The following is a 56,443-nucleotide window of genomic DNA, read 5'->3' as shown; positions in this document are numbered from 1 at the left end:
CGCTATCCGGGGAGTTGGGATTCCGCACTGTGGCGTACGACACCTCGTCATACCTTGCGTTCCGCTGTCGAACGGATGGCTGGAATTTTTCGTTCCGGTACGGCGGAGGGGAAACCTTTTCTCGCGGTCGATCGTCATTGTGTACGGGGAGGGGTGTGTCCGAGTAAAGCCACTCAAGACGGGCAGCCACCCCTGAGACGGCCAGCGGTGGGGAGTGACGACACGATGGAGCACGAGGCGCGGTCCGCGCGGCAGTTGTGGGTGGAGGACGAGAAGGGCCGGCGCCGTATGCCGGACCCGGTGCGTACCGCCGCCGTACGAGCCGTGATGATCACGTCGTTGACACTGATACAGGGAATGGTGGCCTTCTTCGCCGCGATCACGGATTCGTGGCTGGCGTTTCCGATGCTGCTGAGCTCGGTGGGCAGCACGGTGGTGGCGACCTGGAGCGTGCTCGATGTCTGGGTGACGCGTCAGGTGTGGCGCCAGCGGAACGGCGTGGTGTCCGAGCCGAGCAGTACGGCGCGGCCCTCACGGCGCGAGCGTCGCCGGGCGCAGAAGGCTGCCGCACGGGTCGCGGAGGGCGAGCCGGGCCACGAGGCGGGCGAGCAGCGGGCCGGTCACGAGGCGGGCGAGCAGGAGGCCGGTCACGAGGCGGCGGCGATACGGCGCACGGAGGCACCGGCGCTGTCCGAGGCGGCCTGAGGAAAGTACGCGGGGCGAACGGCCCGGTTCCCCCAGGGGGCCGGGCCGTTCGTCGTCCTCACTGCTGCTGTACGGGCTGTTCTTCCGTTGAGCGACGGAACATCCTTGTCGCCGTGATCTCGCCGTGGACGGCACCGTCCTCGGCGGTCGGCTGCGGCAGGCCCGGCCGCAGGTGCTCCTCGACGCTGATGTACTTCAGCCCCGCCCGCAGGTCCGCGTCGTTGCGGAGCCGGATGACCAGCGGGAACTCCGCGAGCGCGGTCGTGTCGAACAGACCGGTCGTGTACAGCAGCTGGACGCCGAGGGCGTCCGAGACGGCCCGCTGGAGCTCCAGCAGGTACGTGGCGTTGGCGCGGCCGATCGGGTTGTCCAGGAAGAGCGTGCCCGCGTGGCGGTGCTTGTCGCGGCCCCGGTCGTTCGAGCGCAGCGCGGCCATCGTGCAGTAGAGGGCGATGGCGGCGGTGAGGAGCTGACCACCGGAGAAGACGTCGCCCATCTGCCCGACCGGTACGCGCTCGGCCCGCAGCACCGCGTCGGGCTTGAGGATCTCGACCGCGATGCCGCGCGGCTCCAGAGCGGCCTGAACGCCCCGCAGGAGCAGGGACATGCCGTCGCGGCGCATGTCGGAGTTCTTCTTGACGGCGGCGCGGGTCGCCTCGTCGATGACCTCGCCGAGCCGCTCGGTGAGCGTGGCCTGGTCCGGCTCCTCGAAGCGGATGCGGAGGAACTCCTGGCCCGACCACTCGCCGAGCCCCTCGGGCAACCGGGACAGCCGCTGCGCGGAGCGGAGCGTGGTCAGCGCGGACTCCACGAGGCCGCGGAGCCGGTCGACGATCGAGTCGCGGTTGCGCTCCAGCTGCTCCAGCTCGTCGGTGAGGACGCGGAGTCGGGGCGCGAAGGCCTCGGCCCACTTCGCGGCGTGCTCGGGGAGCGCGGCGGCGGGCAGTTCGCGGATCTGCTGGCGGGCGGGGGTGCGGACCTGCTCGTAGCGGGTCGAGTTGGCGTGCCGGACGAGGATGTCGCTCGCCTCGCGGACCGCCGTGTCGGCCCCGGAGAGGTCGGCGGTGCAGCCGCGCAGCGAGCGCCGGGCCTCGGCGGCGGTCTGCCGGGCCTCCTCCAGCGTGCCGGGGTACGGCTCCGGGCCGTCCTCCTCGTCCTCGGCGTGGTCGCGGATCAGGTCGCGCAGGAGCGCCGCCGTCTCGTCGAAGCCGCCCGCGGCGTCCTCGGCGGCGCGGTGGGAGCGCAGGAGGCTCGCGTGCGCGGTGCGGGCGGCTTCCAGGGCGTCGCCGCGGGCGGCGAGTTCGGTGGTCGCGGTACGGAGCAGGGCCTGGGCCTGCTCGGCGTCGGCGGGGACCAGCTCCTCGGGGAGCTCGGTGTGCGACGCGCCGTCCTCGGGGGCCAGCCGCTCGGACTCGCCGCGCAGCCGGCCGAGCTTCTCGCTCGCCTCGGTCGCGCGGCTCTCCAGCATCTGGACGAGGGACTCGGCACGGGCGGCGGCGGCCTGACGGGACGGGCCGTCGGCGCCGTCCGTGGACTCCAGGAGCTGTTCGGCGCGCGTGCGGACCTTGTTGGTGAGGCGGTCGAGCTCGGCGAGGGCGGCGGACTCGTCGCTCTCGGCGCGGGCCTGCTCGGCGCGGAGGTCGGCGCCGACGCCGACCTTCTCGTACAGCTGGGACGCGGCGCGGTAGGCCTCGCGCAGCGTGGGGAGCGCGGTGCGCGGGGCGTCGGCGTCCGGCTCGGGGAGCTGGTCGGGAGCGCCGGCGATCTCGGCGCGCTCGGCCCGCAGGGCCCGGGCGGTGCGGTGGGCGTCGTCGGCGGCGCGCTGGGCGGCGCGGCGGTCCTCGTCGGCGGCCCGGGCGCGCTCCAGGCAGGTCTGGGCGCGGGCCTCGGACTCGGCGGCGTCGTCGGCCAGTTCGCGGAGTTTCGCCTGCCAGGCGGAGCGCTCGCGCAGCCGGAACGCCAGGCCCGCGAGGGCGTCGGCGACGCGGCGGGCCCGCTGGGCGGCCTCCTGCCGTTCGTCGCGCACGGCGGCGGCGTCCGCGGCGGCCTCGTCGGCCTCCGCCCGTACCGTACGGGCCTCGGCGAGGGCGGCCGCGGCCGCCTCGGCGGTCTCACGGGCGGTGGCGGCGACGGCGGCCAGCTCGGCCAGCATGCCGGGCGGGCAGTCGGCGCGCCAGGAGCCGATCCGGGCGGCGAGCGAGCGGTCGCCGGTGAGCCGGGCGGCGAGCGTACGGATCTCCTCGTCGCGCGCGGCGGCGCGGGCGCGCAGGGCGTGCCGCTCCTCGTCGGCGGCCTGCTCGTCGTGCATGGCGGGGTTCGGCGGAACGAGGAAGACGCCGGTGTCGTCGCCGGAATCGGCGCTCGGCACGGGCGCGAGCAGCGCGGCGGCGGTGCCGACGGCGACGGTGGAGCGCGGCAGCAGCGCGGCGGTGGCCAGCACCTCGCGGGCGCGGGTGTACGAGACGGGGTCGGTGATCACGACACCGTCGACCAGCTCGGGGCGGGCGGCGAGGACGCCGGCGTGGTCGGCGGGGTCGACGGCCTGGGCCAGGTAGCGCCAGCCGGGGAGCGCCGGGATGCCCTGCTCGCCGAGGTACTCGACGGTGGCGAGGACGTCCGGGCCGGGCGGCAGCAGCCCGCCGTCGCCGAGGGCGCCGAGGATGCGGGAGTCGTCGGCGGCGGCGGTACGCAGGTCGAAGAGCTGGCGCTCGGCGGAGGCGATGGACTGGTCGAGCAGTCCGCGCAGTTCGTCGGCGTACCGGTCGAACTCGGTGACGGTGAGCGGGCCGTGGGTCCCTTCGGGACCGGTGGCTCCGTCGTGGGCGGCGGCGGCCGGGTCGGGGGCGGTTCCGGAGGCGCTTCCGGAGGCGGCGGCGCCGGTGTCGTGGTTGCCGGGCGGGAGGCCCTGGCCTTCGGGCCGGCCGGGGGCCGCCCCGGCCGCCCCGGCCGCGCCGGTGGCGGGGCCGTGCCTGTGCCCCTGGGAGCCCGCCCCCGTGGCCTCGCCCGCGCGCTGCCCCGGCAGCGGGGAGGCGGGGCGGCCCGGGAGGCTGAGGAGTTCGGCCAGGCGGTCGTCGGCGGCGAGGGCCTCGGCCGCGCGGCGTTCCGCGTCGTAGGCGTTCTCGGCGGCCTCGGCCGCGTCCGTGGCGCGGGCCGCGGCCAGTTCGGCGCGGGATTCGGCGGCGGCGGCCTCGCGGGCCTGGTCGGCCGCCGCGCGGGCGGCGTCACGGGCCACGTCCCAGGCGGCGACCGTGGTCTTCTCGGCGTCGCTCGCGGCGAGGGCCGCGCGGGCCGGGTCGGCGTCCGGTGCGGAGTCGTCGAGCCAGCCCGCCCGTACCGCCTCGGCCGTCTCCTGCTCGACCTCGGCGAGGCGCTGGCGCAGGTGCCCGGCCTCGCTGCGGGCGCGCTGGGCCTCGGTCGCGGCGACGGTCGCGTCGCGGTGGGCGGTCTCGCCGGCCTCCTGGAGGGCGGCGGAGCGCTCCTCCTCCTCGGCGGCGTGGCGCTCGCCGTCCCCGGCGGCGGCGTGCAGGGCCCGTACGAGATCGGCGGCGGCCTTGGCACGGGCGGCGAGCGCGGGGGCGGCGTCCCGTTCGGCCTCGCGGATCGCGGCGGCCACGCGCGCGGAGCGGTCGCCCGCGGCGCGGTGCCGGAGCGCGGCCTCGGCGGCCTGCCAGGCGGAGTGCAGCGTACGGGCCTCGATGAGCTCACGGCGCTGCGACGCGGCGCCCTTCTCGGCGACCGTCAGGGCCAGCGAGGCGTGCCGGTAGGCGAGTTCGGCGGCGATGAGGGAGCTGCGGCCGCGTGCGGTCTCGGCCTCGGAGACGGCGTGCGCGGCGGAGGTGACCTGCTGGGCGAGCTCGGCGGTGCGGGCGCGTTCCTCTGCGGCGCGGGCGGAGAGCCGGCGGGCGAGCGTACGGGTGCGGCGCTCGGCCCCGACGTGGATGTCACGCGCGCGTGCCCGGGTGTCGGCGGCCTCGACGATGCGGCCGAGGAGGTCGACGGAACCGGCGGTGAAGTCGCGCTCGGCGGTGAGTTCGGCGCGCCGGCCGAGCTTGTTGCCGAAGCCGCTGACCAGGTCGGCGAGGCCGTCGGTGTCACGGGTGTCGGTGACGGCCCGCAGGAGCAGGTCGGTGAAGTCGGAGTCCTTCTTGACCGCGAAGAGGCCGGCGGCCTCGCCCTCGTCGGCGTTCATCTCCCGCTGGTAGCGGAAGAGTTCGGGGTCGAGGCCCAGGTCGCCGAGGTGCTCGTTCCAGCGGTCGTGGATCTCCTCCCAGTAGACCTCCAGGTGCGGGTACGCCTTGCCCGCCTCCGTGATCGCGTCGCGGAAGCCCTTCATGGTGCGTCGGCGGCCCTGCGCGCCGGACGCGCCCTCGGCGGTCGGGCGCACGGAGGTGGCCTCCGCGACGGGCAGGTTGTCCAGGCTGAGGCCGGGGCCGGGGCGGAAGGAGTACCAGGCCTCGGCGAACTTCCGGGGGTCGTTGGAGACCTGGCGTCCGCGCCATTCGCTGGCCTTGCCGACGACGACCAGCTCACCGGTGAGGGTGTGCTGCCACTCCAGGGCGACGTGGCCGCAGTCGTCGGCGAGCAGGAACTTGCGCAGCACGCCGGAGCTGGCGCCGCCGAGGGTGTTGCGGTGGCCGGGGAGCATGACCGAGAAGATCAGCTTGAGGAGGACGGACTTGCCGCCGCCGTTCTCCAGGAAGAGCACGCCCGCCGGGGCGGGGCGGCGCGGCGGGCCGACCGGCTCATCCTCGAAGAACTCCGCCTGGGTGGGGGCGGGGTGGGGCACGGGCGCGCCGACTCCGCGCAGGTCCAGGACGGTGTCGGCGTAGCGCGCACCGGCGGGGCCGATGGAGTAGAGGCGGACCCGGGACAACTCGTACATGGCGGCGGTGCTCTCAGTCGTCTTCTGAAGCTGCTGAAGTCTGGCGGTGACGCGTGTGACTCGTGTTACGCGTGGAAGGGCAGGCCCGCGTCGGCGGCGAGCTCCAGGTCGTCTCCGTCGGGCGGCGGCAGGAGGGTCGCGGTGCCGTCGCTGACCGGGACGACGCCGAGGTCGAGGAGCTCGGCCATCGCGGCGCCGCCGGCCATGTCACGGACCTGGAGCTGGTAGCGGGCGGTGGTGCGGTAGGCGCCGCCCGCGTCGTCGCCGGTGCGCTGGAGGAAGCCGGAGTCGGTGAGGAAGGCGACGGCCTTGCCGACGATGCCGATGGTGGAGCCCGCGAGGCGGCGGGCGTCCTTGGTGGCGCCGGTGGCGCTGCGGCGGGCGTAGATCCGCCAGGCGGCCTCCAGGCCGGGGGCGTCGGAGGCGGGGTCGGTGTTCTCGCCCTGCTCCTCGGCGCGCTCTTCGAGCCGGCGGCAGGCCTGGCGTACGAAGGCGTCGACGCCGTTCACGGTGAGGCGGCCGATGTAGCCGTCGTCGGCGAGGTCCTCCGGGCGGGGGAAGGCCATGGCGGCGACGGCGAGGTGGGCGAGGCCGTGCAGGAAGCGGTCGGCGGAGTCGGTGTTGGCGCGGCGGGCGTAGTCGCCCATGCGGACGGCGAAGACGGAGTCCTCGCCTGCGGTGACGGCCATGCCGGCGCGCGGGGAGACCTCCAGGACGACGAGGCCGAGGCCGGTCGCGACGGCGTCGGCGAGCCGCGCGAAGGCGGGGTCCTCGCGGTAGCGGCGGAGCAGCTCGGTGTACTCGGCGTCGCGGGCGGGCAGCAGCTTGGGCTGCAGCCCGAACGACACGAGCCGCGCGGCGTCGGCCGCGTCGGCGGGGGTGACGGCCGGCGTGACCGCGTGGGATGCGGCCGGGGTGTGCGGGGGCTCCGGCTCGCTCCACGCGTCGGCGTGCTCGGCGTGGTGTTCGCTCACGGCTGGGGCTCCTCGGTACGGGTGGGGCTGGTCGTCGCGGGCGTCGGTGGTGTCGGTGGCGCGGTCGTCGGCGGCGTCGGCGGCGTCAGTGGCGTGGTCGGTTCGGGGCGGGGCAGTGGGAGGCGGACCGGGATCACCCGCACGGCGGGGCGCCGCGGGGTCTGCGCCGGCTCGACCGGGCGCGTGACGGTCAGCCGCATGGCCCGCACGTACGGCGCGGGACTCCGGCGGACGGGCGCGGGCGGCGGCACGGGGACGACGCCCATGACCATGGGGGGCCGGGGCGGCGCGAGGACCGGGTAGGGCTCCAGGTCCAGGTCCAGGTCCGCATCCGGGTCCGGGTCCGGCTCGACGGCCAGGGCCGGGTCCAGGCTCGCGCCCGCGGCCCGGCCCGGGCCCACGGACAGGTCCGGCGTGGCGGCCGGTGTGTCCGTCAAGGGCTCGGGCGTCGTTCCGGGAGCCGCCTGGTCGGTGGTCATGACGCCTCCGTGCGGTCCGCCGCCATGCCGAGCGCGTCCAGGAGCGCCGTACCCACTATCAGGTCGGCGCCGCCGAACTCCGGGTCGTCGAGCTGCGTGCCGTCGTCCACCGCGAAGAGCAGGCGCTCCTCGCCCTGCCGGTACGCCGTGCCGACCGGCGGGCTCGCGGCGTGGACGGCGAGAAGGGCGACCAGGTACGGGAGCTCGGGATCGCGGAGGCGGGCCTCGGCGAGCAGCCCGGAGAGGCGGCGCGGGGCGTCGTGCTCCAGGTCCAGCAGCTCCATCGCGCTCGCCAGCTGCTCCTCGCTGAAGCGGCTGTCGTCGGGCGTGGCGATCAGGTCCGGCTCGGGCATCTCCGCGCCGAGGTGCTCGCGCTCCACGGGCGGGGTGAGGAGCATCTCGACCAGGTCGCCGACGCGCACGGACGCGGGCGTGCGCAGTCCGGTGCCCCGGGCGAAGAAGGCGTCCGTGACCCGGGTCGCCTGCTCGACGGGGAGCGGCAGGATCGGTGCGACCAGCTGCCCGTAGAGGTCTATCCCGGTGTACGAGGTCGGGGCGGCGAACGCCTGCCGGTCCTGCTCCGCGCGGAAGAGCGGGCCCGCCTCCAGGAGGCGGGACTGGAGCTGGGTGTGCCGGCGGATGCAGTCCTTGACGATGTCGACGAGCTCGGCGGCGCGGCGCTTGTGCTCGGCCGTCTTCGCGTCGGACGCGGCCTCGGCTTCGTCGCGGGCCTTGCGGATGTTGGTGAGGATCGCGTTCTCGTGGCGGTAGCGGTCGGCGACGTGGTCGAGCGCCTCGTCGATCATGTCCGGGACGGCCTGCAGCCAGTCCACCGCGCGCACGTTGCGCCGGGTCGCCTCCAGGGTCTTGCGGAGGGTCTCGGCGTACTGCACGGTCCGGTACCGGGCCTGCTCGGCGGCGAGCTGGGCGTCGGCGAGCCGGCCCCGGCTGATCAGGACCTCCAGCTTCACCTCGGCGGCGATCTGGGCGCTGGTGACGTCGGTGTCGAGGGCGCCGACGAGGACGTTGACCGCTTCGTCGGTCGTACGGAGATAGACCCCGCCGCCGTAGCCGGGGACCTCTTCGATCAGCTTGAAGTCGTAGTCGCGGCGGGTGTAGACGCCGTCCGTGCCGAAGGTGCCGTAGACCGCGCGGAAGCCCCGGTCCACGCTGCCGACGTTGATCAGGTTCTCCAGGACCCAGCGGGCGACCCGCTCGTGCTCGGCGACGGGCCGGGTGGGGGCCTGGGCGGCGACGCGGGGCAGCAGGCGGGCGACGATCTGCTCGTGGTCGGCGCCCGTGTCGAAGTCCATGTTGAGTGTGACGAGGTCGATGGCGGAGAGGGCGACCTCGGCCATCGCGTAGACCGAGTATTCACCCGCCAGGTTCGCCTTGCGGGTGTCCAGGTCGTGCAGCGGGGCGGTGCAGGCGAGCGCGCGGAGGCGCCGCGCGAGCCCTTCGTCGGCGGCCGGACCCTGCGCGGGCCGCGGCCCCGCGCTGAGCTGGGGCGGAACGAAGTCCGTCGAGGCAGGCGAAGTCACGGTGCACAGATTAGGTCCTCGCACTGACAACGGTCGAAACGGCGCAGATGCGACCCGCCCGATGCCGCTCCGCGGCTCGCCTACGCGTCCGCCGGCTCCGTCTCGTCGACCGCCTTCGCGTACACCTCGACGATCCGGGTGCGCGAGTCGTCCAGGTAGCCGGCCAGGAGGCGTTCCGCCGTCGGGCGTTCCCCGGCGAGCAGGGCTTCCAGAATCTCCCGATTTCGTACGAGATAAGGCTCGTGCAGTCCGCGCGGGTCGGCCACGACGTGGAAGGCGAGGCGGAGTTCGGCGAGGACGCCCCGCATCAGTTCGTCCGTGCGCGCGCTGCCCGCCAGGGCGACCAGTTCGCGGTGGAAGTGGATGTTGGCGGTGGCGACGCCCTTCCAGTCCTCCCCGCGCGCCGCCGCCTCGCCCTCCTCGACGGCGGCGACGAGACCGCCCACGGCGAACGGCGGCTCCCCCAGGCCGTGGACGACGGCGCACTCGACGAGCCGGCGGGTGCGGTAGATGTCGGCGACGTCCTCGACGGCCAGGACCCGGACGAACACGCCCCGGTTGAGCTCGTGGACGAGCAGCCGCTCGTGCGTGAGCAGGCGGAACGCCTCGCGCAGGGTGTTGCGGGACACCTTGAGCGCGCCGCCGATGCTGTCCTCGGAGAGCCGGGTGCCGGGCGGGAAGAAGCCCTCGGCGATCCGGGTGCGCAGGATGTCCGCCACGCGTTCCGCCGTGCTGGTCCGCCCGAGCAGCGCCCGGTCGTCGGCGAGTTCACCGATGCCGCCGCCCGCACCGCTGCCGCCGATGTCGCCGCTTCCGCCCACCGTGCCTCGTTCCTCTCGTCGTTCGCGGCCGAGTCAATCGCAGGTCCTTCCCGGAAACAAGAACGTGACGACAAGCCTCTTGTCGGATCGTTCAACGATCCCCTACCTTGACGACACCGCACGGTCCTTCAGTACGTCTCTCAGGCACGCCTCCCCCACTGCGAGGTGCAGATGAGCACGACACAGACCCAGCAGCAGACCCAGGGCGAACAGCCCGACGACACGGGCGCGTTCGCCTGGCTGCGCGCCCTCGGGCCGCGCGGTCGCCGCGCCTTCGGCGGCGCGTTCGGCGGATACGCCCTGGATTCCTACGACTTCTTCACCCTGCCGTTGTCGATGGTGGCCATCGCCGCCTACTTCAGCCTCGACAAGGGCCAGACCGGTCTGCTGACGACCGTCACCCTGGTCGTCTCGGCGATCGGCGGCGCGCTGGCCGGCATCCTGGCCGACCGGATCGGCCGCGTGAAGGCGCTGATGATCACGGTCATCACGTACGCGCTCTTCACCGTCCTGTGCGGCTTCGCGCCCAACTACGAGACCCTGATGGTCTTCCGGGCCCTCCAGGGCCTCGGTTTCGGCGGCGAGTGGGCGGTCGGCGCGATCCTGGTCGCCGAGTACGCACTCGCCAAGCACCGGGGCCGTACGCTCGGCGCCATCCAGAGCGCGTGGGCGGCCGGCTGGGCGCTCGCGGTGATCGTGTACACCCTGGTCTTCGCATTCGTCGACGCCGACACCGCCTGGCGGATCATGTTCTGGACGGGCGCCCTGCCCGCGCTGCTCGTCGTCTACGTCCGGCGGAACGTCGAGGACGCCCCGCAGGCCGCCGAGATCCGGCGCAGCACGGCCGAACGCGGTTCGTTCACCGCCATCTTCAAGGGGCCGCTGCTGCGCACGACCCTCTTCGCGGTGCTGCTCTCGACCGGTGTGCAGGGCGGCTACTACACCCTCGCCACCTGGGTGCCGACCTTCCTGAAGACCGAACGGGGACTGACGGTCGTCGGCACCGGCGGCTATCTGACGTTCCTGATCTCCGGGGCCTTCATCGGCTATCTGACCGGCGGTTACCTCACCGACCGGATCGGCCGGAAGAAGAACATCGCGCTCTTCGCCGCCCTGTCGGCGCTGTCCGTCCTCGCGTACACGAACATCCCCTCCGGGGCGAACACGCTCCTCCTCGTCCTCGGATTCCCGCTCGGCTTCTGCATGTCGGCCATCTTCAGCGGGTTCGGCTCCTTCCTCGCCGAGCTGTACCCGACGGCGGTACGGGGCACGGGACAGGGCTTCACGTACAACACCGGGCGCGCGGTGGGCGCGATCTTCCCGACCCTGGTGGGCTTCCTCGCCGAGAGCTGGGGCGTCGGCGGCGCGCTGGTCTTCGGGGCGATCGGCTACGGCCTCGCGGCCCTCGCCCTGCTCGGACTGCCGGAGACCCGCGGAAAGGAACTGGTATGACCGCCACGGCCGTTCTCGACCCGCGGGCGGCACGCGCGCGTGCCCGTGCCGGTTCCACCGCCCCGACGGCCGGCTGGGCGCCCGGCCACACGCAGGCCAACCTCATCTCGGTGCCCGCGGACTGGGCCTACGACGTGCTGCTCTTCTGCACCCGTAACCCCAAGCCGTGCCCCGTCCTGGACGTCACCGACGTCGGCTCGTGGACCACGGAGCTCGCTCCCGGCGCCGATCTGCGGACGGACCTCCCGCGCTACCGCGTCTGGGAGCACGGGCGGCTGGTCGACGAACCCACCGAGGTGACGGCGTACTGGCGAAGCGATCTGGTGTCGTTCCTGATCGGCTGCAGCTTCACCTTCGAGGGCTCCCTCGCGGATGCCGGTGTGCCGCTGCGCCATGTCGACCAGGGCCGGAACGTGTCGATGTACGTCACCGACCGGGAGTGCCGGCCCGCCGGGCGGCTGCACGGGCCGATGGTCGTGTCGATGCGCCACGTACCGGCGGGGCTCGTGGAGACGGCGCGGCGGATCAGCGCGCTGCTGCCCGCCGTCCACGGAGCGCCCGTCCATGCGGGCGATCCGGCGGCGCTCGGCATCCGCGACCTGGACCGGCCGGACTTCGGGGACGCGGTCGCGGCGGATCCGGGGGACGTACCGGTCTTCTGGGCCTGCGGGGTCACCCCGCAGGCCGCCGTGACGGCCTCCCGTCCACCGTTCGCCATCACGCACGCGCCGGGCCGGATGCTCGTCACCGATGTACGCGACGACGAGTACCGCGTCGTGGCCTGAAGCCCGAACCCGCTGTACGTAACGGAAGGAACGGCCATGACCTGGGCCTCGATCGACCTCAACGCCGACCTCGGCGAGGGCTTCGGCCGCTGGACGCTCACCGACGACGAGGAGCTGCTCTCGGTCGTCACCAGCGCCAACGTGGCCTGCGGCTTCCACGCCGGGGACGCGGTCACCATGCGCCGCGTCTGCGAGCTGGCGGCGGCCAGAGGGGTACGGATCGGGGCCCAGGTCTCCTACCGGGACCTGGCCGGCTTCGGCCGCCGCTCGATGGACGTCCCGGCGGACGAGCTGGCGGCCGAGATCGCGTACCAGATCGGGGCGCTCGACGTCTTCGCGCGCGCGGCCGGGTCGCGGGTCTCGTACGTCAAGCCGCACGGCGCGCTGTACAACCGGGTGGTCCGCGACGAGGTCCAGGCGGCGGCGGTCGTCGAGGGGGTGCTGCTCGCGGGCGGCGGACTGCTCGACGGCGGCCGGCTTCCCGTGCTCGGGCTGCCCGGTTCGCGGCTCCACGAGGCGGCCGGGAAGGCGGGTCTTCCGGCGGTCACCGAGGCGTTCGGCGACCGGGCGTACACGGCCGACGGTTCCCTGCTGCCACGGGGGCAGGAGGGGGCCGTCGTCACCGATCCGGCCGAGGTCGTCGAACGGTCGGTGTCCATGGCGCGGTTCGGGGTCGTCACCGCGCACTGCGGCCGTTCCGTCGCCGTACGGGCGCGCTCGCTCTGTCTGCACGGGGACACCCCGGGCGCGGTGGGCCTCGCCCGGCGGGTGCGCGCCGAACTGGAGGCGACCGGAGTGAGGGTGGAGGCGTTCGTATGAAGGCGCGACGGGTGTTCCGGGTCGGCGAGCGGGCGCTGCTCGTCGAGTTGGGGAGCGGCACGGAGACGGAGGCGTTCCACGCCGAACTGCTGCGCCGGCGCGCGGGCGGTGTGCTGCCGTCCGTACGGGAGATCGTGCCGGCGGCGCGGACGGTGCTGCTCGACGGGGTCGACGCGCCGGACCTGCTGGCGGGGCAGCTGCGGGAGTGGACGATTCCGCCGCTCCACGCGCGCGTGGAGCGGGCTGTCGAGGTGCCGGTCCGTTACGACGGTCCCGATCTGGCCGAGGTCGCCGCGCTCTGGGGGGTGTCCGTGCAGACGGCGGTCCGGATCCACGCGGCCACCGAGTTCCGGGTCGCGTTCTGCGGGTTCGCGCCCGGCTTCGGCTATCTGACCGGGCTCGGCGAGCAGTACCAGGTGCCGCGCCGGGCGACTCCGCGTACATCCGTCCCGGCCGGGTCGGTCGCGCTGGCGGGGCCGTACACGGGGGTGTATCCGCGTTCCAGCCCGGGCGGCTGGCAGTTGATCGGCTCCACGGACGCGGTGCTGTGGGACGCGGGCCGCGAGCCCGCCGCGCTGCTCACGCCCGGTGCCCGGGTGCGCTTCGTCGTGGAGAGCCGGTGACCGATCGTGCGTTGGCGGTGGTACGGGCCGGGGCGCTGACCACCGTGCAGGACCTGGGGCGGACCGGGCACGCGCATCTGGGCGTGCCCCGCTCGGGGGCGCTGGATCCGGGCGCGGCACGGCTGGTGAACCGGCTGGTGGGCAATCCGGCGGGCGCGGCGGTCCTGGAGACCACGCTCAACGGGTGCGCGGTGCGGCCCCGGTGCCCGGTCACGGTCGCTGTGGGCGGCGCGCCGTGCGCGGTCACGGTGGACGGCCGGCCGGCCGCCTGGGGGACGGCGGTACGGGTTCCGCCGGGGGCGCTCCTGAATGTCGGCCCGGCCACCCGTGGGCTGCGCGCGTACGTGGGGTTCGGCGGCGGGCTCGCCGTCGAACCCGTCCTCGGCAGCCGCTCCACCGACCTGCTGTCCGGGCTCGGCCCGGCGCCGCTGGCGGACGGGGCGGTACTGCCGCTGGGAGCGGAGTCGACCTCACGGGGGTGGGTCGACGCTCCTCCCTGGCCGGGCCCGGCGGACGAACTCGTCCTCAGGGTCCGGCTCGGCCCGCGGCACGACTGGTTCACTCCGGCGGCGCTGCGCACGCTGGCCACGCGCGCGTACCGGGTCTCCCCGGCCAGCAACCGCATCGGCCTGCGCACCGAGGGCCCGCCTCTCGAACGGGCGGTCACGGCTGAACTCCCCAGCGAGGGCATGGTCCTGGGCGCGATCCAGGTGCCACCGGACGGCCGCCCGGTGGTCTTCCTCGCCGACCACCCGACGACCGGCGGCTACCCCGTGGTGGCGGTGGTGCGGGAGGCGGATCTGGCGGCTGCGGCCCAGGCGGTGCCGGGGACGGTGGTCCGCTTCGTACCGCTGGGCTGAAGTACGACACCGGTGCGGGAGCGGGGTGGGGTTGAGTCGTACGCGGCGGCGGGACAGCCGCCCATGACCGGCCCCCGAACCGTCCCACGGAGGACCCCCTGCGTGCCCGTACCGCCGCCGTCGCCTTCTCCCTCACCGCCGTGACCCTGTGCGCGGGGATCGCCGCCTGGGGCATGTCCTGGGCCGATACGAGCTCCCCCGCGCCGGCGACCGCCTCGCACGGCTTCCGGGACCCGATGCGGCTCGTCGACCGCTCGCCCGATCTGGTGCGCCCGAAGACGCTGACGGTCGACGGCGGCTCCCTGAGCGAGCGCCGGGCCCGGCAGGAGGTCCGGCTGGCCCAGCAGCTGTACCGGGCTGCGGGAGCCCGGTATCGGCCCGTCCCGGGTCAGGGCGTGCCGTAGCCCCCGCCGCCCGGGGTCCGCAGGATCAGGACGTCGTTCGGGGCGACCTCGGCGGTGTCGACTCCGTCGAGGGGCTCGACCGTGCCGTCCGCGCGCTCCAGCAGGTTCTCGCCGAGCGCACCGGGCTGCCCGCCGGCCATCCCGTACGGCGGGACACGGCGGTGGCCGGTCAGCAGGGTCACGGTCATCGGCTCCAGGAAGCGGATCCGGCGTTCGACGCCGTCGCCGCCCCGCCACCTGCCGGTCCCGCCGCTGTCCCGCCGTACGGCGAAGGAGTCCACCCGGACCGGGTGGCGCCACTCCAGGATCTCCGGGTCGGTGAGCCGGGAGTTGGTCATATGGGTCTGGACGGCGTCGGCTCCGTCGAAGCCGTCGCCCGCGCCCGAGCCGCTCGCGACCGTCTCGTAGTACTGCACGCGCGCGTTGCCGAAGGTCACGTTGTTCATGGTGCCTGAGCCCTCGGCCTGGACGCCGAGGGCCGCGTAGAGGGCGCCGGTGACCGCCTGGGAGGTCTCCACGTTCCCGGCGACGGTCGCCGCCGGGTAGGAGGGCGCGAGCATCGAGCCGGGCGGTACGCGGACCTCCAGGGGCTCCAGGCAGCCGCTGTTGAGGGGGATGTCGTCGTCGACGAGGGTGCGGAAGACGTACAGGACGGCGGCCATCACCACGGAGGTCGGCGCGTTGGCGTTGCCGGGCAGCTGGGGTGACGTACCGGTGAAGTCGAGGACGGCGGAGCGCTGTTCGCGGTCGACGCGGACCGCCACCTGGACGACCGCGCCGCCGTCCGTCTCGTAGCGGTACGAGCCGTCCCGGAGGCCTGCCACGATCCGCCGTACGGACTCCTCGGCGTTGGCGCGGACGTGCCGCATGTAGGCGTGGACCACGTCCAGGCCGAACTGGCCGACCATGGCGCGCAGTTCCTCGATGCCCTTCTCGTTGGCGGCGATCTGGGCGCGCAGGTCGGCAAGGTTGGTGTCCGGGTCGCGGGACGGGTACGGCGCCCCGGTGAGCAGCTCCCGGGTCTCCTCCTCGCGCAGCCGGCCGTCCCGTACGAGCAGCCAGTTGTCGAAGAGGACGCCCTCCTCGTGGACGGTCCGGCTGAAGGCCGGCATGGAGCCGGGGGTGAGGCCGCCGATCTCGGCGTGGTGGCCGCGCGAGGCGACGAGGAAGAGCAGGTCGCGCCCGGTGTCGTCGAAGACCGGCGTGACGACGGTGACGTCGGGCAGGTGGGTGCCGCCGTGGTACGGGTCGTTGATGGCGTAGACGTCGCCGGGGCGCAGGGCGTCGCCGCCGCGCCGCAGCACCTCCTTGATCGACTCGCCCATGGAGCCGAGGTGCACGGGGATGTGGGGCGCGTTGGCGATGAGGTTGCCCTCGGGATCGAACAGGGCGCAGGAGAAGTCGAGTCGCTCCTTGATGTTCACGGAGTGGGCGGTGTTCTCCAGGCGTACGCCCATCTGCTCGGCGATCGCCATGAAGAGGTTGTTGAAGACCTCCAGGAGGACGGGGTCGACGTCCGTGCCGACCGCCACGCGCGCGGGGCGGGGGATCGCGCGGGTGAGGACGAGGTGTCCGCCCTCGCCGGCCGCGGCCTGCCAGCCCGGGTCGATGACGGTGGTGGCGTCGGCCTCGGCGAGGATGGCGGGGCCCGTGACGGTGTCGCCGGGGCGGAGGTCCTCCCGGCGGTAGAGCGGGGTGTCGTCGGACGTGGGACCGCTGTGCATCCGTACGGTCGCCCGGGGTGCGAGGCCGCCTGTCCCGTCGCCGGTCTCGACGGCCACGGGGGTCTCCACGGCCACGGGGCCGTGGGGTCCGGCGGTCCCCACGGCCTCCACGGAGACGGCCTCCACGACGAGCGGCCGGTCCATGGTGAAGGCGTACCGCGCGCGGTGGACGGCCGTGAACGCCTCGCGCATCGCGTCCGCCGGGGCGAGGTCGACCTGGAGGCTCGCGTCGGTGCCGGCGTAGCGCAGGAGCACGCGCGCGTGGGTGGTGATCGCGGAGTCGGGGAGCCCGTCGTCGCGCAGCTCCCGCCGGGTCCGGTCGGCGAGTTCGGCGCAGAGCTCCGTCACGCGCGCGTGGGTCCCCTCCGTGTCGAGTTCGGCCTCGACCGACCGCTCCCGCATGGCCGTGGCGTCGGCGAGCCCGATGCCGTACGCGGAGAGGACACCGGCCAGCGGTGGTACGAGGACGGTGTCGACGCCCAGGGCGTCGGCGACGGCGCAGGCGTGCTGGCCGCCGGCGCCGCCGAAGCTGGTGAGGGCGTAGCGGGTGATGTCGTGGCCGCGCTGGACGGAGACCTTCTTGACGGCATTGGCCATGTTGAGGACGGCGATCTCCAGGAAGCCGGCGGCGACCTCCTCGGGCGTCCGTCCGTCGCCGATCTCCTGGGCGAGAACGGTGAACCGGTCCCGTACGACGGTGGTGTCGAGCGGCTCGTCGCCGGCGGGCCCGAACACGGCGGGGAAGTGGGCGGGCTGGACGCGGCCGAGCATCGCGTTGGCGTCGGTGACCGTCAGCGGCCCGCCCCGGCCGTAGCAGGCGGGGCCGGGGACGGCGCCCGCGGAGTCGGGGCCGACGCGGTAGCGACTGCCGTCGTAGTGGAGGACCGAGCCGCCGCCCGCGGCGACGGTGTGGATGTTCACCATGGGGGCGCGCATCCGAACGCCCGCGACCTGTGTACCGAGTTCACGCTCGAACTCACCCGCGTAGTGCGACACATCGGTGGAGGTGCCGCCCATGTCGAAGCCGATGACCCGGTCGAAGCCCGCCTGCCCGGAGGTGCGGGCCATGCCGACGACGCCGCCGGCCGGTCCGGACAGGACGGCGTCCTTGCCCCGGAAGTGGGTGGCCTCGCGCAGTCCTCCGTTGGACTGCATGAACATCAGCCGGATTCCCGCGAGTTCGTGGGCCACCTCGTCCACGTACCGGCGCAGGACCGGGGAGAGGTAGGCGTCGACGACGGTGGTGTCGCCGCGCGGGACGAGTTTGATCAGCGGGCTGACCTCGTGGGAGCAGCTGACCTGGGTGAAGCCGAGGGCACGGGCGCGGGCGGCGATCCGGCTCTCGTGGTCGGGGCTGCGGTAGCCGTACAGGAGGACGACGGCGGCGGAGCGGTAGCCGTCGCGGTGGGCGGCCCGCAACTCCTCGGCGACGGCGTCCTCGTCGAGGTCCCGTACGGTCCGGCCCTGGGCGTCGACCCGTTCGGGGACCTCGATGACACGTTCGTACACGGCCTCGGGGAGGACGATGTGGCGGTCGAAGAGCCGGGGGCGGTTCTGATAGGCGATGCGCAGGGCGTCGCGGAAGCCCTCGGTGACGAGGAGGACCGTCGGCTCACCACGCCGCTCCAGGAGGGCGTTGGTGGCGACGGTCGTACCCATCTTGACGACGGCGACCCGGTCGGCGGGGACCGGCTCGTCGGGGCCGAGCCCGAGGAGGAGGCGGATCCCGGCGACGGCCGCGTCATGGGGGCGGGCGGGGTCGTGGGAGAGCAGCTTGCGGGTGACGAGCCGCCCGTCGGGCCGCCGGCCCACGATGTCGGTGAACGTGCCGCCTCGGTCGATCCAGAACTCCCAGCGCCCGGTCATTCCCCCATTGTGGCCACCGGGGCGTCGAGCGACACGGCCGCGAGGGCGGCCGTCAGGGCTTGTTCGGCCTTCTGGTCGAGCCGCGCCTCGGTGCCGCGCGCCAGGTGTCGCAGCTCGGCGCCCGCCATGTGCAGGAGCTGGGGCAGCAGGTCGGTGCAGCGCCGGAGCACCCAGCCGGTGCCGGCGGTGGCGAGCCAGAGGACCGCCTCCGTACGGGTGGGTGACGGCTGCTCGGGTTCGGGCGAGGGCGGGGTGCCGTGGGCGAGGCCACGGGCGGCCAGGAGGTCGTGGAACCGGGCGGCGATCGCCCGGTGGCCGCGCTCGCCGGGGTGGAGCCGGTCGGCGCTCCACAGGGACCGGTCGTCCGTCCAGGTGCTGTCGGCGAGATGGAGGTGGACCGCGTCGTAGCGGGCGGAGAGCGCGTGGACGAGGGTGTTGACGGCCCGCTGGCGCCGGGCGAGGGGGCGGGCGAGCGGCGCGGGGAGGGCGAGCATCCGGCCGGGGTCGGGCAGGCAGGCGGTGAGGAGGACGGCCCCGCCGGCGGCGAGGTCCGCGCAGACGCGGTCGAGGCGGCGGGCGAGCTGTTCGATGTCGAAGGTGTGGCGCAGGGTGTCGTTGACGCCGACGACGACGGAGGCGAGGTCGGGCCGGAACGCCACCGCCTCGGGGGCCTGAAGCTCGGCCACCTCGCGGCTCTGCGCGCCGCTGACGGCGAGTTTACGGAAGTCGATGCGTCGTCCGGGGCCCGCGAGCCCCTCCGCGAGCAGCGCGGCCCAGCCGCGCCAGGCACCGTCGACGCGGTCGCCGACGCCCTCGCTGAGCGAGTCCCCCAGGACGGCGAACCGCAGGGGCGCGGGCTCGACGGCGACGGGCGGCGCGGGCGTCACCGGGTCGGGGCCGGGTTCCCGGCGGGGGGCGGGGATGGTGTCCACGCGCGTGTGCAGGGTCTCGGCGGGGCGCGGGGTGGGGGTGGTGGCGGGCGGGAGGGCGGTGCCCGAATTGGCGATTGGATCCGATATCCAGGCTCCTGGATCCAATGTCCGGGCGCCAGGATCCGGTTCCCGGGCGCCAGGATCCGGTTCCCGGGCGCCAGGATCCGGTTCCCGGGCGATTGGATCCGATGTCCGGACAGCTGGATCCAACGTCCGGGCGCCTGGATCCAATATCCGTTCGTGGCCCGATGCCGGGGTGCGGGCCGGCGCGGGCGCCGGGCCGGACGTCGCGGCCGTGGCCCGCACCGCCGGCTTACCCAGGGACTCCGGGCTGTCCGCCGTCGGCGGGAGCGTGGTCGTCATGTCCGCACCCCCTGCGGCGGGACGAGGATGGTGGTCGGGGCGGCATCGTGGGCGTGGAGGAAGGCGGCGATCGAGCGGTCCCAGCTGAAGAGTTCGGCACGCGCGCGTGCCGCCGCACGGCGGAGCGGCTCCGGACGGTCGAGCAGGGTGCGGACGGCCGCCGCGAACTCGGCCGGGTCGTCCGCGGCGCCCGCGCCCGCGTCGCCGATGACCTCGGGCAGCGCGGACGAGGAGCTGGCGACGACCGGAGTGCCGCAGGCGAGGGCCTCAAGGGCGGAGAGCCCGAAGGTCTCGGCCGGGCCGGGGGCCAGGCACAGGTCGGCGGAGGCCTGGAGGTCGGCCAGGACCTCGCGGTCTGCGACGTGCCCCAGGAAGCGCACCGGGAGCCGTTCCTCCCGCGCCCGCCGCTCCAGGGCGCCGCGCAGCGGCCCCTCGCCCGCCACGGCGAGCGTCGCGCGCACCCCCTGGCCCCGCAGGTGCGCGAGGGCGTCGAGCGCGGTGCCCGGGCGCTTCTCCACGGAGAGCCGCGAGCACATCAGCAGCAGCACGCCCTCGCCGTCCGTGTGCTGGGCGCGCAGGGCGACGCTGTGCCGCGCCGGCCGGCACCGTTCCAGGTCCACGCCGAGCGGCGCGCGCAGGACGTTGCGGGCCCCGATCCGTACGAACTCGCGCTCCGCCCACTCCGTCGTACAGACGATCCGCGAATACGCCCACGCCGTACGGCGGTTGAGCCGGTCCGCGGCGCGAGCCGCGGCGGCCGGCGGCACGCCCCAGGTCCGCAGGACCCCGTCGGCGGTCTCGTGGGAGACCATCATCGAGGGCACCCGTGCGCGGCGCGCCCACTCCCCCGTCCAGCGCAGGGTCGTGCGATCGGAGACCTCGATGCGGTCCGGGGCGAGTTCCTCCAGGATCCGGCGGACGCGGCGCCGGTCGGCGAGGACGCGGTAGCCGCCGGTGCCGGGCAGGACGGGGCCTTGCAGGGTGATGATCCGCCCCTGGTCGGTGGTCCGGTCGCTCTCCACGTCGCCGGGGACGATCAGGACGGGCTCGTGCCCGGCGGCGAGGTAGCCGCGACCGAGCTGTTCGAGGGCGGTGCGCAGGCCCCCCGAGGTGGGGGTGACGAAGTTGGCGAGCCGGACGATGCGCAGCGGCCGGCCTGTCGCGGAGCCGTTCATGCCGCCACCGCCGTCCGTTCGCGCAGGACCTCCAGGTAGTGGCCGATCAGTTCGTCGCCCACGGCCTCCCAGGTCCGGCCCTCGACGGCCGCCCGGCCCGCCCGGCCGTAGGCGGCGCGCAGGGCCGGCGCCTCGGCGAGGGAGGCCACCGCGTCCCGTAGGGCGGTCGTGTCGTCCGGCGGGACCAGGAGCCCGGTCCTGCGGTGGTCGACCAGGTCCAGCGGCCCGCCGGCGGCCGGGGCGACGACCGGGACGCCGCTGGCCATCGCCTCCTGCACGGTCTGGCAGAAGGTCTCGTACGGGCCGGTGTGCGCGAACACGTCCAGCGCGGCGACGATCCGCGCCAGGTCGTCGCCCGTGCGGCGGCCGAGGAACGTGGCGCCGGGCAGGGCGACACGGAGCGCCGGTTCGCTGGGGCCGTCGCCGACGACCACGACCCGTATGCCGGGCAGGCCGCAGACGCCGGCGAGCAGTTCGACGCGCTTCTCGGGGGCGAGGCGGCCGATGTAGCCGACGAGGAGTTCGCCGTTCGGGGCGAGTTCGCGGCGCAGTGCCTCGTCGCGGAGGTCGGGGCGGAAGCGGACGGTGTCGACGCCGCGCCGCCAGAGGCGGATACGGCCGATGCCGTGCGCCTCCAGGTCGCGCGCGGCGGCGGTGGAGGGCGCGAGGGTACGGTCGGCGGCGCCGTGGACGGCCCGCAGCCGGCGCCAGGCGGCGCCTTCGCCGGCGCCCATGTAGGTACGGGCGTAACCGGCGAGGTCGGTCTGGTAGACGGCGACGGCGGGCAGTCCGAGCCGGGTGGCGGCGGCCATCCCGCGCACCCCGAGCACGAAGGGGCTGGCGAGGTGGACGACGTCGGCACGGTGCGCGGCGACGGCCGTGGCGAGCCGGCGGCTGGGAAGGGCCACCCGCACCTGGGGGTAGCCGGGCAGGGGCAGGGACGGTACGCGGACGACCTCGCAGGGCGCGTCGGCGTCCGGGGTGTCGGTGGCTCCGGCGACGGCCGGGGCGACGACGAGCGGGTCATGACCGCGGCGGACGAGGTGGCGCGCGGTCTGCTGGGCGCAGTGCGCCACACCATTGACATCGGGTGGGAAGGATTCGGTGACGATGACGACACGCATACCGGTGTTGTCGTCGCGCCCGGCGTGTTCCCGTGGACGGGGATCTGGACGCCCGGGGAACGTCCCATGAGCGTTTGCCTTCCGGCCACGGCGAGGCCGGAATCAGGCGTCGCGCCCGGCGCGCACGCCCCCGCGCACCGTCGGCGCCCCGCCCGGCTCGCAAGGGGCGGAGCGCCGCGTGGCAGGGCGCAGAAGGACGCACCAAAGGCAGGCGGGTGGCAGGCCTCAGAAGTACCCCATGGGGCGCCGTCAGACCTGCAGGTCCGGGCCTATCCGGTTACGGACCGCCGTCTGGACCTCGGCCTCCTCGGCCGGGTCGGCGGCCAGCCGGCGCAGCCGCTCGGCGACGCGGACGTCGCCCGTCTCGGCGTGCAGGGCCGCGACCTCGCGGGTGGTCTCCTCGCAGTCCCAGAGGCATTCGACGGCGAAGCCCGTCGGAAAGGTCGGGTCGGTGGCGGCGAGGGCGCGGGCGGTTCGGCCGCGGAGCTGGGAGGAGGCGGTCTCCCGGTAGACGTGGCGCAGGACGGGGGCGGCGCAGCCGATGCCGAGGCGCCCGGCGCCGTCGACGAGGGCGTACAGGGCGGTCGCGTCGGGGCCCTCGGCCCGGACGGTCTCGCGGAGCGCGCCGAGGACGAGCAGCTCGTCCTGGGCCCCGCCCCGGCAGGCGAGGACGGCGCCGGCGGCGGCGCCGAGCGCGTCGGGCCGGTGGACCCAGCCGCGGGCCCGGTCGACGGCGGCCTCGCCGCACATCCGCTCGAACGCGGCGACGGCGGCCTCCGCGACCGTACGGGAGCCACTGCCGGCCGCGCCCTCGATCAGGTCCAGGACGGCGGGATCGCGGGACTCGGCCAGGTAGTGCAGGGCGGCGCAGCGCGCCCCGTCGGGGCCGCTGCGGGCGGCCTCGACGATCAGCGGCCGGTCCTCGGGTCCGGCGACGGCGGTCAGGCAGCGGGCGGCGGGCCCGTGCAGGACGGCGCCGCGCTCCAGGCCCTCCTGGGCCCAGTCGAGGACCGCCTGGACGCTCCAGCCGGGCCGGGGGCCGCTCGGTCGCATCTGGCGCTGCCAGCGGTCGAAGGAGCCGCGTTCCTGGGCGGCCCTGACCCGGGCGCCCACGGCGTCGCGCTGATCCTCGGCCCACAACCGCCACGGCCGGGGCTCGAAGGCGTCCCGTACGGCGGTCGCCAGCTCGGCGTCGCCCTCCGGGCCGGCCGGGAAGCGGGCGAGGACGGGGAGCGCGAGCGAGCGCAGCCCGGTGTCGTCGTCGCGCAGGGCGAGCTCGTCGAGGGCCCAGGCCCAGTTCGTACCGGTCGCGGCGTACCGCCGGAGCAGCAGCAGCGCGTCCTGGCGGCCGTAGGAGGCGAGGTGTCCGAGGACGGCGAGCGCGAGCCCGGTCCGGTTCTCCTCGGTGTCGAGGTGGTCCTCGGCCCCGAAGAGGTGGGCCTCGATCGCCGCGAGCTCGCCCGCGAGGTCGAGGTAGAGCCGGGCGTAGTAGAGGGACCGGTTCTCGACCTGCCAGTCGTGGCGGGGGTCGGTGAGAACGCAGTGGTTCAGGGCCGCGAGGGCCTCGGCGCGGGGCGCGGCGAGCGCGTGCAGGGTGCCGTCGCCGCGGCCCCTCTGCAGCAGGCCGAGCAGGGTGCCGCTCGGCGCTATGACTGGATCGAACATGGAAGACGCCTCACATCAAGCTGTCGACACGACCGGAAGTACGGGGCACTGGTGATCGCCTAGGCCGCGCAGCAACATGTCGAGCCGCCCGTCGTCCTTCGCTTGGTGTTGACCATCTTCCTCTGCCTCTCGTCGGTGGCCCCTTGCGGGCCCGACGTCATGATGACCCAGCCATTTCGCCACCGCGACCACATTTACGACACCGCTCTCACCTGGGGTTCAGTGCCCGTTCACCCGGATCGTCCCCGGGATCTTCACCGGGACGTCACTGGGCGCCGAACAGCTCCAGGAGTTCTGCCTTCCCAAACATCCGAGCAGTATCCACGGCGGACGGAGTCCCCGCTTCCGGTTTTGCGCCGCCGGCGAGCAGCGCGCGGACGACGGCGTCCTCGCCCTTGAAGACGGCGCCCGCGAGCGGGGTCTGGCCGCGGTCGTTGGCGCGGTCGGCGTCGGCACCCCGGGCGAGCAGGGCGGTGACCGCGTCGGCGTGGCCGTGGTAGGCGGCGAGCATGACGAGCGAATCGCCCTTGTCGTTGGTGAGGTTGGCCGGGACGCCCGCGTCGACGTAGGCGGCCAGCGTCTCGGAGTCCCCCGTGCGCGCCAGGTCGAAGACCTTGCTCGCCAGCTCGATGACCTCGGGGTCCGGAGTCTCGCTCATCCGACGTACCCGCCTTTCCTGCCTCGGAACCTTGAAACCTTGACCTGCGCACAGCAACCGCAGCCGTACGAGTGAATCGACAGGGTACTGCCCGTCCGGCGACATGACGCGAGCCGTCCACGGCAAAGATCACCGCAGCTCACCCGGGACGCGAACCGGACACGAACCGGACACGAACACCGCCCGCGCTAGCGCGCTCCGCGCAGTTCGCCACTCGGGCAAGCCCCCCACATCCGCCAGTCAAGTGAAATCGGCCGACTTTCACCCATATGCACCTTTAATCGCATAGATACTTGCTGTGAACCTGGAAGGACTCATGGTGACTGTCCCCTCAACCAGGAGAACACCTCATGATCCTGTCCATCTCAGGCGTGGTCCTGCTCGGCATCATCTGCTTCCTGTTCTTCAAGAAGGACGGGATGAAGGCCTCCCACGCCCTCGTCAGCGCGCTGTTCGGCTTCTACCTCGCGGGCACCGCCATCGCACCGAGCATCACCGCGGGCGGCCAGAGCCTGGCCGGCCTCTTGGGCGGTATCAAGTTCTGACGTTCCACTGCCCCTTCCACAACTCCAGGAGTACGACGTGGCCCGGCGACCACTCCCCCGCATTCTGAGTAGCGGCAGCGACCGGATCGCTCGCAGTCGAGAGATCGCGCGCACGGCCGCCGACAGCGCCACCGATGTGCTCCATCCGCTGATCACGATCTCGCGTGGTCTGCGGAAGCTGGCCGCGACCGCGCGTGCCAGGTGGGCCGCGACCCCCAAGGAACGGCGCGGTCCCACGCTGCTCCTGGTCGCGGCCTGCGTCCTCGTCGTCGCCCTCGCCCCCTACGGGCCGCTCCTCGCACTCGTCTCGGTGATGGGCGCGGCCGCGTGGAAGGGGCGCGAGCGCCCGGTCGTGAAGACCGGGCCCGACGACGCCGAGGTCGAGCGGCTCAAGGGCCTCTACGAGGCGTTGGTGCCGTACTTCTCCGTCCCCGAGGACCCGGCTCCCCTCTTCGCCCACGGCGGCGACTGGAGCGGCGCCTTCGGGGACTTCGCCTTCGACGACGGCGGGCGGCTCACGCGGCTCCGGATCCGGTACCCCGCGTACTTCACGGACGGCGAGGCGGACGCGCGGGCACGGATCGAGCAGCTGCTGCACGCCAAGTCCGGGCGCGGCCGGGAGTACCTCTTCGACTGGGACGAGGAGGGCAACCAGCTCGTCATGAGCGTGCTGCCCGCCCTGCCCACCACGATCGCCGCCCAGCGCTTCGTCACGGTGCCGGGCGAGACGGTCCTCGGCTTCACCGACGCGGACGCCGTCCAGCGCACGGTGCCGGTCCGCACCGCCGACGGCGAGGAGGACGCGCCGCCGGTGGTCTGGCGGACGGGCCCGCGCTCGACCGAGCCGCACCTGCTTGCCGTCGGCCAGCCCGGCAGCGGGACGACCTCCCTGCTGCGCTCCATCGCCCTGCAGGCCCTGCCGCACGGCGACGTGCTGATCATCGAGGGCAGCGGCACGGGTGAGTACGCGTGTCTGACCGGGCGCGCGGGGGTTCTGGCCGTCGAGTGCGGGCTCGCGGGCTCGCTGGCGAGTCTTGAGTGGGCGGCGCACGAGACGGAGCGGCGGCTGATCGCCGCGAACCGGGCCCGGCAGGCGGGGCGGCCCGCGCCGGACGACACGCGGCGCCCGCTGTGGATCCTGCTCGACCGGCCGAGCGTCCTCGGTCACCTGGCCGCCGCCGACGGGCGTCCCGACCCGCAGGACCTCCTCCAGGTGCCGCTGCGGCACGGGCGGGCCGCGCAGGTGACGGTGGTGGTGGCGGAGCAGTTCGACAGCGTGGACGGGCTGAGCGAGACGGTACGGACGCACACGCGGGCGCGGGTCGTGCTGGGCCCGGCGGCGCCTGCCTCGATCGAGTGGGTCCTCGGCGTCGGGCCGCACACGACGCCGACGCCGGTCGTCCCGCCGGGGCGTGGCTACGCACGGCTGGGTACGGGTCCGGTGCTACGGCTCCAGGTGCCGGCGACGCCGGATCCGTACGACGACGCGACGAGCGAGGCGGACCGGCAGGCGGTCCTGGCGCTGCTGCCGGAGTGCCAGACGGAGACGGCGACGGCGGTGCCGCCGGCCCCCGGCTCGGCCCCGGACCCGACCCCGACCCTGGACCTGGGCCCGACCCCACCACCACCCCCGGACGCCGGCCCGGCCCCCCGCCACACCCCGGTCCCCGCGGAGGGCTGACCGCAACCAGCGGGAGCGCGGCGGCGCCCCCCGTCCCGCCGCGCCATAGGGGGACGGGGGGCGCCGGACCGGCTACGCCACGAACGCGCGCGGCTGGTCGTGGCCCGTGCCCGCGCCGGATTCCACCAGGCGGGCCGCCGCCGCCAGGCGGGACGCCGCCTCCTCGGCGACCGGGCCGCCGACGGTGAACGGAAGCCGGACGTAGCCCTCGAAGGCGCCGTCGACGCCGAAGCGCGGTCCCGAGGGGACCCGTACGCCCACCCGTTCGCCCACCTCCGCGAGGCGCGAGCCCGAGAGGCCGCCCGTGCGGACCCAGAGGGTCAGCCCGCCGGCCGGCACGTCGAACTCCCACTCCGGCAGCTGCGCCCGCACCGCCGCCACCAGCGCGTCGCGGTTCTCGCGGGCCTGGGTGCGGCGGATCGTCACCGCCTGCTCCCAGCCCCCCGTCCGCATCAGCCAGTTGACGCCGAGCTGCTCCAGGACCGGAGTGCCGAGGTCCGCGTAGGCCCGGGCGGCGACCAGCGAACGGATCACGTCGGGCGCGGCCCGGACCCAGCCGATCCGCATGCCCGCCCAGAACGCCTTGCTCGCCGAGCCGACCGTCAGCACCGTCGCCCCCGAGGGGTCGAACGCGCAGACCGGCCGGGGCATGACCACGTCGTCGTCCAGGTACAGCTCGCTCATCGTCTCGTCGACGACCAGCACCGTGCCCGCCGAACGCGCCGCGTCCACCAGCTGCCGCCGCTGGTCCTCGTCGGCCAGCGCGCCGGTCGGGTTGTGGAAGTCCGCGACCACGTACGCGAGCCGCGGAGCCGCGTCCCGCAGGACCTGCCGCCAGCGGTTCAGGTCCCAGCCCGCCAGCCCCTCGGCCATCGCGACCGGCACCAGCCGGGCGCCCGCCTCCCGCATGAGCTGGAGGATGTTGGCGTACGAGGGCGACTCGACGGCGACCCGCTCGCCGCGCCCCGCGAAGAGATGGCAGATGGCGTCGATCGCGCCCATCGCGCCCGTGGTGACCATGATCTGCTCGGGCATGGTCGGGATGCCCCGCTCGGTGTACCGGTCGGCGAGCATCTGCCGCAGCGCCGGCAGCCCCGCCGGGTAGTCCCCGTGCGTGTGGGCGTACGGCGCCAGCTCCTCCAGCGCGCCCTGCACGCTCCGGGTCAGCCACGGCTCGGGCGCGGGCAGCGCCGCGCAGCCGAGGTCGATCATCGAGCCGAGCGACTCCGGCGGCAGCGGTTCGAGGCCGCGCGCGGGCAACGGGTTCCCGGCCGGTACGGCGGTCCAGCTGCCGGCCCCGCGCCGCGACTCCAGGAACCCTTCGGCGCGCAGCGCCTCGTACGCGGCCGCCACCGTCGTCCGGCTCACGGTCAGCGCGACCGCGAGCTCCCGCTCGGCGGGCAGCCGGGCCGCGACCGGCACCCGGCCCTCCAGGACGAGGAGGCGGATCCCGTCGGCCAGCGCGCGGTAGGCGGGCGGCTTGCGCGCGCCCGGTCCGGCCGGACGGGGCTGCTGCGCCTGAAGCTGCCGGGCGAGCTGTGCCGGCCCGACGGCCGAGGTCCACTGAGCCATGGAATTCAGTCCACCTTCCTCGAATTGGCCATGGTTGGCATCCGATCCCCCGCCACAGAGTGTCATGAGTCAGTCCACTACCACCACCCACGAATCCGCCACCGCACAGGGGGAACCACCTTGTCCATCGCCTCCGGCCTCCGCGGCCGGCTCTCCGGCCGCCATCTGACCCGCCGACTGACGCAGCTGTACATCGGACTGGCGCTGTACGGGATCAGCTCGGCGCTCCTCGTCCGCGGCGGGCTCGGCCTCGAACCCTGGGGCGTCCTCCACCAGGGTCTCGCCGAGAAGACGGGCCTGACCATCGGAGTCGTCTCGATCTTCGTCGGCGCGGCCGTCCTGCTGCTCTGGATCCCGATCCGGCAGAAGCCGGGCCTCGGCACGGTCTCGAACGTCTTCGTCATCGGCGTGGCCATGGACGGCACCCTCGCGCTCGTCCCCGACGGCGACGGACTCGCCGTGCGGATCCTCCTCCTCGTCCTCGGCATCGTCCTCAACGGGGCCGCGACCGGGCTCTACATCGCCGCCCGCTTCGGGCCCGGCCCGCGTGACGGCCTGATGACCGGGCTGCACCGGCGCACCGGCCGCTCGATCCGGCTGGTGCGGACCGCGATCGAGGTCGCGGTCGTCGCCACCGGCTTCCTGCTCGGCGGCTCGGTCGGCGTCGGTACGGTCCTGTACGCGCTGACCATCGGCCCCCTCGCGCAGTTCTTCCTGCGCCGGTTCGCCATCCCCGAGCAGAACGCGAGCAGCACGGTCGTCGCCTCCGGGACACCGGAACAGGCGATACTGCGGCGGTGACTCGCGTACGCCACCCTTATCTGGACCACCCGTCCCCCATCCCGTTCGCCCATCGCGGCGGCGCGGCGGAGGGCCTGGAGAACACCGCGGCCGCCTTCCGGCGGGCCGCGGAGGCCGGTTACCGCTACTTCGAGACCGATGTGCACACCACCGCGGACGGCGCGCTGGTCGCCTTCCACGACTCCACGCTCGACCGGGTGACGGACGCGACCGGCCGGATCCGCGACCTCCCGTGGGACGCCGTCCGCGAGGCGCGGGTGGCCGGCAAGGAGCCGCTGTCGCTCTTCGAGGAGCTCCTCGAGGAGTTCCCCGAGGCCCGCTGGAACGTGGACCTCAAGGCCGAGTCCTCCCTCGCCCCGCTGGTCGACCTGATTCGCAGGACCGGGGCGTGGGACCGGATCTGCGTCGGCTCGTTCACCGAGAGCCGGGTGGCCCGCGCGCAGCGCCTGGCGGGGCCGCGGCTGGCCACCTCGTACGGCGTCAAGGGCGTCCTCGGGCTGCGGCTGCGCTCGCTCGGCATCCCGGCGGCGATCCGCGCGGGCGCGGTCGCGGCGCAGGTACCGGAGAGCCAGAGCGGCATCCCGGTGGTGGACCGCCGTTTCGTCCGCGAGGCGCATACCCGAGGGCTCCAGGTCCACGTCTGGACGGTCAACGATCCCGAGCGGATGAACACTCTCCTCGACCTCGGGGTGGATGGCATCATGACCGATCATCTGGAGACGCTGCGCGCAGTGCTGACCGACCGGGGCGTGTGGGTCTGAGCGCGCGTCCCGCCACGGGGACGAACGAGGGGGCCGCGGTCTTGACTGCCGACACCACCGAGCCGGAGGAGCGGTCCGCCGCCGATCCGGCCGAGCGCCTGCGCGAGCAGCGCGGCTGGTACTTCTACGACTTCGCCTGCTCGGTCTACTCGACGAGCGTCATCACGGTGTTCCTCGGCCCCTATCTGACGTCGGTCGCCGAGGCGGCGGCGGACGCGGAGGGCTTCGTCCACCCCCTGGGCATCCCGGTCCGGGCCGGGTCGCTCTTCGCGTACGCGGTCTCGGCCTCGATCATCGTGGCGGTCCTCGTGATGCCGCTGGTGGGCGCGGTGGCGGACCGTACGGGCCGGAAGAAGCCGCTGCTCGCCGTCTCCGCGTACATCGGCGCGGCGGCGACCGGGGGCATGTTCTTCCTGAGCGGCGACCGGTATCTGCTGGGCGCGTTCCTGCTCATCGTGGCGAACGCCTCGCTGGCGGTCTCGATGGTGCTCTACAACGCGTACCTGCCGCAGATCGCCGAGCCGGACGAGCGCGACGCGGTCTCCTCGCGCGGCTGGGCGTTCGGCTACACCTCGGGCGCCATCGTCCTCGTCCTCAACCTGATCCTGTACTCGGGGCACGAGTCGTTCGGGCTCTCCCAGGGGGCCGCGGTGCGGATCTGTCTGGCCTCGGCCGGTCTCTGGTGGGGCGCCTTCACCCTCATACCGCTGCGGCGACTGCGCGACCGGCGCATCGAGCCGCGCGGCGAGGGCGCGGTCGGCGGTGGCTGGCGGCAGCTGACGGCGACGCTGCGGGACATGCGCCGCCACCCGCTGACGCTGTCGTTCCTGCTGGCGTACCTCGTCTACAACGACGGGGTGCAGACGGTGATCTCGCAGGCGTCGATCTACGGATCGAAGGAGCTGGGGCTCGACCAGACGACGCTGATCACCGCGGTCCTGCTGGTGCAGGTGCTGGCGGTGGTGGGCGCGCTCGGCATGGGACGCCTGGCCCGCTCGTACGGCGCCAAGCGCACGATCCTGGGGTCGCTGGCGATCTGGACGCTGATCCTGGCGGCCGGGTACTTCCTGCCGGCCGGCGCGCCGGTGGCGTTCTTCGTCCTGGCGGGGGCGATCGGTCTGGTGCTCGGCGGGAGCCAGGCGCTGTCGCGCTCGCTGTTCTCACATCTGGTGCCGCGCGGCAAGGAGGCCGAGTACTTCTCGGCCTACGAGATGAGCGACCGCGGCCTGAGCTGGCTGGGGCCGCTGGTGTTCGGTCTCGCGTATCAGCTGACCGGCAGCTACCGAGATGCCATCATCTCTCTGGTGATCTTCTTCGCGGCCGGTTTTCTGCTGCTCGCGCGGGTACCGGTACGGCGTGCCGTGGCCGCCGCGGGCAACCCGGTTCCGGAGCGGATTTAGACGCGGAAGTGAAAGGCCGGTAGTGTACGCCTTTGGCCTGCCAGGCGGACCGTTACTGCGTGCTGCTTTAGTGAAGACGCTGGGTGACATCTGCTGCCAGATGTGACAAACCGGTCACTGGTGGGTACAACAAGGGGCGGCACGACGGGCGACGCATGACCCGGAACGGGAATCTTTACCGCCGACCGGACGTTGACCGGATGACGACGACAGCGACACCTGTCCTGTGGGCGACAAGCCCGGGAGGCACGATTCATGAGTGAGCGAGCTCTTCGCGGCACGCGCCTCGTGGTGACCAGCTACGAGACCGACCGCGGCATCGATCTGGCCCCGCGCCAGGCCGTGGAGTACGCATGCGAGAAGGGCCATCGTTTTGAGATGCCCTTCTCGGTGGAAGCGGAAATTCCGCCGGAGTGGGAGTGCAAGGTCTGCGGCAGCCAGGCACTCCTGGTGGACGGGGACGGCCCCGAGGAGAAGAAGGGCAAGCCGGCGCGTACGCACTGGGACATGCTGATGGAGCGGCGCACCCGCGAGGAGCTGGAAGAGGTGCTGGCCGAGAGGCTGGCGGTCCTTCGATCCGGCGCCATGAACATCGCCGTGCATCCGCGCGACAGCCGCAAGTCCGCCTGACGGACGGCGCGGCCGAACAACGCCGCGGGGCCCGGTACACCTTGTGTGTACCGGGCCCCGCGGCGTTGTCGGCTGTACGTCGACCCCCGTGCTCCGTACGGAGGTCTATGCCTACGGCGTCAGCGGCGGGCGGGGCTCCTGGGGCCGCTGCGGGCCCTGAGGCGCGTCGTCGCGGATGACCTCACCCGGCACGACCTTGCCGTCCGGGCGGTGCATACGGGCCTGCTGGAAGGCGTCCTGGAGGCTGCCGGGAGGTGCCGCCGCCATCCGGCGCTCGGCGACCTTGTCCGCGTACCGGCCGAGGACCGAGCGGACCGGCGGCACGAGCAGCAGCAGACCGGCCACGTCGGAGATCAGGCCGGGGATCATCAGGAGCAGTCCGCCGAGCATCAGGAAGCCGTTGCGGTCGCCCGCCCCGGCCCGCTCGGTGGCGGTCGGCGGGACACCGGTCTGCGCCGCCGCCTGCGCCTGCTGGAAGGTCTCGGTGAGGTTCTGGAAGGCGCGCCGCCCGGCGCGCTTGATCACCACGGCGCCGAGGACGGCGCCGCCGACCAGCAGACCGAAGACGGTCAGCCCGCCGGCCGCGCCCGCCACCACGATGAGCAGCCAGATTTCGAGGACCAGCCAGGCGGCCAGGGCCAGCGGAAGGAACGTACGCGCGCGGGAGCGCTTCGGGGCGAGGGGAGGCGGTGCGCCGGTCGTCATGCCCCCCAGTGTGCCTGGCGCCCCGCCGGAACGTCGTAAAGAGCGGATCAGCCGGAACGACCGGCCGAACCGGACCGGCCGTCAGCTCGTGGGCTTGCGGCCGAGCAGCTTGCCGACCTTGTTCGCACGGGCCGTCAGACCCCAGCCGGTGACCCGCCACAGGGCCTCGACGACGATGTTGCGGCTCATCTTCGAGTCGCCGATCTCCCGCTCCACGAAGGTGATGGGGACCTCGACGACATGGAAGCCGGCGGCGACGGCGCGCCGGGCCAGGTCGACCTGGAAGCAGTAGCCGGCCGATGCCACGTCCTCCAGGCCCAGGCCCTCCAGGGTCTCCTTGCGGAAGGCCCGGTAGCCGCCGGTGACGTCGCGGATCGGCACGTCGAGCATGACGCGCGAGTAGAGGCTGCCGCCGCGGGAGATGAACTCGCGGGACTTGGGCCAGTTCACGATGCGGCCGCCGGGGACCCAGCGGGAGCCGAGCACGAGGTCGGCGCCCTTGAGGGCGGTCAGCAGCCGGGGCAGCTCCTCGGGCTGGTGCGAGCCGTCGGCGTCCATCTCGACGAGGACGCCGTAGCCGTGCTCGATGCCCCAGCGGAAGCCGGCGAGGTAGGCGGCGCCCAGCCCCTCCTTGCCCTTGCGGTGCAGCACGTGGACGTGGTCGTCCTCGGCGGCGATCTCGTCGGCGAACTTGCCCGTGCCGTCGGGGCTGTTGTCGTCGGCGACGAGGATGTGCGCCTCCGGTACGGACTCCCGTACGCGCGAGACGATCGGCTTGATGTTCTCCGCCTCGTTGTAGGTCGGAATGATCACCAAGGCTCTGCCGAGCGGGCCGTAACGCCTCTGGCCACCGTCGTTCACTGCTGCCCCTTCGGATACATACGCGAACCCCCACCATAGCGAGCCCGTCTGTCGGCTCTGTCGCGGCGGGGCTGGTTGCGCATCCGAGGGCGGCGCGGGGACGGCGCGGGGCATGCCACGCGGGGTGTGCGGATCGGGGCCCGGCGCCCTTCGGGCCGACCTGGGACCCGCTGGCTGCGGGTCGACCGAAGGCCGTTGTCTACTGGACGTCCGGGCCCCACCGGGTCGCACCCTCCGCCGGAAAAAACCTTCCCTCGCCCCCGAGGCGCGGGTGCAGAACCTGAGGTTTGAAACCGGTCGGACGTCCTGTGGTGGACGCGGGAGAACCTACCCGCCCCCAGCGGCTCACTGTCAACACCCGCTTGACCTGCGGAGATGACCGATACCGCCAGGTCAGTGGGGAAGATCCGCAGGTCGCCGACCAGCCGGTTGATCATCGATCGGCGGTACGAAATGTCCCGACGTCACTCGTTCGGCCGGTCGAAAACCGTTTGTCCGAACACCACCGTGCGCAGGCAGACCGGCAGCTCACGCCCGGGGGTCAGATCGGGCAGACCGGGCGTTCCGGAGCGCGGATCGGTCGACCAGCGGGCCACCCGGTCGTCCGGCGCCTGGACCACGAGCTCGTCGGCGCGCCAGATCGCGTAGTCGGCGGGGGCGCCGGGGACGAGCGTGCCGGCGTCGTCGCGTCCGACGGCCCGCCAGCCGCCCCGGGTGTGGGCGGTGAAGGCGGCGCGGACGGAGATCCGGTGCTCCGGCGTGCGGTGGAAGGCGGCGGCGCGGACCGTGCCCCAGGGGTCCAGCGGGGTGACCGGGCTGTCGGAGCCGAAGGCCAGCGGCACACCGGCGCGGAGGAGGGCTGCGTACGGGTTGAGGGTGCGGGCGCGCTCGGCGCCGAGGCGCTCGGCGTACATGCCGTCCTCGCCGCCCCAGGCCGCGTCGAAGGCGGGCTGGACGGACGCGGTCAGGCCGAGTTCGGCGAAGGCGGCGATCGTCTCGGGGGTGAGCATCTCGGCGTGCTCGACGCGGTGGCGGGCGGCGCGGATCCGGGCGAGGCCGAGCTTCTCGGCGGCGGCGCGGACGCCGTCGACCACGGAGGTGACGGCGGCGTCGCCGATGGCGTGGAAGCCGGCCTGGAGGCCCGCCTCGGTGGCGGCGACGACATGGGCGGCGACCGTGGCCGCGTCGAGGTGTGCGACGCCCCTGTGGGCGCCGTCGGCGTGGTCGGCGTACGCCTCGTGCAGACAGGCGGTGTGGGAGCCGAGCGAGCCGTCGGCGAAGAGGTCGCCGGCCGCGCCGACGGCGCCGAGCGCGCGGGCCCGTTCGATGTCGAGGTCGGCCCAGTAGCCGACGACGCGCGGGCCGGGCTCGGTGCGGGCGAGGTCGAGGAGCCCGGTGAAGTCGTCCTCGGAGGAGATCTCCGGACCGCCGCACTCGTGCAGGGTGCCGATGCCGAGCGAGGCGGCGTGCGCACGGGCCGCACGCTGGGCCTCGGTGCGCTGCGCGGGCGAGAGGGCCGCGTAGGCGGCGGCGCGGACGGCGTGGTGCGCGTCGCCGGTCAGCGGCTCGCCGTCGCGGAAGCCGGTGCGGTCACGGACGCCCGGGACGAGGTCAAGGAGGGCGGTGGTGACGACGGCCGAGTGGACGTCGATCCGGGTGAGGTAGAGCGGCCGGCCGCCGGTGAGCTCGTCCAGCTCGTCGCGGCGCGGGGCCCGGCGCTCGGGCCAGCGGGCCGCGTCCCAGCCGTGTCCGATGAGGATCCGGTCGGCGGGGCGGGCGGCCGCGTACGAGCTGATCAGCTCCGCCGCCTCGGCGAGCGAGCGCGCGGCGGAGAGGTCGAGGCCGGTCAGGGCGAGTCCGGTGGCCGTGGTGTGCACATGGGCGTCGACGAACGCGGGGGTGACGAGCGCGCCTTCGAGGTCGATCACCTCGTCCACGCCGGAGGCGAAGGCGTCGGCCGCCCCCTCCGAGCCCACCCAGGCGACGTGTCCGCGCTCCACCACCATGGCGGTGGCGAAGGGGTCGGCGGGGCTGTGGACTTCTCCACCGCGCAGCAGGATGGTGCGGTGCTCGCTGTCTGAGAGGGTCTCGCTCATGGTGACCAGGCTAGATGCGCGGCGGGGCCCGGCCGTACGCCGGGCCCGGCGCGGCCGGATCGGTCCTGGGTGCTAGACGCGCGGCGGCCTGGCTTCGTACGGGGTCGACAGGACGACCGTCGTACGGCTGGAGACGCCCGCCTGGGAGCGGATGCGGCTGAGCAGGTGTTCGAGCTCCAGCGGGGTCGCGACGCGCACCTTGAGGATGTAGTTCTCGTCGCCCGCGACGCTGTGGCAGGCCTCGATCTCCGGGAGGTCCGCGAGCCGGTCCGGGGTGTCGTCCGGAGAGCTGGGGTCGAAGGGTTTGACCGAGATGAAGGCGGTCAGCGGCAGACCGACGGCCTCCGGGTCGACGACGGCCGCGTAGCCGCGGATGACCCCACGCTGCTCCAGTCGGCGGACGCGCTGATGTACGGCCGAGGTGGACAGGCCGGTGGCCTTGCCCAGGTCGGTGTAGCTCATGCGCCCGTCCCTGACGAGCAATTCGACGATCTGACGATCCAGCTCCTCCATGCGGTCAACCTATTGCCCCAAGGGGCCTCCGGCACAGCGGGGGTACGTCGCCGTCTCGTCACCACCCCGTCGCTATAGACCTCTATGGGCATCCTCGGGGCACCTGCGAGGGGCATGTGACGAACACCACAGGTTTGTGGGCGGCTCGATCGAGACCTCACGGTTATGCGGGGGGCCGTATGGGAATTGCTTGCTGTGGTCGAGGCCATACGTACTTCGGTCGACCCACCCGAGGGGGAGATTCTCCATGCAGGATCCTGTTGATTCGGTCGAGACGACCGACGAGCTGGACGCGTACGACACATTCGAGATGTACCGGGTCATCTGCCCGGACTGCGTCCAGCCGATCGCGCTGCTCGCGGACGAGGACAGGCTGCCGGAGCACGCGCTGTGCCCGACGCCCTGGAACCCGTTCGTGCTGACGGTCTGCCCGGGCACCGGCCGCGCCGCGTCCGACGCGAGCCCCGCCGACGAGACGCTCGAGGTCCAGGAGCAGGACACCGCGCTTCTGCTGACGCTCCCCCAGGGGCTCGACTGGCGGACGCAGCCCTTCTCGCACGTCGGCGGTCCGGGCTCGCGTCCGATCAAGGTGCCGCAGATGCGGCGCGCCGCGTAACGACGCCTACCAGTAGTCCCCTCGCACCATCGCCGCGAGCGTGGCGTGGTGCAGGATGAGGCTGTCCGGATTCTCCGGTACCTCCACCTCTCCGAAGTGCGCCTGGCGGTACGCGACTCTGAGCATCACGATCGCGTGCCGCAGCGCCGCGTAGAGCGTGTGGAACTCCATCTCGCGCGGCGTGTGCCCGGTGAGGGCCGCGTACCGTCGCTCGACGGCGTCGCGGCGCAGGAATCCGGGCAGTCCGGGCTGGCCGAAACTGACGGTCAGGTCCTGGAAGAAGCGGTGGAGGTAGACGGTCCAGCCGAGGTCGACCTCGCGCGGCGCGAAACCGGCCATCTCCCAGTCGAGGACGGCCGCGGGCCGGAATCCGTCGTAGACGATGTTCCCGATCCGCGCGTCGCCCCAGTTGAGGACGGCGGGCCCCTCGTCGGCCGGCCAGTGCGCCTCCAGCCAGGCGAAGGCCGACTCGATCAGCGGGGAGCGGGCGAGGTCCTTCACGACCCAGGCGTAGTAGGCGCGTTGGGCGTCGACATGGCGCCGCAGCGGGCTGCCGGCCCCGTCGGGCAGCAGGAACTCCGCCTCCTTCGCGGGGAACTGGTCGTGCAGCCGGGCGAGCACGGAGACGGATTCGGCCTCCAGGTGGGTGCGTTCGGCGTCGGTCGCGGAGTGCAGCCAGTTCCCCTCGTACGTATAGGGCATGACGTCCGGCGGCACGCGGCCCTCGGCGCGGGCCATCACGAAGAACGGGGCGCCGAGCGGACCCGGGTCGCGTTCCAGCCACAGGACGCGCGGGACGGGTAGGTCGGTGTGCTCCCCGACGAGCCGCATGACCCGGTGCTGCCGCTCCATGTCGTAGACGGGGAAGATCGTGTACGCGGCGGGGTCGGCGGCCAGCCGTAGCGCGCAGCCGCGCACGGGGGCGTCGGGGTGCTCGATGTCGAAGAGCAGGGTCTCGCTGGACATCCCGTTGGACCCGGGCACGGCGAGCCCGCCGACCCGGGCGCCGGGCAACCGGAGGTCGAGCCACTCGGTGAGCCGGCGGCCCAGTTCCTCGGGGTCGCGGGTGCTGGTGCGCGGGCGGGGCGCGGTGGCCATGGACGCACTCCTCTCTTCTTGGGGCTCGGTTCGCCTTCGGGGCAGGGTCAGTCGGCGGTGGACGTGTAGTCGGCGAAGCCGCTCGGGTCGTGGCGGCCGAAGGAGCCGTGCTCGAAGATCCCGTAGCCGGTGCGGCCTTCGAGGGTGAAGCGGGCCGCGTGGTCGGTGACGCCGAAGGCGGCCATGGGATGGGCGGCCGGGTCGGAGAGGTCGTACACCCTGCGGTCGGTCCAGTCGCGACCCTGCCAGGTGCCGTGCTGCCAGTCGACGGCGGGCGGGTAGCCGGCGCCGACGGCGAGCGGGGAGGAGGCGAGGATCTCGACGTCGACCTCCAGCGGCTTGCCGGACGGGTCCGTGAGGTGGATGGCGGCCCGTTCGGGGTGGCGGGTGCCCGGGCGGTACGTGATGTCGGTGCGGGGCCGGCCGAGTTGGGCGTCGCGCTGCCCGTTCCGTACGAGCAGGGCCTCGTTGAGGGTCCGGTAGCCGTCGGCGTCCTCCTGCGCGATGACCATGAGGAAGCGGTCGTCGAAGCGCATCGGGATCCAGAGCCAGTGGAAGCCCTCGGGCCGGAACTCGTCGGCGCGGCCGGGTTCCTCGCCGGGGATGGGCCGGACGCCCCAGCTGCGGTCGCGGGTGCCGGTCCATTCCCCCGCCGTGACGGCGAACTCCTCGCCGCCCGCCCGGACGGTCCCGGTGCAGTGGCCGGCCTGGACGAAGCGGCGGCCCTCCAGGGTGAGCCGGTCGCCGCGGCGCTGGGTGTGGTGCGGCTCCCAGACGGGAGCGAAGTCCCCGGTCCAGGTGAGGTCGAAGGAGAGCCCGTCGGGGTCGGCCGGGTCGGGGTCGCAGTGCAGGCCGAGCGTCTTGAGGGGTTCGTCCACGGTGATCCGGAGCGGGCCGACGGCGAGGTTCATCCGGTCGTCGCCGAGGGCGTCGGAGGCCCGGACGGCGTGCAGCCGGTCGCCGGTGCGCAGGGTCGCGTAGGCGTCCACGACCCCGGTGTTGGGGTAGACGCCGAGTCCGGCGATGAGCAGGGCACGGCCCTGATGGTCGAAGACGTGGAAGATGCACCGGTCGTAGACGTTGCGGTCGCCGCTGACGTGGTGCTTCATCGAGAGCGGCGCCTGGTGCACGGGGTACTCGTCGAGCGGGACGGGCCGGTCCTCTGACACGTGTGACCTCCTGGTCGACAGCGGGATCTGACGGTAAGTCAGAAAGCCTGTCGGGGGCCAGAGTCGTGCGGTACCCGTTCGCACGCACGCCACGAGCCCCGCGCAGGCCCGGGGCGGCCGGGTAGTTCTCGAACGCCTCCTCGAATCCGTCCGGCGGTGACCCCGGCCGGGCGGGGGCGTTGGGACAGGCATGACCACGCTGTACACCGCCCCCATCGGCAGCGGACGGCGGCGCCTCGCCGAGCCTCGCTTTGAAGAATCGGTTCCGCAGCCGCCGCCGCACGTCGCCGACCCGCCCATCTACAAGGCGCTGATCAGCCAGTGGGCCAGCCACGGCAAGACCCTGCCGGGCCGCGTCGACCAGGAGTGGAACCGGCTGACCGCCGCCCCCGTCTGGGCCGACCGGACCGTGCGGGTGAGCGGCGTCAGCGGGACGCTGGTCAGTGGGACTCTGGTCCGACAAGGTGGCGGGCGATGACCATCCGCTGGATCTGATTCGTACCCTCGACGATCTGCAGCACCTTCGCCTCGCGCATGTACCGCTCGACGGGGAAGTCCGCCGTGTATCCGTAGCCGCCGAGCACCTGCACTGCGTCGGTGGTGATCCGCATGGCCGCGTCCGAGCAGAAGAGCTTGGCCATCGCCGCCTGCCGCCCGAAGGGCCGGCCCTCGTCGCGCAGGCGCGCCGCCTCCAGGTACAGCGCACGGCCCGCCTCGATCCCGGTGGCCATGTCCGCGAGCAGGAAGCGGAGCCCCTGGAAGTCGGCGATCGGCCGGCCGAACTGCCGCCGCTCGCGGGCGTACGCCACGGCGGCGTCGAGCGCTGCCTGGGCGACGCCCACCGCGCAGGCCGCGATCCCGAGCCGCCCGGAGTCCAGGGCGGAGAGCGCGATGGCGAACCCCTGCCCCTCCGCGCCGATCCGGCGCGCGTCGGGGATCCGCACCCCGTCGAGGTGGAGCTGGGCGGTGGGCGAGCCCTTCATCCCCATCTTCCGCTCGGGCGGGGCGGCGGACAGCCCCTCCGCGCCCCCGGGGACCAGGAAGGCGGTGATCCCCTTCGGACCCTCGCCGCCGGTGCGGGCCATGACCGTGTAGAAGTCGGCGATCCCGCCGTGGGTGATCCAGGCCTTGGTGCCGTCGAGCACCCAGCTGTCGCCGTCCCGGACCGCCTTCGTGCGCAGCGAGGCCGCGTCGGATCCGGAAGTCGGCTCGGAGAGGCAGTACGCGCCGAGGAGGCCGCCACCGAGCATCGCCGGGAGGTGGGCGGCCCGCTGCTCGTCCGTACCGAAGTTCGCGAGCGCGTGGCAGGAGAGGGAGTGGACGCTCACTCCGAGCCCGACGGTGAGCCGGGCCGCGGCGAGCTCTTCGAGGACCTGGAGGTAGACGGCGTAGGGCTGGTCGCCGCCGCCGTGATCGGAGTCGTACGGGAGTCCGAGCAGACCGGAGTCGGAGAGCAGCGCGAACAGCTCGCGCGGGAAGCGGCCCTCGGCCTCCTCCTCGGCGGCGCGGGGCGCGATCTCCCGCCCGGCGATCTCACGGACCAGGGCGAGCAGCTCACGGGCCTCCTCGGTCGGCAGCCGGCGGTCCACTCCCTGCGGGGCGCGGTCGGGCATGGCGGCGCACTCCTCCCTCTACGGGCGCTGCGGCGGTGCGCGCGGGTCACGCGGCGCCGCCGGTGGTCACTGCTGCGCCGATGCTGCCCCGGCGGTTCGCGCGAGGGGGCGCCCGGCGCCCGTGGCGCGGGGAGTATGCCCGTTCGGCGGCGCCCGGTCACCCGAGGCGGCGCCGCGGTCGTCACATCAGGCCGGCCTGCGTGACGAACATGGCGAGGACGACGACGAGGGTCCAGCCGAGGACGTGCTCGAGGATCTTGGGCCCGTCGCCCTTGGGGCCGCCGGTACGGGCGCGGGAGCGGGCGGCGGAGTGGGTGGTGGCGGTCATGGCGCCCACAGTGCCAGCCGCGGACGGCCCCGGGGTAGGACGCCGGTCACGCTCCCGGGGCCGTACGACTGGCGCGTCAGCGGACGCCGACGGCCGCCAGGGCCTTGCGCTGCGCGGGTGTCGGGCGGTCGGGGAAGTAGAGGTAGCAGACCCCTCCTGTGCCGGAGACCACGGCGCCGCTCGCGTTGTACCGCTTGGTACGGAGCCAGATGTTCTCCCACTCGCGCCGCCGGTAGACCCGGCGGACGGCCTCGTTGTCGGGTGAGGCGGGGTCGTTGGCGATCACGTCGCCGTCGGCGGTGAAGCCGATCACGGTCATCAGATGGCCGGAGGTGCCGTAGCCGGCGCCGGTGAGCTCCTCCTTGCGGAAGGACTGTGACGTTATGGCCGGAATGCCCGCCGCGATGAGGATCTCCAGATCCGTGAGCGAGCGCAGCCGGGTCACCACCGCGTTCATCGCGGGGTAGGTGGCGGCGTAGGCGGCGTTGAAGGGCCAGTTGCCGCAGCCGTCGTACTGGTAATCGAAGGTGAAACGGGCCGCGTGGCAGACCTGGGGGTCGGCGAACTCCGGGTTCACCCAGCCGAGGTCCTCGGCGCTCGGGCGGCGCCCCCAGTACTCGACGATCATCTGCGAGGAGGTCGGGCTGCACCAGGCCTCGCCGCCGTTGTCGTACTCCGGGTACTGGCCGACATGGGTGTTCTGCGAGTAGCGCGGCACGGCCAGTTCGCGGGCGAGGCGGGGCGTCGAGGCGGGCACGGTGAAGCGGTCTGGGACGTCGGAGGCCATCGCGCCGACCCGCCACACCATCGGGGTGAGCCGGGTGCCGGGGGTGCGGTGGAGGGTCAGCCGCAGCTGGTACGCGGTCAGCCGCAGGCCGCTCGCCGGGTCGTTCACGGCGAAGGTGTCGGTCCAGATCGAGCTGCGGCCGTCGCTCTGGTCGTCGACCGAGGTGCGCCGGATGTCGCTGTCGCCGGCCGCCCAGCGGCCCATCACGTACCAGGGGGTGGTGGTGGCGTCGTTGTAGGTGCCGCGCAGCTCGATCTGGATCCAGGTGCCGGCCGGGGTCGCCGCGTTCCAGGAGGCGATGACCTCGGTGGCGGGGACGGTGGAGGTGTGGACCGGGGAGGTCCAGCTCGCGTACTCCCAGCGGGAGGTCGTACCGGTGTGCGGGTCGGCGTACTCGGTGATCCCGGCGGCTGTGCCGATGGCCAGGCAGGGGCGGAGTCCGGCGACGGCCCGGGTGCCGGTGCGGTCGCCGGACCGCCAGTCGGTGAAGGAGGCCCAGAAGCGGTTGTCGACGGAGGCGGGTTCCGGTGCGGGCGCGTGGCCGCGGTCGCCCGCGACGGCGGCCGGTGCGGTGGAGGCCACGGCCGTGCCCGCGACGGCGGCGAGGGCTGCGGCGAGGACGGTTCTGCGCGGAGCGGAGTCGGTCATGAGCGGTGACGACCTCCAGTCGGGAGCGACGAATCGAGAGCGGCGAATCGGAGTGCGGCGAATCCAGAGCAGCGAACGACGGCGACGGACCACGGCGGCGGACGACGCCGGCGGACGCGAGCGCGTGGACCACTATCCCGGCTCCCGGAGCGCCTCGGCCAGCGATTCGGCACGCGCCGCCGGACCAATATTGGTCTCCACCACTGGCATCGCCACGCCCCTGACCTGCGGCACCTCCGCGCGGAATCGTTACGCTTGCCCCATGACCGACGGGACCGACCTCGACCGCGCCGCCGCCGCGCTGCGCGCCCTGCCGCCCTCCTGCGGGCCGGTCCGGCTGATCGCCGTCGACGGTCACGCGGGCTCGGGCAAGTCGACCTTCGCCGCGCGCCTCGCCGGCCGCCTCGACGCGCCCGTCCTCCACCTCGACGACCTCGCCAGCCACGAGGAGCTCTTCGCCTGGACGGAGCGGATGCTCGGCGAGGTGATCGGGCCGCTCTCCCGGGACGAGGTCGCGCGCTATCACCCGTACGACTGGAATCTGCGGACCTTCGGCGCGCCCCGGGAGCTGCCGCCCGCTCCGGTCGTCCTGATCGAGGGGGTCGGCGCGGGACGGCGGGCGCTGCGCCCCTTCCTCGCGGCGCTGCTCTGGATGGAGCGGGGCCCGGAGGAGTCGTGGGTACGCGGCCGGCACCGGGACGGACCTGCGCAGTCGGAGTTCTGGGACGAGTGGACGGTGGCGGAGACTCGCCATTTCGCCGACGACCCTTCCCGGCCCTTCGCCGGCACCCTGGTACGGGAGAGTCCAGAAGGGTACGAGTGGCTTTCTGGGCCCTCAGTGACAGCGGGCCCGAACCAGATCATCACGGAACGTGACGACGCCCGAACAGGGAACTGAGTAGCCGAAAGTCGCCTTCCGCAAGTGCCTCAACTCGGCTTGACCCAGGGGGCGTACAGGTCTTACGTTCTTAATGTGCGGCTTTCCGAAGCCGCCGCGGACACGAAGCCCCCGGTTGTTCCCCCGTGATCGGGGGCTTCGTTCTGCCCTGATCATCCCTTTCTCCGAGCCGTCGACGACCTTGATGCTTACCCAGGGTTACGGCCACCGGATCATGCCCTTCTTCTTAGTAGCGCCCCCTCTGCGCAGGTACGATGCCCTTCGGTGGGGTCAATTCCCGTCCACGAGAAGGCGGTTCTGTACGGCTTCCGGCGGGCGCCCGCCCGCCGGGACAGCAACGGGGGCACGTTTTGTGGGGGACCCGATGGACATCGGCACGCAGGGCGGACCGGCCCCGGCCGAGCTCGCCTGGCTGCGGGGAGTCGACGCCTACACGATGGGCGCCTATCCGCAGGCGGAGGAAGAGTTCCGTACGGCGGTACGGATCGATCCCGGCATGGCGGACGCCTGGCTCGGGCTGCACGCGCTGCGGGTGGACACCACCACCGCGCTGCTGCGGATGTACCGCAACCGCGACCGGTTCGGCGAACAGCGCGCACGCCACCGCCGGACCCTGAACTCCTGGTACTGGCTGGGCTGGTGGGTCCAGCCCGTCCTGGAGAACCCGCGCGATCTGCTCCTCGCCCACGCCTCGCACTGGCTCGACGGCCGCCATGTGCCCGAGCTGGACCGGGCGCTGGCCGGGCTTCCACCGGTCGACACCGACCCGCAGGTCCGCTTCCTGCACGCCTGCCGGTCCTATCTCGTCAAGGACTGGGACCAGTTGGTCCGGCACACCGAGACCCTGGTGGACGATCCCCTGCTCGGGATCGAGGCCGGACTCTTCGGCGGGATGGCCCGGGTCCGGCTGGAGATGTACGGCCAGGCCGAGCCGCTGCTCTCGGCGGCCCTGATGCGCTGCCGCAGCGAACAGCCGCAGCGCAAGGAGCTGCGCTACTGGCTCGCCAGGGCCCACGAGGGCACCGGACGCAGCGCCGCCGCCCTCCCCCTCTACCGGGCGGTGCACCGGATCGACCCCGCTTTCATGGACACGGCCGCCCGGCTGGCGGCGATCACCGAGTACGACGGGTTCGAGGGGCCGGACGACGCGGCCGGGCTCGCGACGGTCGCCCTGAGCGGGGTCGGCCAGGACACCACCGCCGGGGACGCGACGCAGTCCGACCTCGACGGCCCGGGGCCCGACGGGCTGCGGCTCGGCACGGAGCCCCCGGCCCCGGCGGCGCCGACCGCCCCCGCCGGGCCGCCCGAGCCCCCCGACGTCGTACGGCAGAAGGCGACGGTCCCCGCGCAGCCCGCGCCCCCGCGCTTCCCCGCCAGCCCCACCGACCCCGCCCTGCTCGCCGAGGCGCTCGCCGAACTGGAGCGCATGGTGGGGATGGAGCCGGTGAAGCGGCAGGTCAAGGCGTTGTCGGCGCAGCTGGAGATGGCCCGGCTGCGGGCCGGGCAGGGGCTGCCCGTCCAGCCGCCGAAACGTCACTTTGTCTTCTCCGGTCCCTCGGGCACCGGGAAGACGACCGTGGCCCGCATCCTCGGCCGGGTCTTCTACGCCCTCGGGCTGCTCGGCGGCGACCATCTGGTCGAGGCCCAGCGCGCGGACCTCGTGGGCGAGTTCCTGGGCCAGACCGCCGTCAAGGCGAACGAGCTGATCGACTCGGCGATCGGCGGGGTCCTCTTCGTGGACGAGGCGTACTCGCTCTCCAACACCGGCTACAGCAAGGGCGACGCGTACGGCGACGAGGCGCTCCAGGTCCTCCTCAAGCGCGCCGAGGACAACCGGGACCACCTGGTGGTGATCCTGGCGGGCTACCCGGAGGGCATGGACCGGCTGCTCGCCACCAACCCCGGGCTCTCCTCCCGCTTCACGACCCGGGTCGACTTCCCCTCGTACCGCCCGCTCGAACTCACCGCCATCGGCGAGGTGCTCGCGGCGGCGAACGGGGACTGCTGGGACGAGGAGGCGCTGGACGAGCTGCGCTCGATCAGCGGGCACGTGGTGGACCAGGGCTGGATCGACGAGCTGGGCAACGGACGCTTTCTGCGCACGCTGTACGAGAAGTCCTGCGCGTACCGCGACCTCCGGCTCGCGGGGTATCCGGGGACACCGACCCGGGACGACCTCGCCACGCTGCGGCTCGCGGACCTGATGCAGGCGTACGGGGAGGTCCTCTCGGGGCGCCGGGGGCCGCAGGAACCTGGAGGGCTCTGAGCCGCTGGGCGGTGGTGACCACACGTTCGTGGTCACCACCACCCCTCGGGGTCACGCCGTCAGCACCTGCTCGGGTACTCGGTGGGACGGGTCCCTGACCTCGCCCACCAGCATCTCCAGGACGTCCTCCAGCGCGACCAGGCCGAGGATCCGGCCCGAGCCGTCCGCCACCTGGGCGAGGTGCGTCGCCGCGCGGCGCATCACGGTGAGCGCGTCGTCGAGCGGCAGCTCGGACCGGACCGTCGCCATGGGCCGCCACACGTGCTGCGGCACCGCCCGCTCCCGCTCCTCCAGGTCCAGGACGTCCTTGACGTGCACGAACCCCATGTACGTGCCGTGCCCCTCGGCGCACACCGGGAAGCGCGAGTAGCCCGTGCGGACCGTGAGCTCCTCGATCTCCCGGGGCGTCACCGACGGCGTGACCGTCACCAGCGCCGAAGGGGCCATGACGACGTCCGTGACCGTGCGGCTGCCCAGCTCCAGGGCGTCCCCCAGGCGCTCCTGCTCGACCGGGTCGAGCAGTCCCGCCTGGCCCGCGTCCTCCACGAGCCGGCCGAGCTGGGTGCTGGTGAAGACCGCCTCCACCTCGTCCTTCGGCTCGACGTCGAAAGCCCGCAGGACGAGGCGGGCGCACGCGCCGAGCGCCCGGGTGACCGGCCGGCACAGCCGGGCGAAGCCGACCAGGGTCGGGCCGAGCCAGAGCGCGGTCCGTTCCGGCGCGGCCATCGCGAGGTTCTTCGGGACCATCTCGCCGATCACGAGATGGAGGAAGACGACGGCGGTCAGCGCCACCGCGTACCCCAGCGGATGGATGAGCCCGGCCGGCACGCCGATGGCGTGGAAGACCGGTTCGAGGAGGTGCGCCACGGTCGGCTCGGCGACCGCGCCCAGGGTCAGGGAGCAGATGGTGATGCCGAACTGGGCGGCCGCCATCATCTGCGGCAGGTTCTCCAGGCCGTACAGGACCTGGCGGGCCCGCTTGCCGCCGAGCGGCTCGATCTGGCTGCGGCGTACGGAGACGAGCGCGAACTCGGCGCCGACGAAGAAGCCGTTGGCCACCACCAGGAGGAGGGCGAACAGCAGTTGGAGCAGGCTCATCGGACCGCCTCCCGTACCGCGGGCACCTCGGCCGTACGGACGATCCGCACCCGCTCGGCGCGGTAGCGGTCGACCTGGCGCACCAGGAGCCCCCACCCGGGGAGTTCGGCCCGGTCGCCGGGGGCGGGGATGCGGCCCAGGAGATCGGCGACGAGTCCGGCGACCGTCTCGTACGGCCCGTCGGGCACATCGAGCCCTATCCGGTGCAGGGTGTGCACCCGGCAGGAGCCGTCGGCCTCCCAGGCGGGGTTCCCGTCCTCGGCGGCCACGGCGGCCAGCTCGGGCCGCGCGTCGGCGGCGGTGTCGTGCTCGTCGCGGACCTCGCCGACGAGCTCCTCCACGATGTCCTCCAGGGTGACGACCCCGGCGGTGCCGCCGTACTCGTCGACGACCACGGCGATCGGCTGCTCGCGCCGCAGCCGCTCCAGCAGCGCCTGGGCCGGCAGCGTCTCGGGAACGAGCAGCGGCGGTACGGCGATCCGGCCGACGGTGGTGCGCTGCCGCTCCTCCGGCCGCACGGCGAGGGCGTCCTTGAGGTGGACCATGCCGACGATCTCGTCGATCCGCTCGCGGTAGACGGGGAACCGCGACAGACCCGTCGCCCGGGTGAGGTTGAGGACGTCGGCCGCGGTGGCGTCCGACTGGAGGGCGCTCATCTTCACCCGTGGCGTCATGGCCTGCTGCGCGGTGAGTCCACCGAGGGTGAGGGTCCGTACGAAGAGGTCGGCGGTGTCCTGCTCCAGCGTGCCGGCCCGGGCCGAGTGGCGGGCGAGGGCGACCAGCTCGCCGGGGGTGCGGACGGAGTCGAGTTCCTCGGTGGGCTCGACCCCGAGCAGCCGGACCAGCCGGTTGGCGACCCGGTTGAGCAGGGCGATGACCGGACGGAAGAGGGAGGCGAAGAGGTGCTGCGGCCCGGCCACGAACCGTGCCACCTGGAGCGGCCGGGAGACCGCCCAGTTCTTCGGGACGAGCTCGCCGACCACCATCTGCACGGCGGAGGCGAGGAGCATCCCGATCGCGACGGCGATCCCGGAGACGGCGCCGTCGGGGAGACCGGTCGCGGTGAGGGGTCCGTCGAGGAGCTGGGCGAGCGCCGGCTCGGCGAGCATGCCGACGACGAGGGAGGTGATCGTGATGCCGAGCTGGGTGCCGGAGAGCTGGAAGGACAGCTCGCCGAGCGACCTGACGACGGTGCGGGCGCGCCGGTCACCGGCGGCCGCGGCCCGCTCGGCCTCGGGGCGGTCCACGGTGACGAGGCCGAACTCGGCCGCCACGAAGAAGCCGTTGGCGAGGATCAGGAGGAAGGCTGCGGCGAGCAGCAGAAGGGGGATGATCATGCCGCCGCCTCCCGGGAGGGGGCGGCGCAGGTACTACCGGACGATCCGTCCATTGCCGGAGGGAGTCACTCCTCGGGTCGCAGGGTGGCCCCGCGGGCCGCGACGGCGGCCGTGCACATGCGAGGCGGTGGTGCCGCTCGGCACCACCGCATCCAGAGTAGCCACGCGGACCCCGCGCGGGGCAGGGGGTCGGCCCCGTATGGGGGATCCGTCGGGGTCAGCCCGCGTCAGGACCGGTGCCGCGGCTGTCGGCGAGGGCGCGCAGGGCGCGGGCGTCACGGATGGCCTGCTCCTTGGCGATGCCGGGCTGGATGCCGAGCACGGGCATGCTGGTGCCGTCGCTCAGGTCCAGGAAGACCCAGGGGTCGCCCGGCCGGAGGTTGACCTTGAGGATCTCCGCCCAGGCCAGCCGGCGGGTCCGGGTGATGTTGACGACCGTGACCCCGGCGTCGTCGGCGACGACCTTGGGGCGGCTCAGCATCACCAGGACGCCGAGGAAGAGCGCCGCGGTGAAGATGAAGCTGACCCGCTCCCCCGGGCTGAGCCGCTCCAGCATCAGCGTGACGGCGGTGATGACGGTGAACATGACCATCCCGATCGTCAGCAGGACCGCGCGGGTGCGGCCCGGCCGGAAGGTGACCGGGAGGGCGGGTGTCGGGGCGTCGGACATCGGATTCCTCGTACGTCAGGAGCTGCCGGGCGGTCGCTGCCGAGTGGTCAGAGACGGCAGGCGTGGATGGCCGTCGTCAGGATGGCGCGGGCACCCAGCTCGTACAGGTCGTCCATGATCCGCTGGGAGTCCTTGGCGGGGACCATCGAGCGGACGGCGACCCAGCCCTCGTTGTGCAGCGGCGAGATCGTCGGCGACTCCAGGCCCGGGGTCAGCGCGACCGCCGCCTCCAGGTGCTCGGCGCGGCAGTCGTAGTCCATCATCACGTAGCTGCGGGCCACCAGGACGCCCTGGAGACGGCGCAGGAACGTCTGCACGCGCGCGTCCTCGGTGTCGGCGCCGGCCCGCCGGATCACCACGGCCTCGGAGGTGAGGATCGGGTCGCCGATGACCTCGAGTCCGGCGTTGCGCAGGCTGGTGCCGGTCTCGACGACGTCCGCGATGATCTGGGCGACGCCGAGCTTGACGGCGGTCTCGACCGCGCCGTCGAGGTGGACGACGGAGGCGTCGATCCCCTGGTCGGCGAGGTGCTTGGCGACGATGCCCTCGTAGGAGGTGGCGATCGTCATGCCCTGGAAGTCCTCGGGACCCTTCGCGGTGCCCGGCCGGGTGGCGTAGCGGAAGGTCGACCGGCCGAAGTTCAGCGGGAGGATCTCCTCGGCGTTGGCGCCGGAGTCGAGCAGCAGGTCACGGCCGGTGATGCCGATGTCCAGCTTGCCGGAGGCCACGTAGATCGCGATGTCCTTCGGGCGCAGGTAGAAGAACTCCACCTCGTTCTCGGGGTCGATGACCACGAGCTCCTTGGACTCCTTGCGCTGCCGGTAGCCGGCCTCATGGAGCATCGCCGACGCAGGTCCGGACAGTGAACCCTTGTTGGGGACGGCGATGCGCAGCATGGGATGAGCTTCCTTTGCCTGGGAGTCTTCGGGGAGGGAGTGTTTCTTCGTCTGCTCGGAAACGGGTACGTCAGAGGTGGGCGTAGACGTCGTCGAGCGAAATCCCGCGGGCGACCATCATCACCTGGACGTGGTACAGCAGCTGCGAGATTTCCTCGGCGGCGGCTTCCTTGCCCTCGTACTCGGCGGCCATCCAGACCTCGGCGGCCTCCTCGACGACCTTCTTGCCGATGGCATGGACGCCCTTCTCCACCAGTTCCGCGGTGCGGGAGGTGGCAGGGTCGCCGTTCTCGGCCTTGAGCTTGAGCTCGGCGAAGAGCTCTTCGAAGGTTTTGTTCGCCATGATGGTCCTAAGAGTACGGGGTAAGGGTCACGTACTTAGCGCCAGGGTTCGCTGACCGTGCGCAGCGTCGTCGCGGTGGCGACGGCGGCGGTGACGGCCTCGTGGCCCTTGTCCTCGCTGGACCCTTCGAGGCCGGCCCGGTCCAGGGCCTGCTCCTCGTCGTCCACGGTCAGGACGCCGAATCCGACGGGTACGCCGGTGTCGATCGAGACCTGGGTGAGGCCGTGGGTGACGCCCTGGCACACGTACTCGAAGTGCGGCGTTCCGCCGCGGATGACGACGCCGAGCGCCACGATGGCATCGTAGCCGCGCCCGGCGAGGACCTTCGCCACGACCGGGAGCTCGAAGCTGCCGGGGACGCGGAGCAGGGTCGGCTCGTCGATGCCGAGCTCGTGCAGGGCGCGGAGTGCGCCGTCGACGAGGCCGTCCATGATCTTCTCGTGCCACTGGGCCGCGATGACGGCCACCCGCAGGTCGCCGCAGTTCTTCACGCTGAGGACGGGTGCGCCCTTGCCGCTCATGTCTCTCCTTGCTGGGTACTGGTGACGTGCTGGGGTTACTGGTTTGCGCAGGTGGACGCGGTGCTCGCGTCCAGCCAGGGCAGGTCGTGTCCCATCCGGTCCCGCTTGGTGCGCAGGTAGCGGAGGTTGTGCTCGCCCGCCTGGACCGGCATGGGTTCGCGGCCCTCGACTGTGAGGCCGTGCCGGGTGAGGGCGTCGATCTTGTCGGGGTTGTTGGTCATCAGCCGGAGGCTGCGGACGCCGAGGTCGCCGAGGATCTGGGCGCCGGCCGCGTAGTCGCGGGCGTCGGCGGGGAGGCCCAGCTCCAGGTTGGCGTCGAGGGTGTCGCGGCCGCGCTCCTGGAGCTCGTACGCGCGCAGCTTGGACAGCAGGCCGATGCCGCGGCCCTCGTGGCCGCGCAGGTAGACCACGACACCGCGGCCGGCCTCGGTGATCCGGTCCATGGAGGCCTGGAGCTGCGGGCCGCAGTCGCAGCGCAGCGAGTGGAAGATGTCGCCGGTCAGGCACTCCGAGTGGACCCGGACCAGGACGTCCTCGCCGTCGCCGATCCGGCCGTGGACGAGGGCGACGTGCTCGACGCCATCGACCGTGGAGCGGTAGCCGTACGCGGTGAAGTCGCCGTGGGCCGTCGGGAGCTGGACCTCGGCCTCGCGGCGGACGGTCGGCTCGGAGGAGCGGCGGTACGCGATGAGGTCCTCGATCGAGATGATCGTGAGGCCGTGCTTGCGGGCAAACGGGACGAGCTCGGGCAGCCGCAGCATGACGCCGTCCTCGCCGGCGATCTCCACGATCGCGCCGGCCGGGCGCAGGCCCGCGAGGCGGGCGAGGTCGACGGCGGCCTCGGTGTGGCCGTTGCGGACCAGGACGCCGCCGGGCTTGGCGCGGAGCGGGAAGATGTGGCCCGGGCGGACGAAGTCCGAGGGCTCGTGCGCGCCGCTCGCCAGCATCCGCAGGGTGGTGGCGCGGTCGGCGGCGGAGATGCCGGTGGTGACGCCGTGGGCGGGCGCCGCGTCGACGGAGACGGTGAAGGCCGTGCGCATCGACTCGGTGTTGTGCTCGACCATCTGCGGGAGCTGGAGGCGCTCCAGTTCGTCGTCCTCCATGGGTGCGCAGATCAGGCCGCGGCACTCGCTCATCATGAAGGCGACGATCTCGGGGGTGGCCTTCTCGGCGGCGACGACGAGGTCGCCCTCGTTCTCACGGTCCTCGTCGTCCACGACGACGACGGGGCGGCCTGCGGCGATGTCCCGGATGGCCTGCTCGACGGGGTCGAGGGAGAGGTCGGTGGCGTCCCAGGGCGGAAGGGCGCTGATGGGGTGGCTCATGCGTGTGCTCCTTCCAGAGCGGCGGGAGCGGTGCGCGTCCGGAGCCACCAGTCGCGCAGGCCCCAGACGACGAGGGCGAAGTAGATGACGTAGACCAGGCCGGAGAAGGCGAGGCCGCTGTTGAAGGCGAGGGGGACGCCGACGAGGTCGACGAGGAGCCAGGCGAACCAGAACTCGACCAGGCCGCGCGCCTGGGCGATCATCGCGACGAGCGTGCCGACGAAGATGTACGCGTCGGCCCAGGGGCTCCAGGAGAGCGACGGGTAGAGCGTGAACAGGCCGCCGACCGCGAGGGTGCCGAGGACGGCGCCGGCCAGGAGGTAGCAGCGCTCCTTCCAGCTGGCGAAGCGGACGGCGATGGAGCCGTCCTGGGCCTGCTGCCTGCCTCGGTTCCACTGCCACCAGCCCCAGGCGGCGACGCCGATGACGAGGAGCTGCTTGCCGACGCCGCCGCTGAGGTGGGCGGAGGCGTAGGCGCCGACGAGGATGACGCCGGAGAGCAGCTGCGCGGGCCAGGTGAGTATGGAGCGGCGCCAGCCGAGCGCGAGGGCGATCAGACCGATCGTGTTGCCGATCATGTCGGACCACAGGATGTGCTGGTCGAGGACGGTGAACGCCTCGGAGTTGAGCCAGTTCACTTGACGTTCTCCTTCGGCGTAGGGCCGAGCAGCCGCTCGACGTACTTGGCGATGACGTCCACTTCGAGGTTGACCGGGTCGCCGCTCTTCTTGATGCCGAGGGTGGTCAGGGCGAGCGTGGTGGGGATGAGGCTGATGGTGAACCAGTCCTCCGCGGCTTCGACGACGGTGAGGCTGACGCCGTCGACCGTGATCGAGCCCTTCTCCACGACGTAACGCGAGAGCTGCGCGGGCAGGGCGACCTTGACGATCTCCCAGTTCTCGGACGGGGTCCGGTCGAGGATCGTGCCCGTGCCGTCGACGTGGCCCTGGACGATGTGGCCGCCGAGGCGTTCGCCGACCGCCATGGGCCGCTCCAGGTTGACCCGGGAACCGACGTCCAGCGCGCCGAGGGAGGACCGGTTGAGGGTCTCGGCCATCACGTCGGCGGTGAACTCGCCGTCGCCGTGCTCCACGACCGTGAGACAGACACCGTTGACGGCGATGGAGTCGCCGTGCTTGGCGCCTGCCGTGACCAGGGGGCCGCGCAGGCGGAAGCGGGAGGCGTCGGCCAGCTTCTCGACGGCGGTGACCTCGCCCAGTTCTTCGACGATTCCGGTGAACACGGTCAGGCTCCCTTGAGGGTCGCGGTGATGCGGATATCGGATCCGATGCGCACGGTCTCGGTGACGTCGAGCCGCAACGCTTCGGTGATGGTGGTGATTCCGGCGTCGGCGAGGGCGTTCGGGCCCGCGCCCAGAAGGACCGGGGCGAGGTAGCCGACGACCTGGTCGACGGCGCCCGCGCGGACGAAGGCGCCGGCCAGCGTCGGCCCGCCTTCGAGGAGGACGGAGCGGACGCCCTGCTGGTGGAGCGCCGCGAGGAGTTCGGGGATGTCGAGGCCGCCGCCGGGTGCGCGGGAGAGCCGCCAGGTCTCGGGGAGGTGGACGGTCTCCTCCGGGAGCAGGTCTTCGGCCACGGCGATCACGGTGCGCGCCGCGTCGTCCAGGACCCGGGCGCCCGGCTTCACCGCGCTCGCCTCGGTGTCGACGACGACCCGGAGCGGCTGGACGGCGCCTTCGACGCCGCGTACGGCCAAGTGGGGGTCGTCGGTGCGGGCGGTGCCTGAGCCGACCACGACGGCGTCGGACTCGGCGCGCAGCCGGTGGACGTCGGCGCGTGACTCGGCGGAGGTGATCCAGCGGGAGGTGCCGTCGGCGGCGGCGATCCGGCCGTCGAGGGTGGCGGCGTACTTCCACCGGACGAAGGGGCGGCCCAGGCGTACGGAGGTGAGCCAGGCGATGTTGCCGGCCTCGGCCTCGTCCGCGAGGACCCCGCTCCGGATTTCGACCCCGGCGGCGCGCAGGGTGTCCGCGCCACCCGTGGCCTGCGGGTTCGGGTCGCCGACCGCGTACACGACGCGGCGGACACCGGCCTCGATCAGCGCCTGGGCGCAGGGGCCGGTGCGGCCGGTGTGGTTGCAGGGTTCGAGGGTGACGTAGGCGGTGGCGCCGCGGGCGAGGTCGCCGGCCGCGCGCAGGGCGTGGATCTCGGCGTGCGGCCCGCCGGCGCGCTGGTGGTGGCCGGCGCCCACGGTCTGCCCGGAGGCGTCGAGAAGGACGCAGCCGACGACCGGGTTGGGGCTCGTGGAGCCGAGGCCGCGGGCCGCGAGCGCGATGGCGCTTCGCATGGCGGTGATGTCGGCCTGGTCTGCCACCGGGTCCTCCTGCCTCTTCGGGCACGGACTCCGGGGCCTGTCGATGACGACAGAGAGCGGGTACGACACTTCGCACAGGGGTGCCGAGGCCGGAACACACCGGTCGCCGACGAGGGCGACCAGCGGCGATACGGCCGACAGCGCCCCTGGTCAGGGTCGCCCGCCGCGCACTGCCTCCCATCCGGACTTTCACCGTCGGTCCAGGAGTTTCACCTGGTCAACCGGCCGCTGGCTGCGGACGGGTCGCGGACTATACCGCCGGTTCGGAATTACACCGACCCCGGAGTGCGCTGCTGCTGATACAGGGCCAGTGTGCCACGGCCGGTCGGGGGCCATGCGAGTGAGGCCCTGTGGCCTGGCTCACAGCACCTCACCACCCGCGACTTTGGTCCAGACCTATTGACGCACTGGTCTAGTCCTCTTAATCTCCGTGTCACCTCCGAGGTACGGCCCGCCGGTGTGCGCACTCCACGGGCCCAACACGACCCACCCGTTTGTTCGTTGTGTTTTTTCGACCTCCCCTGGAGGAACCGATCGTGTTGTCCCCCACGAAGACGAGGGTCTCGCTGCTCGCGTCCGGCGCGGCCGTCGCCGGTCTGCTGATCAGCTCTCTCGCGGGCGGAGTCTCGTACGCCGCCGACAACGAGAGCTGTCGGCCGGACGGGCTGTACAAGACCCCCGGCGTCGACGTCCCGTACTGCTCGGTCTACGACACCGAGGGCCGCGAGAAGATGGGCGCGGACCACCAGCGCCGCGTCATCGGCTACTTCACCGGCTGGCGCACCGGCAAGAACGGCGAGCCCGCCTACCTCGCCAACAACATCCCGTGGGACAAGATCACCCACATCAACTACGCCTTCGGACAAGTCGGTTCCGACAACAAGCTGTCGGTCGGAGCGGACGGGCCGAACAACGCGGCCACCGGGATGACCTGGCCCGGTGTCGCGGGCGCCGAGATGGACCCGGCGTATCCCTACAAGGGTCACTTCAACCTGCTGAACAAGTTCAAGAAGCAGAACCCGGAGGTCAAGACGCTGATCTCGGTCGGCGGCTGGGCGGAGACCGGCGGCTACTTCGACGACAACGGCACCCGGGTGAACTCGGGCGGCTTCTACTCGATGGCCACCAACGCCGACGGTTCGGTCAACCAGGCCGGGATCGACACGTTCGCGGACTCGGCCGTCGCCTTCATCAAGAAGTACGGCTTCAACGGCGTCGACATCGACTACGAGTACCCGACGACGATGAAGGACGCGGGCAACCCGCTCGACTGGCAGCTCGCCAACGCCCGCCGCGCGGGCCTGGTCAAGGGCTACGACGCCCTGATGAAGTCGCTGCGCGAGAAGCTGGACCGGGCCGGCGCCGCCGACGGCAAGCACTACCTGCTGACCGTCGCCGCGCCCTCCTCCGGCTACCTGCTGCGCGGCATGGAGACCTTCCAGATGCAGAAGTATCTGGACTACGTCAACATCATGTCCTACGACCTGCACGGCGCCTGGAACGAGTACGTCGGCCCCAACGCCTCGCTCTTCGACGACGGCAAGGACGGCGAGCTGGCCGCCGCGGGCGTCTACGGCTCCTCCCAGTACGGCGGTGTCGGCTACCTCAACACCGACTGGGCGTACCACTACTTCCGCGGCTCGATGCCGGCCGGCCGGATCAACATCGGCCTGCCGTACTACACCCGCGGCCACAAGAACGTGCAGGGCGGCACCGACGGCCTGTGGGGCAAGGCCGCCGCGACCACCTGCCCGGCCGGCGCGGGTCTGACCAAGTGCGGTGACGGCGCCGTCGGCATCGACAACCTGTGGCACGACAAGGACGCCAACGGCGCCGAGTCGCCCGCCGGGTCCAACCCGATGTGGCACGCCAAGAACCTGGAGAAGGGCGTGGTCGGCGACTACGTCACCCAGTACGGCTTCCCGGCGAACACCACGCTGACCGGCACCTACGCCCGCAAGTACGACTCGACCCTGGTCGCGCCGTGGCTGTGGAACGCGCAGAAGAAGGTCTTCCTCTCCACCGAGGACGAGCAGTCGGTGGCCGCCAAGGCCGACTACGTGATCAGCAAGGGCATCGGCGGCACGATGGTCTGGGAGATGGCCGGCGACTACGACTACAACGCCACCAAGGGCCAGTACGAGATGGGTGACACGCTCACCTCGCTGATGTACGACAAGTTCAAGTCGGCGACCCCGTACGGGTCGAAGAAGTCCAACGCCACGCTGCCGGCGCAGGCGGTCGACATCAGGACGGAGTTCACCGAGTTCAAGCTGGGCGACTCCAACTACCCGATCACGCCCAAGCTGAAGATCACCAACAACACCGCCACCACGCTGCCGGGCGGCACGGAGTTCCAGTTCGACTACGCGACCGCGGCTCCGGCCAACGCCTCCGACCAGTCCGGTTTCGGCACGAAGGTGATCAGCAGCGACCATACGGGCAACAACGTGGGCGGTCTGAAGGGCGACTTCCACCGGGTCTCGCTGAAGCTCCCGGCCTGGCAGACGCTGGCCCCCGGCGCGTCGGTGGACCTGGCGTTCAACTACTACCTGCCGGTGTCCACGCCGTCGAACTGGACGGTGAACATCAGCGGCACGACGTACGCGCTCGCCGGTGACCTGGCGCGCGGTACGACGGTGGTGGAGCCGGGCGGCTCGACCCCGACCCCGACGCCCACCCCGACTCCGACCGGGCCGACCCCGACCCCGACGGGTCCGACCCCGACGCCGACGCCGACCGGTGGCACCTGCACCGCCCCGGCGTACGTGGCCGGCACGGTCTACAACTCGGGCAACGAGGTCTCCCACAAGGGCCACAAGTGGAAGGCCCAGTGGTGGACCCAGAACGAGGAGCCGGGCACGACCGGCGAATGGGGTGTCTGGAAGGACCTCGGGGCCTGCTGACGCCCTGAAGCCCTGAAGTCCCCTCGGACCTCCACGAAAGACGCCCGGCGGCGGACTCACGGCCCTTGCCGTCGCCGGGTCCTCACCCGCCTTCGCCGGGGGCCCCCCCCACGGGGGCCCGGCGCGGCGCTGGAGCCCGGGCTCAATAGTAGCAAGAGGTTTGAGGCTCTGAG

Annotated in this window: 49 protein-coding genes and 1 riboswitch; of the genes, 18 read left to right on the top strand and 31 right to left on the bottom strand. The window is 73.1% G+C overall.

The genetic code is table 11. From position 1 onward, the window contains the following. The first annotated feature begins 225 nt into the window (after positions 1-225). A complete protein-coding gene (locus Q5762_RS29390; protein WP_315895291.1) occupies positions 226-705 on the top strand; it encodes a hypothetical protein in 480 nt (159 codons plus the stop codon). A gap of 58 nt (positions 706-763) precedes the next feature. Here Q5762_RS29390 and Q5762_RS29385 read toward each other — a convergent pair whose 3' ends face one another. The 5 genes from Q5762_RS29385 to Q5762_RS29365 all read right to left on the bottom strand — a co-directional run bounded on the left by Q5762_RS29385 (position 764) and on the right by Q5762_RS29365 (position 9,402). Further along, positions 764-5,587, bottom strand: a complete 4,824-nt coding sequence (locus tag Q5762_RS29385; RefSeq protein ID WP_315895290.1) for a hypothetical protein — start codon at positions 5,585-5,587, stop codon at positions 764-766. 65 nt (positions 5,588-5,652) lie between these two features. After that, positions 5,653-6,561: a hypothetical protein gene (locus Q5762_RS29380; RefSeq protein ID WP_315895289.1), complete on the bottom strand. Its 909-nt coding sequence runs from the start codon at positions 6,559-6,561 to the stop codon at positions 5,653-5,655. Continuing rightward, positions 6,558-7,040, bottom strand: a complete 483-nt coding sequence (locus Q5762_RS29375) for a hypothetical protein (RefSeq protein WP_315895288.1) — start codon at positions 7,038-7,040, stop codon at positions 6,558-6,560. Before Q5762_RS29375 ends, Q5762_RS29380 begins: the two co-directional genes overlap by 4 nt. Next, positions 7,037-8,581: a hypothetical protein gene (locus Q5762_RS29370; RefSeq protein ID WP_315895287.1), complete on the bottom strand. Its 1,545-nt coding sequence runs from the start codon at positions 8,579-8,581 to the stop codon at positions 7,037-7,039. Before Q5762_RS29370 ends, Q5762_RS29375 begins: the two co-directional genes overlap by 4 nt. Positions 8,582-8,661: 80 nt before the next feature. Next, the gene (locus Q5762_RS29365; RefSeq protein WP_315895286.1) at positions 8,662-9,402 is read right to left on the bottom strand and encodes a GntR family transcriptional regulator; all 741 of its coding nucleotides are present in this window, start codon (positions 9,400-9,402) and stop codon (positions 8,662-8,664) included. Positions 9,403-9,573: 171 nt separating this feature from the next. Here Q5762_RS29365 and Q5762_RS29360 point away from each other — a divergent pair, with 171 nt between their 5' ends. The 6 genes from Q5762_RS29360 to Q5762_RS29335 all read left to right on the top strand — a co-directional run bounded on the left by Q5762_RS29360 (position 9,574) and on the right by Q5762_RS29335 (position 14,345). After that, the gene (locus Q5762_RS29360; RefSeq protein ID WP_315895285.1) at positions 9,574-10,854 is read left to right on the top strand and encodes an MFS transporter; all 1,281 of its coding nucleotides are present in this window, start codon (positions 9,574-9,576) and stop codon (positions 10,852-10,854) included. After that, the gene (locus Q5762_RS29355) at positions 10,851-11,639 is read left to right on the top strand and encodes a putative hydro-lyase (RefSeq protein WP_315895284.1); all 789 of its coding nucleotides are present in this window, start codon (positions 10,851-10,853) and stop codon (positions 11,637-11,639) included. Before Q5762_RS29360 ends, Q5762_RS29355 begins: the two co-directional genes overlap by 4 nt. A gap of 36 nt (positions 11,640-11,675) precedes the next feature. After that, positions 11,676-12,458: a 5-oxoprolinase subunit PxpA gene (locus Q5762_RS29350; RefSeq protein WP_315895283.1), complete on the top strand. Its 783-nt coding sequence runs from the start codon at positions 11,676-11,678 to the stop codon at positions 12,456-12,458. Further along, on the top strand, positions 12,455-13,081 hold the full coding sequence (gene pxpB, locus Q5762_RS29345; protein WP_315895282.1) for a 5-oxoprolinase subunit PxpB: 627 nt from the start codon (positions 12,455-12,457) through the stop codon (positions 13,079-13,081). The genes Q5762_RS29350 and pxpB overlap by 4 nt, the downstream gene beginning before the upstream one ends. Then, entirely contained in the window at positions 13,078-13,941 is an 864-nt protein-coding gene (locus Q5762_RS29340; RefSeq protein ID WP_315895281.1) for a biotin-dependent carboxyltransferase family protein, read from the top strand. Before pxpB ends, Q5762_RS29340 begins: the two co-directional genes overlap by 4 nt. 140 nt (positions 13,942-14,081) lie before the next feature. Then, positions 14,082-14,345 (top strand): hypothetical protein, encoded by a 264-nt coding sequence (locus Q5762_RS29335; protein WP_315895280.1) that lies wholly within the window; start codon positions 14,082-14,084, stop codon positions 14,343-14,345. Here the strand turns inward: Q5762_RS29335 and Q5762_RS29330 are convergent. The 6 genes from Q5762_RS29330 to Q5762_RS29305 form a co-directional block, all read right to left on the bottom strand. Next, entirely contained in the window at positions 14,330-17,935 is a 3,606-nt protein-coding gene (locus Q5762_RS29330) for a hydantoinase B/oxoprolinase family protein (RefSeq protein WP_315895279.1), read from the bottom strand. The genes Q5762_RS29335 and Q5762_RS29330 overlap by 16 nt on opposite strands. Further along, a complete protein-coding gene (locus Q5762_RS29325) occupies positions 17,932-18,822 on the bottom strand; it encodes an SGNH/GDSL hydrolase family protein (protein ID WP_315895307.1) in 891 nt (296 codons plus the stop codon). Before Q5762_RS29325 ends, Q5762_RS29330 begins: the two co-directional genes overlap by 4 nt. Before the next feature lie 404 nt (positions 18,823-19,226). Next, positions 19,227-20,405 carry a glycosyltransferase gene (locus tag Q5762_RS29320; RefSeq protein ID WP_315895278.1) on the bottom strand — a complete coding sequence of 393 codons (1,179 nt, stop codon included), beginning with the start codon at positions 20,403-20,405 and terminating at the stop codon, positions 19,227-19,229. Next, the gene (locus Q5762_RS29315; protein WP_315895277.1) at positions 20,402-21,529 is read right to left on the bottom strand and encodes a glycosyltransferase family 1 protein; all 1,128 of its coding nucleotides are present in this window, start codon (positions 21,527-21,529) and stop codon (positions 20,402-20,404) included. The genes Q5762_RS29320 and Q5762_RS29315 overlap by 4 nt, the downstream gene beginning before the upstream one ends. Before the next feature lie 249 nt (positions 21,530-21,778). Next, the gene (locus Q5762_RS29310) at positions 21,779-23,194 is read right to left on the bottom strand and encodes a HEAT repeat domain-containing protein (RefSeq protein WP_315895276.1); all 1,416 of its coding nucleotides are present in this window, start codon (positions 23,192-23,194) and stop codon (positions 21,779-21,781) included. A 265-nt stretch (positions 23,195-23,459) separates the two neighbouring features. Beyond that, on the bottom strand, positions 23,460-23,852 hold the full coding sequence (locus Q5762_RS29305) for an ankyrin repeat domain-containing protein (RefSeq protein WP_315895275.1): 393 nt from the start codon (positions 23,850-23,852) through the stop codon (positions 23,460-23,462). A gap of 350 nt (positions 23,853-24,202) precedes the next feature. On the opposite strand from Q5762_RS29305, the gene Q5762_RS29300 reads away from it, so the two are divergent. Together Q5762_RS29300 and Q5762_RS29295 are read left to right on the top strand one after the other, a co-directional pair. Next, positions 24,203-24,397, top strand: coding sequence for a hypothetical protein (locus tag Q5762_RS29300; RefSeq protein ID WP_015032212.1), 195 nt, complete (start codon positions 24,203-24,205; stop codon positions 24,395-24,397). Positions 24,398-24,434: 37 nt separating this feature from the next. Further along, positions 24,435-26,078, top strand: coding sequence for a hypothetical protein (locus tag Q5762_RS29295; RefSeq protein WP_315895274.1), 1,644 nt, complete (start codon positions 24,435-24,437; stop codon positions 26,076-26,078). A 72-nt stretch (positions 26,079-26,150) separates the two neighbouring features. Here the strand turns inward: Q5762_RS29295 and Q5762_RS29290 are convergent, their stop codons facing one another. Continuing rightward, the gene (locus tag Q5762_RS29290; RefSeq protein WP_315895273.1) at positions 26,151-27,650 is read right to left on the bottom strand and encodes a PLP-dependent aminotransferase family protein; all 1,500 of its coding nucleotides are present in this window, start codon (positions 27,648-27,650) and stop codon (positions 26,151-26,153) included. Between the two features lie 120 nt (positions 27,651-27,770). Between Q5762_RS29290 and Q5762_RS29285 the strand changes: the two genes are divergently transcribed. The 4 genes from Q5762_RS29285 (at position 27,771) to Q5762_RS29270 (ending at position 31,242) form a co-directional block, all read left to right on the top strand. Next, positions 27,771-28,451 carry a hypothetical protein gene (locus Q5762_RS29285; RefSeq protein ID WP_315895272.1) on the top strand — a complete coding sequence of 227 codons (681 nt, stop codon included), beginning with the start codon at positions 27,771-27,773 and terminating at the stop codon, positions 28,449-28,451. Beyond that, positions 28,448-29,212: a glycerophosphodiester phosphodiesterase family protein gene (locus Q5762_RS29280; protein ID WP_315895271.1), complete on the top strand. Its 765-nt coding sequence runs from the start codon at positions 28,448-28,450 to the stop codon at positions 29,210-29,212. Before Q5762_RS29285 ends, Q5762_RS29280 begins: the two co-directional genes overlap by 4 nt. A gap of 41 nt (positions 29,213-29,253) precedes the next feature. Continuing rightward, complete coding sequence (locus Q5762_RS29275; protein ID WP_315895270.1) at positions 29,254-30,612, top strand: MFS transporter; 1,359 nt, start codon at positions 29,254-29,256, stop codon at positions 30,610-30,612. Positions 30,613-30,867: 255 nt separating this feature from the next. Continuing rightward, the gene (locus tag Q5762_RS29270; protein ID WP_026278069.1) at positions 30,868-31,242 is read left to right on the top strand and encodes an RNA polymerase-binding protein RbpA; all 375 of its coding nucleotides are present in this window, start codon (positions 30,868-30,870) and stop codon (positions 31,240-31,242) included. Between the two features lie 111 nt (positions 31,243-31,353). Here Q5762_RS29270 and fxsA read toward each other — a convergent pair whose 3' ends face one another. The 4 genes from fxsA to Q5762_RS29250 form a co-directional block, all read right to left on the bottom strand. Continuing rightward, positions 31,354-31,947, bottom strand: a complete 594-nt coding sequence (gene fxsA, locus Q5762_RS29265; RefSeq protein WP_315895269.1) for an FxsA family membrane protein — start codon at positions 31,945-31,947, stop codon at positions 31,354-31,356. An 81-nt stretch (positions 31,948-32,028) separates the two neighbouring features. Next, positions 32,029-32,808 (bottom strand): polyprenol monophosphomannose synthase, encoded by a 780-nt coding sequence (locus Q5762_RS29260; protein WP_315895268.1) that lies wholly within the window; start codon positions 32,806-32,808, stop codon positions 32,029-32,031. Positions 32,809-33,272: 464 nt separating this feature from the next. Further along, on the bottom strand, positions 33,273-34,904 hold the full coding sequence (locus tag Q5762_RS29255; protein ID WP_315895267.1) for an amidohydrolase: 1,632 nt from the start codon (positions 34,902-34,904) through the stop codon (positions 33,273-33,275). 72 nt (positions 34,905-34,976) lie between these two features. Then, positions 34,977-35,417 (bottom strand): Lrp/AsnC family transcriptional regulator, encoded by a 441-nt coding sequence (locus tag Q5762_RS29250; protein WP_315895266.1) that lies wholly within the window; start codon positions 35,415-35,417, stop codon positions 34,977-34,979. Between the two features lie 247 nt (positions 35,418-35,664). Here Q5762_RS29250 and Q5762_RS29245 point away from each other — a divergent pair, with 247 nt between their 5' ends. Continuing rightward, on the top strand, positions 35,665-36,033 hold the full coding sequence (locus tag Q5762_RS29245) for a hypothetical protein (RefSeq protein WP_315895265.1): 369 nt from the start codon (positions 35,665-35,667) through the stop codon (positions 36,031-36,033). Between the two features lie 6 nt (positions 36,034-36,039). On the opposite strand, the gene Q5762_RS29240 is transcribed toward Q5762_RS29245, so the two are convergent. Together Q5762_RS29240 and Q5762_RS29235 are read right to left on the bottom strand one after the other, a co-directional pair. Then, positions 36,040-37,131, bottom strand: coding sequence for a phosphotransferase family protein (locus Q5762_RS29240; protein ID WP_315895264.1), 1,092 nt, complete (start codon positions 37,129-37,131; stop codon positions 36,040-36,042). A gap of 47 nt (positions 37,132-37,178) precedes the next feature. After that, positions 37,179-38,300, bottom strand: coding sequence for a hypothetical protein (locus Q5762_RS29235; protein ID WP_315895263.1), 1,122 nt, complete (start codon positions 38,298-38,300; stop codon positions 37,179-37,181). 190 nt (positions 38,301-38,490) lie between these two features. Here Q5762_RS29235 and Q5762_RS29230 point away from each other — a divergent pair, with 190 nt between their 5' ends. After that, positions 38,491-38,778: a hypothetical protein gene (locus Q5762_RS29230; RefSeq protein ID WP_315895262.1), complete on the top strand. Its 288-nt coding sequence runs from the start codon at positions 38,491-38,493 to the stop codon at positions 38,776-38,778. On the opposite strand, the gene Q5762_RS29225 is transcribed toward Q5762_RS29230, so the two are convergent. The 3 genes from Q5762_RS29225 to Q5762_RS29215 form a co-directional block, all read right to left on the bottom strand. Beyond that, positions 38,741-39,913, bottom strand: a complete 1,173-nt coding sequence (locus tag Q5762_RS29225) for an acyl-CoA dehydrogenase family protein (protein WP_315895261.1) — start codon at positions 39,911-39,913, stop codon at positions 38,741-38,743. The two genes, Q5762_RS29230 and Q5762_RS29225, sit on opposite strands and share 38 nt — an antisense overlap. 181 nt (positions 39,914-40,094) lie before the next feature. Continuing rightward, positions 40,095-40,241, bottom strand: a complete 147-nt coding sequence (locus tag Q5762_RS29220; protein WP_315895260.1) for an SCO1431 family membrane protein — start codon at positions 40,239-40,241, stop codon at positions 40,095-40,097. Between the two features lie 76 nt (positions 40,242-40,317). Next, complete coding sequence (locus Q5762_RS29215) at positions 40,318-41,676, bottom strand: peptidase C39 family protein (protein WP_315895259.1); 1,359 nt, start codon at positions 41,674-41,676, stop codon at positions 40,318-40,320. Positions 41,677-41,938: 262 nt separating this feature from the next. Between Q5762_RS29215 and Q5762_RS29210 the strand changes: the two genes are divergently transcribed. Further along, positions 41,939-42,574: a hypothetical protein gene (locus tag Q5762_RS29210; RefSeq protein ID WP_315895258.1), complete on the top strand. Its 636-nt coding sequence runs from the start codon at positions 41,939-41,941 to the stop codon at positions 42,572-42,574. A gap of 364 nt (positions 42,575-42,938) precedes the next feature. Beyond that, a complete protein-coding gene (locus Q5762_RS29205) occupies positions 42,939-44,840 on the top strand; it encodes an AAA family ATPase (RefSeq protein ID WP_315895257.1) in 1,902 nt (633 codons plus the stop codon). 51 nt (positions 44,841-44,891) lie between these two features. On the opposite strand, the gene Q5762_RS29200 is transcribed toward Q5762_RS29205, so the two are convergent. The 10 genes from Q5762_RS29200 to ribD all read right to left on the bottom strand — a co-directional run bounded on the left by Q5762_RS29200 (position 44,892) and on the right by ribD (position 53,364). After that, positions 44,892-45,938 (bottom strand): hemolysin family protein, encoded by a 1,047-nt coding sequence (locus Q5762_RS29200; RefSeq protein ID WP_315895256.1) that lies wholly within the window; start codon positions 45,936-45,938, stop codon positions 44,892-44,894. Next, a complete protein-coding gene (locus tag Q5762_RS29195; protein WP_315895255.1) occupies positions 45,935-47,275 on the bottom strand; it encodes a hemolysin family protein in 1,341 nt (446 codons plus the stop codon). Before Q5762_RS29195 ends, Q5762_RS29200 begins: the two co-directional genes overlap by 4 nt. 217 nt (positions 47,276-47,492) lie before the next feature. After that, positions 47,493-47,945 (bottom strand): PH domain-containing protein, encoded by a 453-nt coding sequence (locus Q5762_RS29190; protein ID WP_315895254.1) that lies wholly within the window; start codon positions 47,943-47,945, stop codon positions 47,493-47,495. 47 nt (positions 47,946-47,992) lie between these two features. Beyond that, the gene (hisG, locus tag Q5762_RS29185; RefSeq protein ID WP_315895253.1) at positions 47,993-48,841 is read right to left on the bottom strand and encodes an ATP phosphoribosyltransferase; all 849 of its coding nucleotides are present in this window, start codon (positions 48,839-48,841) and stop codon (positions 47,993-47,995) included. A gap of 70 nt (positions 48,842-48,911) precedes the next feature. After that, on the bottom strand, positions 48,912-49,184 hold the full coding sequence (locus tag Q5762_RS29180) for a phosphoribosyl-ATP diphosphatase (RefSeq protein WP_260231097.1): 273 nt from the start codon (positions 49,182-49,184) through the stop codon (positions 48,912-48,914). Between the two features lie 35 nt (positions 49,185-49,219). Then, a complete protein-coding gene (ribH, locus tag Q5762_RS29175) occupies positions 49,220-49,705 on the bottom strand; it encodes a 6,7-dimethyl-8-ribityllumazine synthase (protein ID WP_315895252.1) in 486 nt (161 codons plus the stop codon). Positions 49,706-49,740: 35 nt separating this feature from the next. Continuing rightward, entirely contained in the window at positions 49,741-51,030 is a 1,290-nt protein-coding gene (locus Q5762_RS29170) for a bifunctional 3,4-dihydroxy-2-butanone-4-phosphate synthase/GTP cyclohydrolase II (RefSeq protein ID WP_315895251.1), read from the bottom strand. Further along, on the bottom strand, positions 51,027-51,608 hold the full coding sequence (locus Q5762_RS29165; RefSeq protein ID WP_315895306.1) for a nicotinamide mononucleotide transporter family protein: 582 nt from the start codon (positions 51,606-51,608) through the stop codon (positions 51,027-51,029). The genes Q5762_RS29170 and Q5762_RS29165 overlap by 4 nt, the downstream gene beginning before the upstream one ends. A gap of 56 nt (positions 51,609-51,664) precedes the next feature. Beyond that, the gene (locus Q5762_RS29160; protein ID WP_315895250.1) at positions 51,665-52,273 is read right to left on the bottom strand and encodes a riboflavin synthase; all 609 of its coding nucleotides are present in this window, start codon (positions 52,271-52,273) and stop codon (positions 51,665-51,667) included. Between the two features lie 2 nt (positions 52,274-52,275). After that, entirely contained in the window at positions 52,276-53,364 is a 1,089-nt protein-coding gene (gene ribD, locus Q5762_RS29155) for a bifunctional diaminohydroxyphosphoribosylaminopyrimidine deaminase/5-amino-6-(5-phosphoribosylamino)uracil reductase RibD (RefSeq protein WP_315895249.1), read from the bottom strand. 163 nt (positions 53,365-53,527) lie between these two features. Continuing rightward, a riboswitch (FMN riboswitch) is annotated at positions 53,528-53,657 on the bottom strand. A 243-nt stretch (positions 53,658-53,900) separates the two neighbouring features. On the opposite strand from ribD, the gene Q5762_RS29150 reads away from it, so the two are divergent. After that, a complete protein-coding gene (locus Q5762_RS29150) occupies positions 53,901-56,270 on the top strand; it encodes a chitinase C-terminal domain-containing protein (protein ID WP_315895248.1) in 2,370 nt (789 codons plus the stop codon). Positions 56,271-56,443 lie beyond the last annotated feature (173 nt).

Source organism: Streptomyces sp. P9(2023) (genome assembly GCF_032436795.1).
Lineage (GTDB): Bacteria > Actinomycetota > Actinomycetes > Streptomycetales > Streptomycetaceae > Streptomyces.
The sequence above is the reverse complement of the archived record's forward strand: the minus strand, read 5'-3'. Positions and strand labels throughout refer to the sequence as shown.

Coding starts and splice junctions, on each gene's coding strand:
- Q5762_RS29390 (WP_315895291.1), top strand. CDS start 226: ATGGAGCACGAGGCGCGGTCCGCGCGGCAGTTGTGGGTGGAGGACGAG.
- Q5762_RS29385 (WP_315895290.1), bottom strand. CDS start 5,587: ATGTACGAGTTGTCCCGGGTCCGCCTCTACTCCATCGGCCCCGCCGGT.
- Q5762_RS29375 (WP_315895288.1), bottom strand. CDS start 7,040: ATGACCACCGACCAGGCGGCTCCCGGAACGACGCCCGAGCCCTTGACG.
- Q5762_RS29360 (WP_315895285.1), top strand. CDS start 9,574: ATGAGCACGACACAGACCCAGCAGCAGACCCAGGGCGAACAGCCCGAC.
- Q5762_RS29355 (WP_315895284.1), top strand. CDS start 10,851: ATGACCGCCACGGCCGTTCTCGACCCGCGGGCGGCACGCGCGCGTGCC.
- Q5762_RS29350 (WP_315895283.1), top strand. CDS start 11,676: ATGACCTGGGCCTCGATCGACCTCAACGCCGACCTCGGCGAGGGCTTC.
- pxpB (WP_315895282.1), top strand. CDS start 12,455: ATGAAGGCGCGACGGGTGTTCCGGGTCGGCGAGCGGGCGCTGCTCGTC.
- Q5762_RS29330 (WP_315895279.1), bottom strand. CDS start 17,935: ATGACCGGGCGCTGGGAGTTCTGGATCGACCGAGGCGGCACGTTCACC.
- Q5762_RS29320 (WP_315895278.1), bottom strand. CDS start 20,405: ATGAACGGCTCCGCGACAGGCCGGCCGCTGCGCATCGTCCGGCTCGCC.
- Q5762_RS29315 (WP_315895277.1), bottom strand. CDS start 21,529: ATGCGTGTCGTCATCGTCACCGAATCCTTCCCACCCGATGTCAATGGT.
- Q5762_RS29310 (WP_315895276.1), bottom strand. CDS start 23,194: ATGTTCGATCCAGTCATAGCGCCGAGCGGCACCCTGCTCGGCCTGCTG.
- Q5762_RS29305 (WP_315895275.1), bottom strand. CDS start 23,852: ATGAGCGAGACTCCGGACCCCGAGGTCATCGAGCTGGCGAGCAAGGTC.
- Q5762_RS29300 (WP_015032212.1), top strand. CDS start 24,203: ATGATCCTGTCCATCTCAGGCGTGGTCCTGCTCGGCATCATCTGCTTC.
- Q5762_RS29290 (WP_315895273.1), bottom strand. CDS start 27,650: ATGGCTCAGTGGACCTCGGCCGTCGGGCCGGCACAGCTCGCCCGGCAG.
- Q5762_RS29270 (WP_026278069.1), top strand. CDS start 30,868: ATGAGTGAGCGAGCTCTTCGCGGCACGCGCCTCGTGGTGACCAGCTAC.
- fxsA (WP_315895269.1), bottom strand. CDS start 31,947: ATGACGACCGGCGCACCGCCTCCCCTCGCCCCGAAGCGCTCCCGCGCG.
- Q5762_RS29255 (WP_315895267.1), bottom strand. CDS start 34,904: ATGAGCGAGACCCTCTCAGACAGCGAGCACCGCACCATCCTGCTGCGC.
- Q5762_RS29250 (WP_315895266.1), bottom strand. CDS start 35,417: ATGGAGGAGCTGGATCGTCAGATCGTCGAATTGCTCGTCAGGGACGGG.
- Q5762_RS29245 (WP_315895265.1), top strand. CDS start 35,665: ATGCAGGATCCTGTTGATTCGGTCGAGACGACCGACGAGCTGGACGCG.
- Q5762_RS29240 (WP_315895264.1), bottom strand. CDS start 37,131: ATGGCCACCGCGCCCCGCCCGCGCACCAGCACCCGCGACCCCGAGGAA.
- Q5762_RS29230 (WP_315895262.1), top strand. CDS start 38,491: ATGACCACGCTGTACACCGCCCCCATCGGCAGCGGACGGCGGCGCCTC.
- Q5762_RS29225 (WP_315895261.1), bottom strand. CDS start 39,913: ATGCCCGACCGCGCCCCGCAGGGAGTGGACCGCCGGCTGCCGACCGAG.
- Q5762_RS29220 (WP_315895260.1), bottom strand. CDS start 40,241: ATGACCGCCACCACCCACTCCGCCGCCCGCTCCCGCGCCCGTACCGGC.
- Q5762_RS29215 (WP_315895259.1), bottom strand. CDS start 41,676: ATGACCGACTCCGCTCCGCGCAGAACCGTCCTCGCCGCAGCCCTCGCC.
- Q5762_RS29210 (WP_315895258.1), top strand. CDS start 41,939: ATGACCGACGGGACCGACCTCGACCGCGCCGCCGCCGCGCTGCGCGCC.
- Q5762_RS29205 (WP_315895257.1), top strand. CDS start 42,939: ATGGACATCGGCACGCAGGGCGGACCGGCCCCGGCCGAGCTCGCCTGG.
- Q5762_RS29200 (WP_315895256.1), bottom strand. CDS start 45,938: ATGAGCCTGCTCCAACTGCTGTTCGCCCTCCTCCTGGTGGTGGCCAAC.
- Q5762_RS29195 (WP_315895255.1), bottom strand. CDS start 47,275: ATGATCATCCCCCTTCTGCTGCTCGCCGCAGCCTTCCTCCTGATCCTC.
- Q5762_RS29190 (WP_315895254.1), bottom strand. CDS start 47,945: ATGTCCGACGCCCCGACACCCGCCCTCCCGGTCACCTTCCGGCCGGGC.
- hisG (WP_315895253.1), bottom strand. CDS start 48,841: ATGCTGCGCATCGCCGTCCCCAACAAGGGTTCACTGTCCGGACCTGCG.
- Q5762_RS29180 (WP_260231097.1), bottom strand. CDS start 49,184: ATGGCGAACAAAACCTTCGAAGAGCTCTTCGCCGAGCTCAAGCTCAAG.
- ribH (WP_315895252.1), bottom strand. CDS start 49,705: ATGAGCGGCAAGGGCGCACCCGTCCTCAGCGTGAAGAACTGCGGCGAC.
- Q5762_RS29170 (WP_315895251.1), bottom strand. CDS start 51,030: ATGAGCCACCCCATCAGCGCCCTTCCGCCCTGGGACGCCACCGACCTC.
- Q5762_RS29165 (WP_315895306.1), bottom strand. CDS start 51,608: ATGATCGGCAACACGATCGGTCTGATCGCCCTCGCGCTCGGCTGGCGC.